The following is a 57,671-nucleotide window of genomic DNA, read 5'->3' as shown; positions in this document are numbered from 1 at the left end:
GAAATACAATAAGAACAGTATAAATAATAGCACTACCGGAACGATAATAGCTAATTGTTTTGAAGCACGTTCCTTACTTTCAAATTCACCAGCCCATTTCATAGTGTTTTCCTTCGGAAGTTTGACTTCGGCCGCTACTTTTTTCTGGGCTTCTGCAATAGTGCTTCCCAAATCACGTCCTTCAATACTGAAACCGATGGCAATGTAACGGCTGTTACCTTCTCTGTAAATAAACGTTGGTCCGGTCTGATAGCTAACGGTAGCAATTTCACGAAGTGGTACTTTTTTACCGTCCATTGCAGGAATCAGGATGTTTTCTATCTTTTCTTTAGAGTCTCTGTATTCTTTTTCAAAACGGATCCTTACATCAAACATACGTTCGTTCTCATAAAAAGTAGTAGCAGCCTGTCCACCAATTGTCATCGCAATTACTGCCTGTGCATCGGCTGTTTTTACGCCATAACGTGACATTTTTGAATCATGAAGCTGAATTCGTAATTCCGGAAGTCCGATGTTTTTATACACATTTACATCTTCAATACCTTTCACAGGAGTAATGGATTTGGCTACCTTATTGGCATATTCTTCCAACTTGAACAAATCATCACCAAATATTTTGATAACCAACGGGCTTTTCACTCCGGCTACATATTCTTCAACATTATCCTGGATGGGCTGGCTGAATCCGAAATTGATACCCGGATATTCTTCAAGCTTTTCTTTGATTTCTGCGATCAGCTCATCTTTTGAAATTTTCCTTTTCCATTCGTTCTGGTGCTTTAATTCCATGTGGAATTCGATGTTGAAGAATCCGGTAGGGTCGGTTCCATCATTTGGCCTTCCGGTTTGGGAAAGAATAAATTTTACTTCGTCAAACTTCTGTAGCTTCGTTTTCATCTCTTTGGTTAGGCGTACAGATTCATCCAGATTGATACTGTTTGGCAATGTGGCACGAATGTAAATTGCACCTTCATTTAGCTTAGGGATAAATTCGGAACCGTAGAACATAAATCGTCCAAAACAAATAGCAAGCAATAGAATAAAACCATAGACAGTAGCCCTGCGGTGCTTTTCGCTCCATTGGAACATTTTGTAAAGATTCTCTCTAAAGAATCGGGAAATCATGTTTTCCTTTTCAACAATGTTTTTTGTCAGTAAGACCTTGCACATTGCCGGAACATAGGTAAGGCTCAGTATTAACGATCCTACTAAGGCATAACCCAGAGTAAATGCTAATGGAGAGAACATTTTTCCTTCTACTTTCTGGAAAGAGAAAATAGGCAACAGGGCAACAATTAATATGATTAAGGCGAAGAAAATATAAGTCGCTACGCTTCCCACGCTTTTCTTGATAAGTCCCATTTTGGACATATTATTGAAACGTTGCATTCCTACCTTATGTGCTTTCTTTTCGAGCGAGACAAAAACCTGCTCTACAATTACGAGCGTTCCTTCCAGCAGCAATCCAAAATCGAGCGCACCCATAGAAATCAGGTTGGCCGGAAGCCCTTGTATGCGGAGCATGATAATGGCAAACAAAAACGAAAGCGGAATTACTGAGGCTACAATAACGGTTGTACGCCAGTTGTACATAAAGATAAAAACGATCAATGATACAAGTAGTACACCTTCAATCAGGTTTTTTGTAACCGTATGAACCGTAGTATTTACCAATTCCGTTCTGTCAATAAAAGGTTCGATAGTAACACCTTTTGGCAAAATTCTTTCGTTTAGCTCGTCGATTCGGGTTCGCAGGTTGGCAATAACCTCACTCGGATTTTCTCCACGAAGCATAACAACTATTCCTTCTACCAAATCATCGCTATTGTCTAATCCAACTTGCCCTAATCGGGGTTTTGAACCTACTTTTACTTCGGCCACATGTTTTACCAAAATAGGGGTAGAACCTTTAACTTCGATGAGTATGTTTCCTATATCATCAATATTGTCCAGTAAACCAACACCACGCACTACATAGGCCTGATCACCACGTTGTATGACATCACCACCCACATTGATGTTGCTTTTGGAAACAGCTTCGTAAACATCAAGAGGAGAGAGGTCGTAGTTGACAAGTTCTGTAGGGTTGATTTTTATTTCATAGATTTTTTCTTCTCCACCAAAACTTACTACGTTGGCAACACCCGGAACCGAAACCAGTTCACGTTCGATTACCCAGTCTTGTATGGCTGTAAGTTCTTTTATAGGCAAATCACCTCTCACTACATATCTGAAAATTTCACCGGTGGCTCCATAAGGTGGATCAATCTCAGCATCGGCTCCTTCCGGAAGACTAACACTGGCCATTCTATTTGACGCATACTGCTGTGCATAAAAATCCTCTACATCTTCATTAAAAAGAACAGTAACTACAGATAATCCGAAAAGAGAGATAGAACGAACTTCGGCTTTTTTCGGTATGGTATTCATCTGCTTTGAGATAGGCAGCGTGATAAATTTTTCTACTTCTTCAGCACTTCGTCCCGGCCATTGCGTAATGATACGGGCCCTGGTGTTAGTCACATCGGGAAATGCCTCGATAGGAGTGTGCATATAACTTACGATACCTCCTGCAAACAACAACACGGTTGCAAAGAATACGATAAGCGAATTTTTGAGCGAGAACGCTACTATACTTTGTACTAGCTTTTGCATTGTAATGTTATTTTAGGCTTTCATAAATCAGCAGCTGATTTTTAGAAATAATTTTTTCATTTTCCTGGATTCCCTTGTCGAAGTAAACGACTTCGCTATTTTTAGTTACGGGATCTACCTGTCTGATTTCGAGATTGCAATCGTCTTTGTATATCACTACAAAATTTTGGTTGTCATCAAAAATGACAGCTTTTACAGGTACAGCAAGTAAGGATTCGGCAGAAGTATTAGGCTTGTTCAGAATAATATCGGCAGACATGCCTGGTTTTAGTTTTAAGTTGGTATTTTTCATCACGACACGGGCTTTCAACACACGTTCTTCTGCATCAAAAACCTGAGAAAGTGCGGTAATCTTTCCGGCAAAAACTTCATCAGGATAAGCCAATGTTTTGATCTTAACATCCATGTTTTCTTTGATATTCTGCATGTCTGTTGCATAAATATTGACCATTACCCAAACTTCATTCAGGTCAGATATGGTAAAAAGCGGTTCGCTGCCTGAAGAAATCTGCATCCCTGAGCTCATGTTTTTGGCAACTATAAAACCATTTGACGGAGCTTTGATTTGGAACACAGACTTTTCAGGACTGGCACTATACAATGCAAGGTTGCTTTTTATATTTTCGAGTGAAGCTTTTAATACTTTGACTTCGCTTTCTGCCTGAATCAAATCTTTTTGGGAAGCAATTCCGTCTTCAAACATTGATTTTACGGAAGAAAGCTGTCGTTGTGCCACAGTTAATTGTGATTCGACTGATTTGTTTTCAGATTGCAACCCGTTAAGCTCAGTACTCTTGATTTCAGCCAATACTTGTCCTTTTTTGACATAATCGCCCAAAGAGAAATAAGTGTTGGTTACAACACCATTAATCAGGCTTGTAAACTGTACCACATTATCAGAATTGTAGGTAACATTTCCGGTTAGCGTAAAAGTTTCTGAAACAGGTTCTTTTTTTATTTCTTCAATTGTTACTTTCTTTTTAAGGTCGTCGTTGAGACAGAATTTTTCATTTTTTTCAGGAGTAGCTTCTTTTTCGTTACAACTGAAAAGCAACGCTAATGGCACTAAATAGATATATTTCATAATATGTGATTTCTGAATTAGAGAAGATTAAAGTTCTTTGCCTATTACAAACTGTAGTTCCTCAAAATGTTCATTCAATTCTTTTTTAGAATCCAGAATGATGGTTTTGTTTTCGAGATAGGCATTGACAAAGTCAAGATATTCCAGCATGCTTGTATTTCTCAGGGTGAAGTTTCTCTGATGACTTTCTAAAAGCATGTCTAGGTCTTTTTCATAAGAAGCTTCAATGTTTTCGTATAATTTTTTAGATACGACCAAATCTTCATAAGCCTGGATGACTTCGTTTTGGGCCTGATTGTTTTTTTCTTCTTTCATATACTGGCTTTTTTGAATCTCAATTTTGGCAGATTTGATATTTCCCTGATTTCTGCTAAAAAAAGGAAGGTCTAAAGCAAATCCTACGCCCACAAAGTCATTCATGATATTTCCACCTCGGTCATAACTCGCTAATAAAGTAACATCAGGCGTACGTTGTGCCAATTCGTATTTGTACTTCCGGTTATTGTATTTCTCTTCAAGAACCGAAGCTTTTACATCCGGACGATTTTCCAAAGCAGAAGACGCTAATTCGGCAAGATTGATGTTGGCTACTTTATCTAAATCCGGTACAAATTTGTCTATGCTGATTTTAAGATAGCTCTGCGGAGCAAGATTCATCAGCGTTTTCAACTCTTTCTGTAGCTGGTTATTTTCTTTCTGTAAATCACTTAACTGCTTTACAAATTCAAGTTCAGAGGCTTTCAGACGTATAAATTCGCTTTTGCTGATATTGCCTTGTTTTGCCTGATTGGAATAGGCGGTAAGAAGTTTTTGGATGGAAGCCAACTGTTTTTTATATATTTTTTGTTTTTCCTGAGTATACTGTAGTTGGGTCAGGTTGTTTCGAAATTCTACTTTTAGAATACGGAGAAAGTCTTGAAAATATTCGTGCGCTATTTCCACACCCACTTTTTCCATTTCAATCTGCTTCTTTCTTTTTCGTGCGGTATAGATGAGCTGTTCTAACCCGACAGTTACTTCGGAGGTTTTTCCCCAGTTTCCAGAAATAGGAGGAAGCTGTTCTGATTTTGCGTTAGACCATAAGTTGATCTCACCCACTTCCAATCGGGGATTAGGCCATAATTTGGCTTGAATTACTTGTGCTTCGGCCTGATCGATATTCAGTTTTTCAGAAAGAAGCCTTAGGTTATTTTTTAAAAAAATAGTTTCAGCTTCAGCTCTTGAAACCGATACGGTATCTCTTGCTGTAGTATTTTGTGCTTTGCCGGATAGGCAAAAACCTGTAAAAATGGCGGTAAAAAAAATGCGTTTCAATTTGAGTCTTTTTTATAACTGCAAATCTATATCGCAAACATTATAACCTTATTTGAGCTACATTAGAAGTAGATTAATCCAACATTAGAAAACGATTAGAGTTTTGGAAACAGCAGTGTAATGCGGGTTCCGGAGTTTTCTTCTGAGTCAATGGTAAACTGTATGTTGTTTTGTTTGAAGATAATGGTTGCAAGCGAGAGTCCAATACCACTTCCTTTAATATTGCCTACATTTTTACCGCGATAAAAGGTTTGTTGTATATAATGTAGGTCTTCTTTCTGTATGCCTTTTCCATAATCCTGTATTATAATTTGAAGTTGGCTGTTAACCTCAGAAAGCGAAATTTTTATAGGATTTCCATCGGAGTATTTTACGGCATTCTCAATAAGATTATACAGCGCTACTTTAATTTGTACCTCGCTACCTTTAACCGATAATAATTCTTCATTTTCTACCTTTAAGTCAATCCCGATTTCCTGACTTTCGTGTATCTCAAAAATTTTATCGTTGATGTCCCATAACGTTTCATCAATTCGAAAAGTCTCGTTTTCCTGATGTATGGTTTTTAATCCTGAAAGCATCATAAGATTGTTCAGAATTTCTTCAATATGGTAGACATTTTCTAATGCTTCAGAAGTTACTTTTTGGTATTCTTCGGGTGTTCGGTCTTTTTGGGCAAAAACTTCTAGGTTTCCGGAAATGGATGCAAGTGGCGTCTTAAATTCATGGGAAACGTAGTTGATAAAATTCTTTTGTATGGCAAAAGTATCCGAAAGACGGCTCAAAAGATTATTGAATGTCGTGATTAAATCCTGTATTTCGTCATTTGTATTAGAAGATGAAATAGGATTATCTAAAGAGCTTAATTCCATTGAATTAACCTGACTTATGACTTTCGTTATAGGACGATAGGCAATATTCGAAAGCAATCGGCTTAAAAGGAAAATCAATAACAGTCCGGCAAACAAAACGACAATCATGATGACCAACAATCGATTGGTTTGTGATTTGAATACTTCGCTTTTGGTTTTTACGAATACCACAAAATCTCCCTGGTTGTCATTATAAAAGATTCCGTAATAAAAGTGATTGTTGGACTTAAAGCTTAGTTTTTTGTTTCTTCGGATAAAGCCCAGATTTTCAGGACTTATATTTCTGTCGGCTTCCTTTTCGCCATACACAATAATATTATTCACATCGTAAACACGAACAATATCGTTTTGTATGTTTTCTTCAAATTGTTCTTTAATGGCAGAATGCTCATAATGCGGAAGCTCATCTTTTTCAAGATAGTAGATGGCAGAAAGCAGGCAGGTTTTTTGCAATTCTTTAAAAACTACTTTTTCAGAACTGTTGTAGAAAGCAAAATAAATCAACACCGAAGCGATAATGAAAACAAATCCAAAAGTAAGGGATGAGATTAACGTTAAACGGTTTCGGATTTTCATAAACTATTCTTTGAGCATATAGCCAGTTCCTTTGATAGTATGGATGAATTTATGCTGGTTTTCGTCAATTTTATTCCTAAGATAAGAAATATATACGTCTACCACATTGGTGTTATTATCGTAATGGATGCCCCAAACGGCATTTAGGATTTGTGTTCGGGATACAACCTTGTTTTTATTTTCCAATAAAAAGAGCAGCAATTTATATTCTCTTGGTGACAAATCAATTACCTGTTCATTTTGAAAAACCGAATGTTCATCAAGATTTACGGTCAGGTTATGGCAAAAATAAACCTGTTCTTTTTCTTTGTAATTGAATTTGGTTCTTCTGGTCAATGCGTTTATCCTCGAAATTAATTCCTTAAAATGAAAAGGCTTTACCAGATAATCATCAGCCCCGCTATCTAAAGCAGCTACTTTATTGTCTGCATCATCAAGTGCACTCAAGACTAGAATAGGCGTATGGTTTTTTTTGAAACGGATCAATTTCGTGAGCTGTATTCCGTCAATGCCGGGCAGCATAATGTCCATTAAGATGATATCCCATTCGTTTTCCGACACCATTTCACGCGCAATTTCTCCTGTAATGGCAAGGGTGACAGAAAACCCGTTTTCTTCCAGTCCCTTAATTACAAAATCGCTGATTCGTTTGTCGTCTTCAATGAGAAGTATATTCATCTATTTTTCTATTTCGCTCTTCGCTTTCATAAAATCAGTTACAAGATAACCAATTAATTTTCCAACCAGATGGCTGTTTTTGGAATCTCCCAAATCGGGCGCTCCCTCGCAAATATGAAGATAACATGCATTAGGATCCTGGCTAAAAAAGTGGATAAACTGGCGTACTTCTTCTACAGAAAAACCGCTCAATGTCATGGCGCTGCTTGGTATTCCGGGAATGGAATCCAAATCAATCTCGATGCCATAAAAATCATTTCGGATGAACGAATAGGCTCTTTCCATTTCCAATCGGAAATCTTTTTCCCTACGGATATTGATTTCGTCATAGGTATTGATTCGAACACGATCTTCTAGTTTTTTGATTTCATGCAGCACGCTTTTGGAAGTGTAGCTTTCGTGAAGTCCGAAAACAAAATATTTTTTAAGAAAACCTTCTTCATAAGCATATGAAAAACCATTGCCACTGTGTCTTCCTTCTAATATCCTGAAATCAGAATGGGCATCAAAATTAACGGCATTGATGGCTTTTCCTTTGGCAAGTGCTGTTCCTTTAATATTTCCGTAGGCGTTATTGTGTCCTCCGCCAATAATAATTGGAATTTTTCCTGCTTTTACAATATTAAAAATAATATGTGAAACTTCCTTGTCAATCTTTTCGACTGCTTTAGAAAGCTGCTTTCGTTCTTCAATAATATTAAAATCCAGATTTTCTACTTCTTTCATATCTTCGGCAACATCCAAATGCCCTAAGACTAAAATCTGGTTTCCTTTGCTAAAGCGGTTGTGCTGGATGTTGGCGATGCTTTTTATGGTACTTTCCCAAGCAGAAGCAGCTCCCGGCCTTCCGTAATTGGCACGTACGCCAATATCTTCAGGGATTCCGAACAGCACAAATTTTGCATCGGAAGTTTTTAGGTATTCTGTAGCATCCGCCCCTTTTGGGATGGTTTGCATTTTTTCGCCAAATTTAACCTCACCGCTTCGAAAATTAGTTACTCTTGCTAAATCGTGTACAGTGAAGGGAATAAGCTTTTCCATAAAAAATATTTAGGTTCAAAAATAATATATTTATATAAACTTACGTTATGTGTCTTATAAATCCCCCAAAAAATTATTTAATTTGTTTAAACCATTACCACTACTATTATGGAAAATCAAAAAAGCAATTCAAGCTTAAAAGCGATTATCGTCGTTTTGGCAATTCTGCTTGCGGGGAGTTTAGTCTACATGTACAAAATGAGCAGCGATGCAAAATCGACTGAAACTCTTTTAGTCAAAGACAAAGAGAGTGCAATGAATGATCTTGCTGCTCTAAAAACCAAATTAGATGCTGCGATTTCAGAAAACACATCCATATCGGATGAGTTGATTGCAGAAAGAGAAAAAGTTGTCAAATTGATGGCGGATCTCGAAAAATCAAAAGGAGATGTGGCTTCTCTGAAAAAATACCAAAGCCAATACAATGCCCTTAACGCCAAATTTAATGCATTAGCGAAGGAAAACGGATTACTGAAAGATCAGAATTCGCTTTTAACTACAAAAAATGACAGTATTTCTATGGCGTTAGGAGAAGCTAAGAAGTTTAACGACACATTGGTCATCCAAAATGAAAATTTGGCCAGAACGGTTGAAAAAGCATCGAAGCTGACAGTAATGAATTTGAGAACTGAAGCTATCAAAGAAAGGAGTTCAGGAAAACAAGTTGTAACCGAAAGAGCAAGAAGAGCTGATAAGCTTAAAGTTTGTTTTGCGATAGCGCAGAATGAGGTTGCCAAATCAGGAAACAAGTTGTACTACGTTCAAATCATCGATAGCAAAAACAATGTGCTAGGTGAGAAGAAGACAGAAGCTTTTGGCGATATGTCATTGACTTACAGTTTCACGACTACGGTAGCCTACGAAAATAAAGCAGTAGATGTCTGCGAATTTTTAGATAGCAATGGCGTAGATTTTGAAAAAGGTACCTACTTTGTAAATATTTTTGACAAAGGAACGCTAGTTTCAAAAACCAGCTTTACGCTGAAATAAGACAAACAAAACACCAAAACTTAAACTGCATAGAAAAGGAGCCAATTGGCTCCTTTTTTTTGGAATCATTTTTGTTTTATATTTCATACACAAATGGAAACAAAAAATATGGTAATAGAATACTTAACTGATCTGCAAGATTTTGCCTTTATTGAGTATGATGGTACTATCATAACCAATAAACCCATATCTGTTGAGGATATTTTGGAATTAGAGAAACAATTTAATAATGGAAAGATATTTCCAAAAGCACTTAGGGAATTATTATTCTTAGCGGGCAGTTCCTGTAAGCTTTTAGATTATTCAATTTTTAGTTCACAGCGAGAAATTCAGGAATCTATTATTGAAGACCTAAAAAATGATGGTCTAGAAATGAAAAGGCCTTATTATGTATTGGAAATTTATGATGCGGGAAGCACATTTTATTTTGTGTATTTAGATGAGGGCGATAATCCAATTGTGTATGTTGCTAAAAATGAATATGAAAAGTTGGAATTTATAAAAATAGCGGATTCGTTATCTGCATTTTTATCAAATCTGATTAAATCTAATAAAGAGGATATAGAGAGAAAAAATGATTATTTGAAATTTTTAGAAGACGAAAGAGAAAGAGATTTGCAGAAAACTCCCGAAACCGTATATTCGATTATTAAGAAATGGATTAAGGCTATTTATAATAAAAAAAGCTGAGATTAAACTCAGCTTTTAAAAATGCAGATAAAATTTTTAAGCACAAAACGGAATACGCAACTATACTTAAAATCAAACCAATTTTCCTTCAATAATCACCTGATCAATCAAATTAGTACCAAAAGCATATGGCAACTGGTAAAAAGAAGTTATGGGTTTGGTGATAATCAGGTTGGCACGTTTTCCTTTGGTAATAGAACCGTGGGTTTCTGAAAGTCCCATAGCATAAGCTCCATTGATTGTAGCGGCATTGATGGCTTCTTCTGGTGTCATTTTCATTTTGATACAGGCTGTTGCCACTACAAAATTCATATTGCCTGATGGCGTAGTTCCCGGATTAAAATCGGTTGCCAAAGCTAGTGGTAATCCGGCTTCAATCATTTTTCGGGCTGGCGTATACGGAATACTAATAAAATAAGAGCAGGAGGGAAGTGCAACCGGCATCGTATCAGAATTTTTTAATATTTCGATATCTTCATCGGTCACAATTTCTAAATGGTCAACACTAAGCGCCTTGTGTTTTACGCAGGCTTCGATACCATTGATAGCAGTAAATTGGTTGACATGGATTTTAGCAGGAAGTCCATATTTTTTTCCAGCTTCCATGATTCTTTCTGTTTCTTCAATAGAAAAATAACCTGTTTCAAGAAAAGCATCGATATAATCAGCCAAATTTTCAGCCGCTATTTTTGGAAGCATTTCATTAACGATAACATCAATATAACCGGAATGGTTTTCCTTATATTCTGTTGGAAATGCATGTGCACCCAAAAAAGTTGATTTTATAGCAACCGGATAATTTTCTTTTAATTTTTTGATAACACGAAGCATTTTCAGTTCGCCTTCTACCGTAAGCCCGTAGCCTGATTTTATTTCTACAGCACCAGAACCTTGTTTCATGACTTCCTCAAGGCGTTGCTTGGATTGCTGATAGATTTCTTCTTCAGATGTCTCATTTAGCTTTTTAGCCGAATTTAAAATACCACCACCTCGGTTGGCAATTTCTTCATACGACAAGCCATTGATACGGTCAACAAATTCCTGGACACGATTTCCGGCATACACGATATGTGTATGACTGTCACACCAGGCAGGAAGTACCGTTTTTCCGGTGGCATCAATAATTTGGGCTTCGGGAAGCTGCGGCATATCTTCCATTTTTCCAAAATCACTGATTAGGTTATCTTCAATAAGCAGAAACGCATTTTCTATTGTTGGAAGTTTTGACATTGCTGCTCCGGAAACTTTATCAATTGGAGTGTCTCGTACTTGGAGTAATTCTTTTATGTTTATCAACAGTGTTTTCATGGTTCGTAATGTTTACAAATTGGCTTGATAAGCTAGAATTTAGTGTTTTTCAGTAGCTCCAAAATCAAGCGGAAATATTTCTGTAAATGTAAAATGGAATTTTAAAAACTCCTATCTTTATGACAAATTAAAATGTCTTGAGAAGAATACGATACAAGGAAGTCAGGAAAGTACAGCCCAATTATTTTGAATATACCGGTATCCATAATACAGATTCGGTTGAAATGCAGCTGTTTGTATACGACGATTTAGGCTATGAGGAATACAAGAAAGTTTCCCTTGACCGTGTACGCAAAGAAATTGAAGATCCATTACAGGTAGAAGATGTCAAATGGCTTAATGTACACGGACTCCATGATGTAAAGTTAATCCAAGACATAGGCGAGCTATTGAATATCCAAAATTTTATTGTTGGCGATATACTCAATGTTTCGAGAAGGACAAAAATGGATGAGCTTGACGATGTGCTTTTTTTTAGCATCAAATCCATACTTCAGGAAGAAGAGTCATCTGTAGTTAGGGTAGAGCAGATTAGTTTTTTGCTGAAAGACAATCTTCTGGTTTCTTTTCAGGAAAAAAAGAGTGACTTTTTTACACACATTAGAGAACGTATCAAGACACATAGCGGTATTGTCCGAAAAAAGAAAAGCGACTACTTATTGTATCTTTTACTGGATGCTGTTATGGAAAACTTTTTTATTACGATCGAAAGCTATGAAAACGGTATAGAAGCATTGCTTATAGAAGCTAAAAACAGTTATAAATCTGTTTTTCTGGAAAACATAGAAAAGGAGAGAGAAAACCTCAATTTCCTAAAACGGTCTATCATTCCGTTGCGTGATGCCTTATTTAATTTGAAAACACATCAAAATGATGATGGTTTTGACAGCATTGAAAAATCCAATTATGCTTTTTTTGAGCGTCTTTACCAAAAAAGCCTTGAACTGTTAGAACAGATTGATTACGACTTAAAGTCATTAGATAGTGCTTCAAACGTATTCTTTTCTTCCCAAAGCCAGCGTATGAACCAGATTATGAAAACGCTGACTATATTTTCTGTGATTTTTATGCCGCTTACATTTATTGTGGGCGTTTATGGAATGAATTTCGAAAATATGCCCGAACTGAAAATGGAGAATGGCTATTTTGTAGTTCTTGGCGTGATGTTCCTAACAGTGTTGGGTATGGTCTATTATTTCAGAAAGAAACACTGGTTCTAAACTATCAACTATCCACTAAAAACTATCCACTATCCACTATCAACTACTTCCTTTTTTATGAAAAAATTTAAAAGCGATATTTCAGGTAAAGAATTTCCGGAAACTGAAAAAGTTACAGCCAATCTGGTTCGAAAATCAATATTGGATTTTATAAAACTGGATCATCCTGATTTTGAAGATGACAAATGCATGTCAATTGGAGAGCTTCATTCTTTTCGCGAAAGATATATTGCCGAAATGCTCCTGAAAGAAACAGGCGAACTTTCTGAAATGGAGCAGACCGTATTAAAGGCGCTTAATGACAATACGATTTTGTCTGACAAGCTAGACGATGAAATTCAGGAGTTTACAATAGGGCAAAGAATTGCGGACAAAGTGGCTACTTTTGGCGGAAGTTGGACGTTTATCCTTTCGTTTATGGCTTTTCTTTTTCTGTGGATTGCCGGAAATGTGTTTATACTGATGAATAAAGGCTTTGACCCGTATCCGTTTATCCTTTTGAATCTGATTTTGTCGTGTATTGCGGCATTGCAGGCACCTATCATTATGATGAGCCAGAACCGACAGGAGGAAAAAGACCGTGAAAGAGCTAAAAAAGATTACATGATCAACCTGAAATCAGAATTGGAAATCAGAATGCTTCATGAAAAAATCGACCACCTTTTATTACACCAGGAACAATCATTGGTTGAAATCCAAAAAATTCAAATGGATATGATGGAAGATATTTTGAAAAAAATTGAAAGCAAAAAAAAGGAATAAGTCAAACGTAGAATTTTTATAGGTCCGAGTGAAACCACTATTAAAAATTAGAGGATAGTACAACAGAAAAAGAAAAAAATGCTGGCAAAAGATTTCGACCTATTTAAACAGAAATATAAAGAAAACTGCAAGACGGAGAGTTCTAATCCTGTCATTCTGGAATTGTATTCTTATATCTTAAAAAATGAAGCTATAGATAGTGAGGTATGGACAGTTGGAGGTGGAAATGATGCTGTAGTCAGAATATTAGAACACTATTTCTCAGATGAAGATTGGAAAGAACTCGAACCCGAATTAGAAAATTGGACTACAAACCAGTTGGAAATATTTACGGAATGCATTGTAGAAGGAAGTGCAGAAAGTGACAGTGATGATTTGAACTCCACCATAATGAACAGATTTTATCTCCTAAAGAAATTATTAATTATTGGAGAACAAAGAGATAGGCTTAGGAATGATATTTTTTTAAAATTAATTGATAACATTGAATTTCTAAATAAGTGCAAATCAATAACACTTGAGGAAGCTACCGAGATAGCAAGCTATTTTGATTATTCTGAAAGGATAAAAGATGAAAAATACCAAGATGATATAACAACAATTACATTAAAAGCAATGATGGAAAAATCAGGCAATTAATGTAATTGTTATTGTAACCGGTTCTTTATTGGTTATTTGGATATTCCTGTATCCAATGAAATCCGGTATTGACAAGACGATAATCGTCTAATGTCTTTTTAGTAAATTCTGCCTGAATGTCTTGCTGTCCAAATTTTCCTTTTAAAAGAAATGTTTTTGGTGCTTTTTCTTCATAATGCAATACTGAGATCTTTGTTGTATCCTGATACGATTTGAATTCTATCGTATTTTTAAGCGTATCGATTTTTATGGCATAATAACTGGTGCTGTCGGCTTCAGTACGGATGCTGCCGTAGCTTCCGGAAAGATGTAGTCTATTCCATAATATGTTTTTGTCTTCAACCTTTTTTAACGAATCGTTTTCAGAGGTATAAAAAGCGGTTGTATGGTAGCTGCCTTTAAGCGGTACCTTCGGTGCCAATGAGCCATTGGTGTACATATAATCAACACCCATGAAAATAATATTTGCGGTAAAGCCTAAGATCAACAGCAATTTTCCAATACCTCTTGCCCTGGCTTTCCATTTGTTTTCAAAAACCAGTTTGCAGTGATCCAACGTTTCAGTCTTGTTGAGTATAAAAAAGTTATAAAGCTTTTTCAGGTTAGGTATTAAGAGAATGATAGAAATGAGTAGCAAGTGACTTGAAAATAACTTTACAGGAACGTCAAAGCAGAAATTCATCAATACTACATTGCTCATTACCGCTACGCTAAGCAGGGCACCCAATGTTTTGGTATTGTGAAAGAGTATTAGAAATCCGGCTCCTGCTTCTATGATTCCGGTAAAACCTCCATATATTTTAGAATGTCCCATAAAGGTCCAGAGCAATCCCATTGGAGTAGCATCACCAAAATTTTCTTCCAGACGACCATAATCATGAAAAGCAAACTGTCCCTCGACTAGCTTGAATATACCGTAGATAATGAGATACAATCCCAAATAATAACGGGCATATACCATTGTCCAGTAATATTGCCTGTCATAATTGATTCTTTTTCTGGTGATAAAAAAGACAATAATGGAAATGAGTAAAGCCAATAATACATAGGCAAAAATCCTTACATAGTTAAAGGTTGTATCGCCGCTGCCAGTGTTGATAATTTGTTGCAGCTTTTCGATATGGAGTATGTTTTTTCCAACCCAAAGGGTTATAATGTCCATAAAGTCCTCATACCAGCCTGTCACGATGTTAACTCCAGGAATCTGGTCAAACGGAAAAGGAAACATGTAAAAAAGCAGATAGAAAATAAGAAACAGCGTGAGAAACTTGCGGGTAACCGACCATTTTTTCTCGGTTAGGGGGTGAGTTGTGATCATATGTATTTGATTGATGATGATTACGAATATAAAAAAAACTTAAATAGAAAAAACCTACAAAAGATTTTTAGGCTGTTAAATAAAACGAAAAAAATTAATTTTAGTATGTGATGGGTTTTATTGAATAAGGTAAAAGGACGTAATAAAAAAAAGCCTGAAGTAAAACTTTAGGCTTTTTAATAGATAAGTTTGATTTCAACTCAACCAACCCTGGCAGGGTTTCAAACCCTGCCAGGGTTATAGAAAATATAGAAAGATTATTTCAAGCTTCCCACCATGTCTTCCGGTTTAACCCAAGCATCAAAATCCTCAGGAGAAACATAACCAAGACGAACGGCTTCTTCTTTTAGAGTAGTACCGTTTTTATGTGCTGTCTGTGCAATTTCTGCAGCTTTGTAATATCCGATTTTAGTATTTAAAGCGGTTACAAGCATTAATGAATTGTCAACCAATTCTTTGATTCGAGTATAGTTTGGCTCAATACCTTGTGCGCAATGCTCATCAAAAGAAACACAAGCATCACCCAACAAACGTGCAGATTGCAGGAAGTTAGAAGCCATCAAAGGTTTGAATACGTTTAATTCATAATGACCTTGGGTACCACCAATAGTGATAGCCACATCATTCCCCATTACTTGAGCACAAACCATTGTCAAAGCTTCACATTGCGTAGGATTTACTTTTCCTGGCATAATAGAAGAACCTGGTTCGTTTTCCGGAATAAGAATCTCACCGATTCCTGAACGTGGACCAGAAGCTAACATTCTTACGTCGTTTGCAATTTTGTTTAATGATACGGCCAATTGTTTCAAAGCACCGTGTGTTTCTACAATAGCATCGTGAGAAGCTAAGGCTTCAAATTTATTCGGAGCCGTTACAAAAGGATGTCCTGTGAATTTTGCTATATATTCCGCAACTTTCACATCATAACCTTCAGGAGTGTTTAATCCGGTTCCTACGGCTGTTCCACCCAAAGCTACTTCAGACAAGTGTGCCAATGTATTTTTAACGGCTTTTAATCCGTAGTTCAATTGAGCTACATAGCCTGAAATTTCCTGACCCAAAGTCAATGGTGTAGCATCCATTAAATGCGTACGGCCAATTTTCACCACATTTTTGTAAGCTTCCGCTTTAGCATGAAGTGTATCTCTTAGTTTTTCAACACCTGGAATTGTTACTTCTACAACCGCTTTGTAAGCAGCAATATGCATTCCTGTTGGATACGTATCATTAGAAGATTGCGACTTGTTTACATCGTCATTAGCTTTTATGAACTGATCGCCTTCACCAATCTTGCCACCAGCTAAAACCTGTGCTCTGTTAGCAACTACTTCATTAACGTTCATGTTACTTTGTGTACCAGAACCGGTCTGCCAGATTACCAAAGGAAATTCTCCTTCCAGCTTACCAGCCAAAATTTCATCACAAACCTGAGCGATAGCATCTCTTTTTTCTACCGGTAATACTCCCAGGTCATGGTTAGCGAAAGCAGCTGCTTTTTTCAAATAAGCAAAACCTTCGATGATTTCTTTTGGCATGGAAGCCGACGGGCCTATTTTAAAGTTGTTTCTTGAACGCTCCGTTTGAGCTCCCCAGTATTTTTCTGCAGGAACCTGCACTTCACCCATCGTGTCTTTTTCTATTCTGTATTCCATTGTATTGTAATTTGTTTGTTGTTATATAGTATTCATTCTGTTGTACTCGGTTAGTTTTTCGACTAAAATCTGTTTGAGATTTTTATGTGTCGTTTGAAGGCTGTTTGCCGATATGCTTACGGCTGCTCCAAAAGATTTGTAATTAGCAGACATGACCTTACGCTTAAAGCTGCTTTTTTGGGAAGCAATAAATTCTTCAGGATTTTTCATGACAATAACGACAGAAGCCTGGCCTGCATATGATGTTTCAGTGATAGCTGTAATTTCTGTCCATGGAATAAATCCGGCGCTGATGCCGCTGGAGTTATCTGTGATTCCTTTGGACGAAATGATTAATCCGTCCGATTGAGTGGATAATTTTTTTATGATTACGATAGCAAGAAAGCCAAAGAAAAGAATGGATATGATACCGATGATTAATATGGCAAGCGGAAATTTCAAAAAAATGGAGTCTATTTCCTGATGCTTTACTACCAGCCAGATTCCCAGAATAACGAATAGGAAAGAACCCAGCAATGCGAGCATCATTTTTTTCCGACTCAGTTTTATGATTATCGTTTCAGAAGTAGTATCCATCGTGATATAATTAGTTGACTGACAGAAATTCGCATTACTATTTTAGTACAAGCCGTAAAAAATGCTTTTGAGAGAATTTTTAATAGCTTACTGAAAGCCAGCCCAAAAATAAGGATTATAAGTAGGTTTAAAAAATGATTTAAAAATTATTTTTGCTGTTTTTATTGGTCAAAATGAATAATACACCTATCTTTGACAGGTATTCAAAAAATTCCGGAAAACATGTTTGAATTTCAACAGTATTTAGGTTTCTTACTTTTCTTGACTATCTTAACCATCGGCTTCTGGTTGATGATTTTTTTAGTTAGCCTTCTTCCTTATTGGATTGGTGGTGCTTTATTCGAAAGATATAAAGAAAGAAAAGCCAAAAAGAAACAAGAGTCAATGAGTTAATCTGTACTCAAGATAAAAAAGGGAACCAAATTGGTTCCCTTTTTTTATGCTAAAGCCTCCGTTGCCGGAGGCTTTTATATTATCCGCCCATATATTCTTCACCGCCGTTATCTCCGTCGGTTCTCTTAGGCTGTTTTTCTCTTTCGTTTTTCTTTTTGTTGAAACGGTAAGTAAAAGAAAGCGTAATCTGTCTTTCTCTCCACTGCATTTCAGAATAGGCATTTTGTGTTGCCAGGTTTGTTTCTGTAATTCTTTTTCTGGAATTGAAAAGGTCATTTACGTTTAATGCAATTGTTCCTTTATCTTTCAATACATCTTTGCTGAACGCCATGTTAGCACTGATGATTCCTTTCGATCTTCCTTGTGCATTGGTTTGAGGCGCATTGTAAGTACTATTAGCCTGCCAGTCGATTCCCAAAGGAAGGTTGATTTTTGAATTGATTCGGGCAAACCATGAATAAGCTGTATTGCTGAAATCAATCGTTTGTGAATTGTTTGATAAGTCAGTATACGTATAATTTCCTTTAGTTTGGTTTCTGAACAGGTTGAAATTACTGTTCAATCTCCACCATTTGTATGGACTATAAGATAAGGTAAATTCAAAACCAAAACGATCTTCAGAACCTACGTTTACAGGAGAAGTTACTAAAGTAGCTGTTCCGTTAATCATTTCCGTATTTCTTACATACTGTACAGCATCTTTTGTTCTGTTAAAATACATAGAAGTATTAAAAGTCAGTTTTCCAAATTTGTTCAGGTAACCAAAATCAAAAGCATCGGTCATTGACGGATCTAAATCAGGATTACCTCTAAACAAGTTGATGTTACTTGATAAGCTCGAAAACGGGTTGATAGAGCGGGAGCGAGGTCTTGAAATCCTACGGCTATAGCTTAACGAAGCGCTGCTGCTTTCGTTGAATTCATATGTCAAAAATGCACTTGGGAAGAAATTGTTGTATTTCTTGTTCTTGTAAATGTTTTGAGTCAATTGGTTGATATCGATATTGGAATCTTCCCAACGCAGACCTACCAAATACGACATTCTGTTGATTTTAGTACCAAACTGGCTATAAAGCGCATTTACTTTTTCTTTATACTCTAATGTGTTAGTGAATTGAGGATCGTTTTCCCAACCACCTGTACCATAGTTGAAATTTTCAACAGAATAGTCAGTTAAAAGATCATTGAAATTTCCACGGTATCCGGCTTCAAACTGGCTTTTTTCGCCAATAGGCAATACATAATCAGCCTGAAGTAATGAGCGGTTTTGTTTTTGGATATTACCGGTTCTTTGCTCGCTTATTGGAGTGCCATCCAATACATTTCTACTAGGAATATCTGAATCTTCATCATCATCACTTTGCGAGAAGGAAAGGTCAACCGTTAACTGATGTCCGTCTTTTTTGAATTTTTTGATGAAATTTGAAGAGAAATCAACGTTTTCATCTTTTTCAGACTCCATACTGAATCGGTTAGTGATACTTTGCAGATTCATTGACGGGTCATATCGGTATTGGAAAACGTTATCCGGATTTTCACCAGAACTTCTTCTATACGATAAAGTATTCGTCCATGTAATCGATTTGTCTAAGTACCATTCCAATCCAAAGACCCCATTGTAGCTTTTGTTCAATCTTTCGTTGTTTCTTCTTTCTTTTAAGTAACCAGTAACATCTCCGTTTTCATCCAAATATTCCGTATCTGTCATCGAGTTTCCAGGTCCTTTTCTATAGCTATAACCTTGTGTGGTGAACAGGTTGAATTGTTCGGTTTTGTAGTTAATTGTTCCAGTAAATCCATGATTGGCAGGGTCTCCGGTTGTAGCAGTTACCGTTCCGTTAATTCCTTGGTTTTTTCCTTTTTTCAAGATAATGTTAAGAATACCGGCACCACCTTCAGCATCGTATCTGGCAGAAGGATTCGTAATAACTTCTACTTTATCTACAGCATCAGCAGGAAGCATTTTTAAAGCATCTGCAATATTGATACCAGCTAAACCAGAAGGTTTTCCATCAATCAAGATTCTTACGTTTTCATTACCACGAAGGCTTACATTTCCTTCAACATCTACAGAAACAGAAGGAACGTTGTCTAAAACATCACTAATCGTTCCGCCTTTGACAATCATATCTTGTCCTACGTTATAGACTTTTTTATCTAGTTTGATTTCTACAGTCGAGCGTTCTGCACGAATTTCAACAGCATCGAGCATTTCGGCTTCGGCTTCTAAAGCAACAGTTCCAAAATTTTTATCCTCCTGTATGGGCAGTTGTTTCATTTCGATTGGCTTGAAAGAGATGAATTCAAACTTCACATCATAAGTACCTGCATTTGCTTCTATTGAAAACTCACCATTCTCATCTGTCATTCCTCCAGTTATAACATCGGGACGCTTTGAGTTTTGTAGCGTTACCGTAGCATATCCCAAAGGTTGAGAAGTCGATTTTTCGGTAATTTTACCTGTGATTTTTACTTTTTTAGCCTGCGGCCTTTCTTGCGCATAGCTGAGAAGTGTAACGGACAGCAATAGGAGGGTTATTGCAAATTTTAGATTTTTCATTAACGAGAATGTTGATTATTTAGCTTAAGACAGCAAAAGTAGGTTTTGGTTTAAGCCTGATTTCATAAAGGTTTGTTAAATAAAACTATTTAGCTTACTTAAAGAATTTCCAGTATTTTTTCTGGTGGTCGGCCTATAGTAGCCGTTTTGCCGTTGATTACGATTGGCCTTTCAATCAGAATTGGATTTTCAATCATTATTTTGATGATTTCTTCATCAGAAAATGTTTTGCCTTTAAAGTTTTGTACCCAGATTTCTTCTTTTTGGCGCACCAATTCAATAGGTGATATTCCCAGAAGTTTTAGGATGGATTTGAGTTCTTCCGCTGTAGGAACTTCCTTTAGGTATTGTATGATTTCAAATTCTTTTCCAGATTTTTCAAGCAGGCTAAGTCCTTCTCTTGACTTTCCACATCGTGGATTGTGATATATCGTAATCATAGTGTTCAGATTTAAATAAACCGCAAAGAAAAGAAATGCAATTTAAAAATAGATGATTATATCGTAACAATTGAATAAATTAGGGGACGAATTATACACTAAACTAAAACTGAAGATATGTTTATAGCTCAAGGCTTTAAGAGTAAAGGGAATACATTTTGGAGATATATTATTGGCTCGATTATAGTAATCATTGCTTCTACATTGGGGCAATTTCCGCTTATAATTGCCGTCGGAATAAAATCTTTTGAAGAAAACAAGGCTTTTCCAACTGAGCAGACTGAGTTGTTAACCTCTCTTGATTCGAACCTGACGCTTTTCCTGATGATGATTTCATTTGTAGTTGCTTTGTTGGCCTTATTTTTCGTTGTGAAATATTTGCATCAGCAGAAATTTATTGAAGTAACGACTTCTCGACCAAAAATGGACTGGAAACGCTTTTTCTTTTCGTTTGGACTTTGGGCAACGATTATGATTGTCATGACTATAGTTGCCTATTATGCTTCACCACAGGATTATGAAGTTAATTTCAAGCCGGTTCCTTTTGCCATACTGGCTATTATTGCTATCGCCCTGATACCGATACAGACCAGTACCGAAGAGTATATTTTTAGAGGCTATCTTATGCAAGGTTTTGCACTTTTGGCAAAAAACAAATGGTTCCCATTGCTAATGACTTCCCTAATTTTTGGATCACTTCATATCATGAACCCGGAAGTTGAAAAAATGGGCTATATCATTATGATATATTATATAGGTACAGGTTTATTTCTAGGCATTTTGACACTGATGGATGATGGTATTGAATTGTCACTTGGATTCCATGCCGCGAATAATTTGATTGGCGCTTTGCTCTTAACAGCAGACTGGTCGGTTTTCCAGACGCATTCCATTTTAAAAGACCATTCAGAACCTGTAGCTGGATTTGATGTTTTACTTCCTGTTTTTATACTTTTTCCAATTCTTTTATTTATCTTTAGTAAGAAGTACCAATGGAATAATTGGAAAGAGAAATTGACCGGAACCATTCCGGATAGCCCAACAACAGAGAACACCTACCACAATAATCAATTTGAAAAAAACGATGGACAATCCAACCTATTATAATGTACACAACCGTTTTAAGCTGAATGGCTTTCATTTAGACAGAGATGATTTATGCCGTGTCGCCTATAGTTTCATAAAAGAAGGTGAAGCTTATGAAAGACCGGTTGGCGCTTTTTTATTGGATTGGTTTGATGAGAAAGATTATATCGAAATGACGACTTCCGGAACTACCGGAGCTCCAAAAAAAATAAGAATCAGTAAACAGGCAATGGTAAATTCAGCCTTAGCTACCGGAGACTTTTTTGAATTGGCTCCTGGGAACAAAGTACTTCATTGTCTTCCGGCAAAATATGTAGCAGGAAAGATGATGTTTGTCAGAGCTTTTATTTTAGGCTTGGATATCGATTTTGTAGAACCTACTTCAACGCCTTTAGAAAGAAACGAAGAAACCTATGATTTTGCAGCAATGGTTCCGATTCAGGCCCAACATTCATTAGATAAGCTCGGGCAGGTAAAAAAACTGATTATTGGCGGTGCCAAAGTGAGTTCTGTTTTGGCTGAAGAACTGAAAAAAATCCCTACAGCGATTTATGAAACGTATGGCATGACAGAAACCATTACGCATATAGCCGCCAAAAGAGTAGGAGAGGAAGCTTTTCAGGTTTTGCCAGGTATAACCGTTGCTGAAGACGAAAGACATTGTCTTGTTGTAAATGCACCGGCAATTTCAGAAGAAATTGTTGTGACGAATGATGTTGTAAAAGTGTTGAATGATCATGAATTTATTTGGCTTGGCCGTATTGATAACGTTATTAATAGCGGCGGAATAAAGCTTTTTCCAGAACAGATAGAAGAGAAATTGTCACATAAGATTGACCGCAGGTTTTTTATCGCCTCACAAGAAAATGAAGAATTAGGAGAAAAACTGGTTCTTGCCATAGAAGGCGATCCTTATGTTATAGACGATGAAGCTTTTGGTGAACTTGGTAAATATGAAAAACCAAAAGTAGTACTGTTTATTCCTAAATTTTTAGAAACGCCAACAGGAAAGCTATTGCGGAAGGAAAGTTTAGCCAGTATATAAAAAGAGCGCCATGAGGCGCTTTTTTTAATCGTATTTTATTTTTATAAGAAACCTGTAATCATCAAATGTTACAGCATTATCATTTTTAAAAGATTGGGTTTTCCATTCGTTGGTTGCTTCAAGCCTGATTTCTTTATTGTCTTGTTTTAAAATAACCGGCATTTTAAAATCAGATACATCTGTTAGCCATCGGAACTTTACTTCTTTCTTTTTGAAAACGACTTCCAACTCAGGAATATTTTTGTACTTAAGGTATTGTTCAAAAATTGGTGTCAGGTTTTGGCCTGTTTCGGTATTGAAAAAGGTAATGACAGTTTCGGTATCGATAATCTTATGACGGTAGGTTTCGGAATATTTTAGCAGTATTTTCCACCATTTTTGATCGTCATTGATAATATGGCGAAGTGTATTCAGAAGAAGTGCTCCTTTATAATACATATCGTTAGAACCTTTATGGTTGACGCCATATTTGCCAATAATTGCACTTCTGTTAGAAACACGGTTTTTTTGCCCGTTTATATATTCCATAGCCTTTTCATAGCCATAAACACATTCTATAAATACTGATTCGGAATAGGTTGTAAATCCTTCGTGGATCCACATGTCTGCAATATCTTTTGAAGTAATACTGTTTCCAAACCATTCGTGACCACTTTCGTGGATGGTAATATAATCGAAAAGCATGCCTATACCTGTGCCAGAAGTATCGGTTCCCATATAACCTTTTCGGTATTTATTCCCATAAGCAACAGCGCTTTGGTGTTCCATACCTAAATAAGAAGTTTCAACTAATTTATAACCGTCTTCTGCAAAAGGATACTTACCAAATTTAGCTTCGAAACAATCCAACATTGGTTTTACTTCTTCAAAATGTTTTTTTGCTCTTTCTTCATTTTCAGGAAGAACATAATAATCCAAATCCAGCCCGTTATGAGTATCATGGATATGAGCGTAGTTGGCTATATTAACTGTGATATCATAATTATTGATTGGACTTTTTACTTCCCAATCCCAACGGGTATATCCGTTTTTCAGATTTTCACTTCCTTTAAACCTGCCGTTGGAAACATTCATTAATCCATCCGGAACAGCAACTTTTATCGTAGCACCAAAATCAGGTTCATCACTTTGGGAATCTTTTACCGGATACCATAAGCTGGCACCTGTTCCTTGTACAGCAACTCCAATCCAAGGCTTGCCTTGACTGTCGGTCTTGAATACAAAACCACCATCCCATGGCGGATATTTTGCAATTTCAGGATTGCCTGAATAATAAAAACGTATGGTTTTATCGATTCCGTCAACAGTTAACGGTTTTGGGAAAGTAATAAAAACAGCGTCAAATTCTCTTTTATATTCCAGTGGTTTGCCTTCAAAAAGTATGTTGTCAACTTTCATATTCTCGAACAAATCGACTTGGATTTTTTGTGTACTTTTTAAGGTTTTAAAAGTAATATCATTATATCCCTTAATTGATTTTTCTTCTGGATTTATGGTAATGTTCAAATCATAGCGCTGAACATCATAACAAGTTCTTTCAGAAGAAAAGCCACCACGGAGTGAGTCCTTTCTGGTAAATTGCTGAGCATGGTTTTTTTGAAACCCGAGCAAACAAATAAAGAAAAGAAGATATCTCACCATTATGGAAGTTTTGAAAGGTTACTAAGGTTTTCTGGATTTGATAATCGTAAAGGTGCGGATTTTTATTTCTCCGGTATTGCTCAGGACCTCTTCTTTTTCAGATAGGATAGTTTCAATCTGGAATCCGGAAGCTTCGAGCAATGTTTTTGCCTTTTCCGCATCATAAAGCTCAAACCCGTATTTTGAAAAAGGGATTTTTTCCATTACTTCTTTCGGGATAAAAGCCAATATGAATGTGCCGTCCTTTTGTAATACCCTAAAAATTTCATTTAGATATTCTTCAGGATTTTTCCAAAAATAGATGGTATTGGCTGTAAAGATACTGTTGAAGAAAAAATCCGGATGCGCTATCTTTTCTCCGTCAGTAAGTTCAAAAACAGCTTTTTTAGAGGCCGTAAATTCAGAATTGAGCTTTTGGGCTTCTTCAACCATCAATTCTGATACATCAATACCGTAATAATTCAGATCCGCTTCTTTTTCAAACAAGTATTTGATATGGATTCCGTTTCCGGGTCCAATCTCTAAAATGGTTGAATGTGCTTTGGTTTCAACCTGATCTATAGCATTACGAATCATGTTATCGTTTGCTACGTTCATGCTATAGGCAGTCTGTATGCCGTTTTCACCATTTGGATGGCTCAATTGTCCGGCAAGTTCCTGAAGTTCCTTTTCTGAAAGATTCCCCATATCGACTAATTAGACTTGAATTACACCAAGGTTAAATTGCTTTTCGATAGGAGCATGGTTGGCAGCTTCGATTCCCATAGATATCCAGGTTCTGGTTTCCAGAGGATCAATAACAGCATCTGTCCATAAACGAGAAGCAGCATAATAAGGAGAAACCTGAGCATCATACTTCGCTTTTATCTTATCAAAAAGTTCTTGTTCTTTTGCTTCGTCAACTACTTCTCCTTTTGCTTTTAGCGATGAAGCTTCAATCTGCATTAATACTTTTGCTGCTTGAGTACCGCCCATTACGGCTAATTCAGCACTTGGCCACGCAAAAATCAATCTTGGATCATAAGCTTTTCCACACATTGCATAGTTTCCTGCACCGTAGGAGTTTCCAACAACAACCGTAAATTTAGGAACGACAGAGTTTGAAACTGCGTTTACCATTTTTGCACCGTCTTTGATGATACCTCCATGTTCAGATTTGCTTCCAACCATAAATCCGGTCACATCCTGTAAGAAAACCAAAGGGATTTTCTTTTGGTTGCAATTCGCAATAAATCGAGTGGCTTTGTCAGCTGAATCGGAATAAATAACGCCTCCAAACTGCATTTCGCCTTTTTTGGATTTTACAACCTTACGTTGATTGGCTACAATTCCTACTGCCCAACCGTCTATTCTGGCATAACCGGTAATGATAGTCTGCCCATAACCTTCTTTATACGCTTCAAATTCAGAATTATCGACCAAACGTTTGATGATTTCCATCATGTCGTATTGTTCCGATCTGGATTTAGGGACGATACCGTAAATTTCTTTTTCATCCAAAGCAGGCTTTTCCGATTGTATTCTGCTGAAGCCCGCTTTGTCGTAATCACCGATTTTATCTACGATATTTTTTATTCTGTCTAAAGCATCTTTATCGTCTTTAGCCTTATAATCTGTAACGCCGGAAATTTCGCAATGCGTTGTTGCTCCTCCAAGCGTTTCGTTGTCAATTGTTTCACCTATGGCAGCTTTTACCAGATAACTTCCTGCCAAGAAGATACTTCCGGTTTTGTCTACAATTAAAGCTTCATCGCTCATAATAGGAAGGTAGGCGCCACCGGCAACACAGCTTCCCATAACTGCAGCAATTTGCGTAATGCCCATGCTGCTCATGATGGCGTTGTTTCTAAAAATTCTTCCGAAATGTTCTTTATCCGGGAAAATTTCATCCTGCATTGGAAGGTATACCCCGGCACTGTCTACCAAATAAATGATTGGCAGTCTGTTTTCCATTGCTATTTCTTGGGCACGAAGGTTTTTCTTTCCGGTAATAGGGAACCAGGCTCCGGCTTTTACGGTAGCATCATTAGCTACCACGACACATTGTTTTCCTTTGATGTAGCCAATTTTGATTACAACACCGCCTGACGGACATCCGCCATGCTCAGCGTACATTCCATCACCTACAAATGCGCCTATTTCAATACTTTCTTTTTTAGGGTCCAGAAGGTAATCAATTCTTTCCCTGGCGGTCATTTTGCCTTCTGCGTGTAATTTTTCTATTCTTTTTTCGCCTCCGCCTAATCTTACTTTTGCGAAACGTTGTTTTAAATCAGATAATAAAAGCTTGTTGTGGTCTTCGTTTTTATTGAAGTTGATATCCATAATGTATAGAGTGTATTTTGCTTATTTTTTTGAGATTGCTAAAGTACGAAAACGTTTGCAATAAAAAAGAAATTGGCTTTTTGGAAGTGCCTATCAATATTATGAAATCGTAAATTTTGATAACTCCTTATTTATGATTTGATAATATTGTCTTAACATTAAAGAGATACATTTGCACCATTAAATAACAAACCTATGTCTTTAAACAGTATTTTCCAGTTTTTAGTTCCTAAAGATAAAAAGTTCTTTCCTCTTTTTGAACAAGCTTCACAAAATTTAATCTTATTGGCAGAAACTTTGCACGAAGCAGTAAATGCACCAAAGTTAGAAAGAGAGAACTATTTCAGAAAAATTGAAGAGCTAGAGGCTATTATTGAGGAAATTACACATAAAACTCACTTAGAGCTAAGCAGAAACTTTATTACTCCGTTTGACCGTGAAGATATTTTTGCTTTGGTAAAGTCAATGGATGATGTGGCAGATTATATGCACGGTGCTGCAAGTAGAATGCGTTTGTATCAGGTAGAAAAAATCACGAAATCGATTCGTAAATTAACAGAAATCAACTTAGAAGCTTGTCAGCATATTGGTGCTGCGATAAAAGAGTTGAAAGATTTGAAAAATCTTAAGGCTATTGCTGATGCCTGCAAGAAGATTAATAAGTTAGAAAGCAAGGCAGATAACGTTTTTGATAAAGCCGTTGCTGATATCTTTGAAAATGAGACTGATGCTAAAAATATCATCAAGTATAAAGAAGTTTTGTCTGCACTTGAATCAGCATCTGATAAATGTAAAAGCGTAGCTAACGTTCTTGAATCTGTGGTAGTTAAGCACTCCTAAATCATTTTTGACTCAACAATCTTATGGATTTTACAATATTAATTGTCATTATCGTTCTTGCATTAATCTTTGATTATATCAATGGTTTTCACGATGCAGCGAACGCAATTGCAACTATTGTTGCGACAAAAGTGCTTACTCCATTCCAGGCTGTTGTTTGGGCTGCGTTCTTTAACTTCTTGGCATATTGGGTTTTTGGTTTTGGTGTCGCTGATACCGTGGCAAAAACAGCCAATACAATGGAAATTAACCTGACGGTTATCTTAGCGGGAATCATTGCCGCAATATGTTGGAATTTATTGACTTGGTGGCTGGGAATTCCTTCCAGTTCTTCACATACTTTGATTGGTGGTTTTGCCGGAGCTGCAATTGCTCATGCTGGTTTTGACGTAGTTACCTGGTATAAAGCAGCAAGCGGTGGAGGAATGCCTTCTGGTGTAGTTATCATTATCGCTTTTATTGTCCTCGCACCACTCCTCGGTGCACTGGCATCCTATCTGATATCGATATGGCTCCTCAATTCATCTAAAAAAAGTATTTATCCTAAAATATTTACGGGTTCTTTGATGATTGCTACGATTGTATTCGTTGCGTTTCAGATGGTTCCTTACGAAAAAATTAAGAAGCCACGTTTTGACTCTCACTTTTGGAGTGTTGTTTTCGAAGCGCATAATATCAAATGGTTTTTAGTAGCATTTATTATATTGTCTGTGAGTACGTTCTGTTTGTTCTTTAGCAGAATGAGTCATAGCAAATCAGAATCATGGTTAAAAAAGATGCAGCTTCTTTCATCTGCAGCTTTCAGTTTAGGACATGGTGGAAATGATTCGCAAAAAGTAATGGGTATCATCGCTGCAGCTGTAGCTGTTTATATCCATACGAATGGTCTTCCACAGGAAAGTATGCCGGAATGGTTGAATGTAGTGCTTCCTGATGAAACAGGAGATTTCCATATGCCTGCCTGGATTCCGCTTGCGTGTTATTCTGCGATAGCTGCCGGAACTTTGAGTGGTGGTTGGAAAATCGTTAAAACCATGGGATCAAAGATTACAAAAGTAACTTCATTTGAAGGAGTTGCGGCTGAAACAGCTGGAGCCTTGACTTTATATTTTACGGAGCATTTAAAAATACCAGTAAGTACAACGCACACGATTACAGGTTCGATAATCGGGGTTGGTTTGACAAAACGTGTTTCTGCTGTTCGTTGGGGAGTTACCGTTAGCCTGATTTGGGCATGGGTACTGACAATTCCAATTTCAGCAATTTTAGCAGCTTTGTTTTACTATATACTGAATCTATTCCTTTAATTAAGGATTATTATACAAAACCACTGCCAAGCAGTGGTTTTTTGTTTTTAGCACATTCTTAACCTGATGTTGGAAATGAAATTGCTATTTTTAATAAAAAATAAAAAAAATGAAAACTAGAGACTACATTATTCTTTCAATATTTATAACAAACGTAGCTATGGCACAACTTAAGAAAGTTGATTATAAAGACAATGCGCAAATTTTAAGCGGTTTTTCGGCCGTACCCAAAAAATCATTAGCAAATAAACCGGGTGTTCTTATTCTTCCAGCCTGGAAAGGTGTTGATGAACATTCTAAAGAAACGGCAACCAGGTTGGCTGATATGGGATATTATGCTTTTGTAGCAGATATTTATGGAGTAGACCAAAGACCAAAAGACACGAAAGAAGCAAGTGCGAAGGCCGGATATTATAAAACAAATATTAAAGAATATCAGAATAGGATTTCACTCGCTTTGGCTGAATTGGTAAAACAAGGAGCTGATGCCGATAATATTGCTGTAATAGGGTATTGTTTTGGAGGTGCTGGCGCATTGGAAGCTGCACGAACGAATATGAAAGTTAGGGGAGTAGTATCATTTCACGGAAGTTTGGGCAGAGATGCTTCTCGTGAAATCACAGCTATACAGCCAAAAGTTTTAGTCCTTCACGGAGCTGATGATCCACATGTTTCAGAAAAAGAAATTAAGGATTTCCAAAATGAAATGAGAACAGCCAAAGCCGACTGGGAGATGAATTATTATGCCAACGCAGTTCATGCGTTTACCGAAAAAAGTGCTGGAAACGACAATTCAAAAGGAGCTGCTTATAATGAATTGGCAGATAAGCGTTCCTGGGAAGCAATGAAGTTGTTTTTTAAGGAAGTCTTGAAATAGAAAGATGATAAAAACTCTGCGGCTCTGCGTCTTTGCGAGCAATAATTTCACGCAAAGACGCAGAGCCGCAAAGCTTAAAATGTATCGGTTTTACTGGTGATGCGTGATTTCGGTTTCTTCCTGTTTGTAGATAATAGGCAGAGAGATAAAAAAGGATGTCCCTAATTCTTTACCCGGACTTTTTGCAAAAATTTGTCCTCTATGTAATTCTACAAATGATTTACAGATGGATAATCCTAAGCCGTTTGAACTCTCTTTACCTGTTGGTTTGGAACTTAGTTTGGCGAATTTTTTGAAAAGCTTGTCCGCATCTTCGTCATTTAGTCCTTGTCCCTGATCTTTGAATTCGATTTCTACAAAGTCATCAATCTTTTTAGCAATAATCTTAATGGTAGTGTTGCTGTAGGAATATTTGATGGCATTGCTTAGAAGATTATGAAGCACATCAGAGATTTTTGTCTTGTCGATGTTGATTCTTGGAAGCGATTCTTCAATTGTCAATTCAATAATCTGATTCTTTTTGTTGGCTAGCAATTCAAAATTATTAATTAATCGGTCCAGCATTTCTTTCAAATCGGCTTCTTCAATAGAAAGTCGCTGTTCTTTTTCTTCATCTTCTGAAAGCTTAAGTAAATCCGTCAGCTTGTTCTGAATGGTAGCGACACTATGCTTGATCATGTCGGTCATCTTAGGCGTTTTTGAAGCGTCAAGTCGTAAGATGTCATTAGCAAGACTAATGGATGCCAATGGATTTTTTATTTCATGCAGTGCGATGCCCATGAGCTCGTTCTGTGACTTGATAATTGTATTGTAGCGTAATCTGCTTTCCAACTTATTGATAACAATGTCTGCAAGCGTTCTAAGCATATCCATTTGATGTTCCGTAACTTCGTGTGCTACGCTGTCGATAACACAAACTGTCCCGACAGAGTGGCCTTCAGGAGTTTTTAAAGGCGCTCCAGCATAAAACCGTATGCCATTAGGACTACTGACAAAGCGATTTTCTGATAAATCAGGAATAGCATGCGTGTCGTTAAATACAGTGATTTTTTCATCCAGAATGGCCAGTGAACACAAGCTGTCTTCTCTTGGAACTTCCGTTGCCTGAAAGTCACCAATGTTTGCTTTAAAGTAAACACGATGTTCATCAACAAAAGTTACAAAAGCATTTTTGGTATTGAATATTTGTGAAGCTAATAGGGCGATTTTGTCAAAAGTATCCTCAGAATGCGTATCAAGAACCTGATAGTCATAGAGTTTTTGAAGCCTTAGAGCTTCGTTGTTTGGAATATAGGAAATGGGCTTCTTGTAATTCATGTCATTTTCTTAGATCAAAATCTAAAAATCAAATTTAGATTTATGAATCCAGATAAAGATAGGACATCTATTTGGAGAAATTGTTACACTTAAACCAGAATTTCTTAAAAAAATATTAAAATGGGGAAATATAAAAATGCGAATTATATCTCATTGCCAATAAATTAGCTTTTGAGGTATAATCCGCATTTTATTTTTTAAAAAGACTATTCTTCTTCTTTTTGTCCCATCATCATCAAAAATGACTTAAGGAACTCGTCGATTTCACCATTCATTACAGATTCCACATCGCTGGTTTCGTATTCAGTTCTTACATCTTTTACAAGCTTGTACGGATGCATAACGTAGTTTCGTATTTGCGAACCCCATTCGATTTTCATCTTTTTGGCTTCAATCTCGTCACGTAACGCTTGTTTCTTCTTTAATTCGATTTCGTATAATTGCGATTTCAGCAACTGCATGGCTTTGGTCTTGTTATCCAATTGAGAACGGGTTTCTGAATTCTCGATAATAATACCTGTCGGATGGTGACGAAGTCGTACGGCTGTTTCCACCTTATTGACGTTCTGTCCACCGGCACCGCTCGAACGCATGGTTTCCCACGAAATATCGGCAGGATTAATTTCAATTTCGATGGTATCGTCCGCCAGAGGATATACATATACTGATGCAAAAGAAGTATGGCGTTTTCCATTGCTGTCAAAAGGAGAAATTCGTACCAGTCGGTGTACGCCATTTTCGCCTTTTAAATAACCAAAAGAATAATCGCCTTCAAACTCGAGGGTTACGGTCTTGATTCCGGCAACTTCACCAGCCTGAAAGTTGAGTTCTTTGATTTTATAGCCATTCTTTTCGCCCCACATCATATACATTCGCATCAGCATCTGTGCCCAGTCGCAACTTTCTGTTCCGCCGGCTCCTGCTGTAATCTGCAAGACAGCGCTCAAAGAGTCACCTTCGTCAGATAACATGTTTTTGAACTCGATGTTTTCGATATGTGTATTGGCCAGATTGTATTGTTCGTCCAGTTCTTCGGCGGTCATTTCACCTTCCCTGTAAAACTCATAAGCCAATTGCAATTCATCGGCAAGAGAAACAGCTTTGTTATAATCTTCAACCCATTTCTTCTTGGATCGCAGCATTTTAACGTGAGCTTCGGCTTCTTTTGGATTGTTCCAAAAGTCTGGGGCTAATGTTTTTTCTTCTTCGTTGGCAATTTCAATTAATTTCTTATCGACGTCAAAGATACCTCCTCAACGCACCAAGGCGCTCCACAATACCTTTAATTTGTTCGGTAGTTGTCATAAATTTTATATTTTTATACCCACAAAAATAAGGTATACTTTTGATATTATGGAAATAAATTTAGTAAGCGATACGGTAACAAAACCGACAAATGAAATGCTACAGCAGATGTTTCGTTCAAAAGTAGGCGATGATGTATATAAGCAAGATCCGACTGTCAATGAGTTAGAAGAGATGGTCGCTAGTATATTTGGGATGGAAGCCGCCCTTTTTTTTCCTTCGGGAACCATGGCAAACCAAACGGCAATAAAATTACATACCAATCCGGGCGAGCAGATAATCTGCGATAAATGGTCACATATTTTTCATTATGAAGGTGGAGGAGCCTCTTTTAACAGTGGTGTTTCCTGCTGTTTAGTGGATGGAAAACGTGGAATGATTACGGCAAAACAAGTCAAAGATTCTATTAATCCTCCAGAATTCTATCATAGTCCGTTGACCAGCCTGGTGAGTATAGAGAACACAACAAACAAGGGTGGAGGAGCCTGTTATGAAATAGAAGAGCTTGCCAAGATAAAAGAAGTCTGTAAAGAAAATAACCTGAAATACCATTTGGATGGCGCCCGTCTATGGAATGCCTTGGTAGCAAAAAGACAAAATCCAAAACATTTTGGAGAATTGTTTGATACAATCTCTGTGTGCCTGTCAAAAGGACTAGGTGCACCGGTAGGTTCTGTATTGTTAGGCAGTAAGGAAACGATGGAACGCGCTTTACGAGTTAGGAAGATATTTGGTGGAGGAATGCGTCAGGCAGGCTATTTGGCTGGAGCCGGAATTTATGCTTTAAAACATAATGTCAGCCGTTTGCAGGAAGACCATAATAAGGCAAAAGAACTGGCTTATATACTTAAACAATTACCTTGGGTAGAAAGCGTTGAACCTGTGGAAACCAATATCTTGATATTTGCTGTAAAACCACAGTATAATGAAGATATAGTAATAGAAAAATTAAAGCAGAAAAATATTTTTATCAGCTCACTAGGCAAAGGAAAACTCCGTATCGTTACTCATTTGGATTATAGAGATGTCATGCATACTTATGTTATTGAAACGCTGCAGAAATTAACTTTTTAGCAATAGGCAGTAGGCTTTAAGCTGTAGGCCATCGCTTACTGCCTAAAGCCTACAGCTTATAGCTATTTAAACATATCCATACCCGGAATATTAGGCATGCCGTCTTTTGCTACGGCACCTAATTCTGCCTCATTTACAGCAGTAGCTTTTTGAATGGCTTTGTTCATAACTAATAAAAGATAGTCTTCAAGTTGCTCTCTGTCTTCCAATAAACTCTCATCGATATCAATTGACTTTACATTACGGTTAGCCGTAAGCGTAACTTTTAAAAGCCCGTCACTGCTTTGTTCGTCAATTAAAACAGAATCAAGTCTTTTTTTAGTTTCTTCTATTTTTTGTTGGGTTTCTTTTAGTTTGCCCATCATGCCCATTATGTCTCCAAACATTGTTGATAATTTTTATGATTTGTAATTGCTAAATTATTAAATTGCATAGTTATATTCAAGGGAGAATTAGATGAAAAATAAATTAATTTTATGTTGCCTTTGTATTATTTTTGCAACTTCATATTCGCAAAATACATTCCGTAAGATGTCAATAACAATACCCCCACCAACAGCAAAAAAAATACCTAAAACGCTAGAAAAGCACGGCGATAAAAGAGTAGACGACTATTTTTGGTTAAATGACAGAGAAAACAAAGATGTCATTGACTATCTAAATAGTGAAAATCAATACTATGAGGAGATGACTGCTCATACCAAAGGATTAAAAAGTTTGCTGTTTGAGGAAATGAAAGGCAGAGTTAAAGAAGATGATTCTTCGGTGCCTTATTTTCTTAATGGTTACTGGTATATGACACGCTTTGAAACAGGTAAGGATTATCCAATCTATTCCAGAAAAAAAGGAAGCCTTACTGCTAAGGAAGAAATTCTTTTCGATTGTAATGAATTAGCAAAAGGACATACTTATTTCCATTTAGGAGGATTGAGCATCAGTCCGGATAATAAATATGCTTCTTTTGGAGTAGATGTTATTGGAAGAAGAATTTACACGATTCAGGTGAAAAATCTCCAAACAGGCAAACTGTTTGCTGATAAAATAGAAAATACAACCGGTAGTTCGACCTGGGCCAATGATAATAAAACATTGTTTTATACCCAGCAAGACAAACAGACCTTGCGTTCAGATAAAATTTTTAAGCATAAACTGGGCGGCAAGCAGCTGCAAGATATTTTAGTTTATGATGAAAAAGACGATACGTTTAATGTTTCTGTAAGCAAAGAAAAATCAAAAAAATATATCGTAATCAGTTCTTCAAGTACTTTAACGACTGAATTCAGAACATTATTGGCAGATGATCCGGATGGAGAATTTAAAGTTTTCCAGCCAAGAGTGAGAGGAATGGAATATAGCATTGCCCATTATGGTGATAGTTTTTACATCCTGACCAATAAAGACAATGCAACCAATTTTAAATTGATGAAAACGCCTGAAAAAGCAACTTCTCAGGAAAATTGGAAAGACTTGATTCCGCATCGTAATGATGTATTGTTGGAAGACATCGAAATTTTTAAAGATTATTTGGTAATTGGGGAACGATCCAACGGATTGAACAAGATAAGAATTATGCCGTGGAACGGAAAAGGGGAGTATTATCTTCCGTTTGACAGCGAAACCTATACGGCCAATATTTCCACAAACCCGGACTTTGACACGCAGATTTTACGTTACAGCTATCAATCGCTTGGAACTCCATCTTCTGTAGTTGACTTCAACATGAAAACCAAGGAGAAAGAAGTCAAGAAAGAGCAAGAAGTTTTAGGAGGGAAATTTGACAAGAAAAATTATGTGGAAGAAAGAGTTTGGGCTACTGCAGAAGATGGTACCAAGATTCCGATTTCAATGATTTATAGAAAAGGAATGAAAAAAGATGGCAAAAATCCATTGCTGTTATATGCTTACGGTTCTTATGGTGCTACTATGGATCCTTATTTTTCATCTACCAGATTGTCGCTTTTAGATAGAGGATTTATCTATGCTATCGCCCATATTCGTGGTGGTGAAGATATGGGAAGGTTATGGTATGAAGATGGTAAGCTGCTTCACAAGAAAAATACCTTTACAGATTTTGTAGATTGTTCAAAATTTGTAATCAAAGAAAAATATACTAGCCCTGAACATCTTTACGCAGAAGGCGGTTCTGCCGGTGGATTGTTAATGGGAGCTGTTGTAAACATGGCACCTGAATTATATCATGGTGTTATTGCACAGGTTCCTTTTGTGGATGTTGTGACAACCATGTTGGATGACACCATTCCGCTGACTACTGGAGAATATGATGAGTGGGGGAATCCAAACGAGAAAGAATATTACGATTATATGAAATCCTATTCGCCTTATGATAATGTCAAAGCACAGAATTACCCAAATATGTATGTGTCAACCGGACTTCATGATTCTCAGGTGCAATATTGGGAACCTGCCAAATGGGTTGCCAAATTGAGAACAATGAAGACCGACAAGAATTTGTTATTCCTTGATACTAACATGGATGCGGGGCACGGAGGCGCATCAGGTAGGTTTGAAGCATTGAAAGAATTAGCTAAGGAATTTAGTTTTTTGTTAGATTTAGAAGGAATTGAAAACTAATTAGATTTTTTTTGTTAAATTTGCAAGGATTTGAGGTCAATAAAAAGTCAATGAGTTGCCTTGATTAACTATTTTTTTATGAAAGAAGAAATAAAAGCTTATAATAACGTATTGGAATTAATAGGTAACACCCCACTTATTAAGCTCAATAAAGTCACAGAAAATATAGAAGGTAATTTCTACGCAAAAGTAGAAGCTTTTAATCCGGGGCACTCCACTAAAGATAGAATTGCATTATACATTATAGAGGAAGCTGAAAGACAAGGAATCTTGTCACCTGGTGATACGATAATCGAGACGACATCAGGAAATACGGGGTTCAGCATTGCAATGGTGAGCATTATAAAAGGCTACAACTGTATTTTGGCAGTAAGTTCAAAATCATCAAGAGATAAAATAGATATGCTGAGAAGCATGGGAGCCAAGGTGTATGTTTGCCCTGCCCACGTTTCAGCAGACGATGAAAGGTCCTACTACAATGTTGCAAAAAGACTTCACGAAGAAACAAAAGGATCAGTTTACATCAATCAATATTTTAACCAACTAAATATTGATGCTCATTACAAAACAACCGGGCCTGAAATCTGGGAGCAAACCAACGGAAAAATTACGCATTTAATTGCCTGCAGCGGAACAGGAGGAACTATCTCTGGAGCTGCAAAATTCCTTAAAGAAAAAAATCCAAACATTAGAATACTAGGAGTTGATGCTTTTGGTTCTGTATTGAAAAAATACCACGAGACAAAAGAGTTTGATTCTAATGAAATCTACCCATACAGAATTGAAGGCTTAGGAAAGAATTTAATCCCTACTGCAACTGACTTTGATTCTATTGATAAATTCATAAAAGTAACCGACGAAGAAAGTGCGCATGCTACAAGAGAAATAGCCAAAAAAGAAGGCTTGTTTGTAGGATATACTTCGGGAGCTGTTCTTCAAGCCATCAAACAATATGCTGAAGAAGGCGAATTTGATAAAGACAGTAACGTAATTGCTATTTTCCCTGATCACGGTTCAAGATATATGAGCAAAGTATTTAGCGATGACTGGATGAACGAACAAGGGTTCTTTGACAGCATAAACGTTGAAGAAGCACAGAAAATAGAATTCATAAAATAATCGATTTTATAAAGCATAAAAAAACTCCAGAAATATCTGGAGTTTTTTATTTTGATTCGTTCTGGGATTAGTCTTTTGTTACTTTTCCAGAACCGCTGATGTTTTTCTTAATGGTTGGGTCGCCTTTGTATTTTACACTTCCTGAACCCTGGATATTGGCAGAAAGATCTTTTGTCGTATTTGTTTTTACGTATCCAGAACCAGAGATACTAACATCTGTAGCTACCGAAGTAAAATCAGAAGCATCTATATTACCGGAGCCATGAATGCTTGCTGAAAATACATTTGCTTTTCCGTCCAGTTCTATTTGTCCGGAACCGTTGATTTCAGCCTTAGCTGTGCCGGTATTCAGATTCAGTTCAATTTTTCCAGATCCGTCCACTTTTACAGAAGCTGATTGCGCATCCACTTTATCTAAATCAATCTTACCAGAACCGCTTACAGAAGCAACAAAATTATTCGATTTGATAGCAGCATCTGATTTGATATTTCCAGAACCGGATACGCTTACTTCATCTAATTGTTTGAAAGGGACTGTTATGGTTGCGCTTCCCTTAAAATTCATTTTTTTTGAAGAATTAAAATAGATTTTCAACGTGTTTCCTTTTACTTCTGTCACTAGATTTTTTAGAGCTGCTTCATCACCCACAACTGTAAGCGCATTTGTGTTGCCGGAAACTAGGATGATTTTTGGAGAACCTTTGGATTCAATTTTAGAAAAAGAACCAACAGTTCTGCTTTCTGTTTTGGTTTGGGAATTTGCTGTTGCGATAAAAAATAAACCGAATAGCAATAGGAATTGTGTTTTTTTCATGATGATATATTTTAATGATTGAAACGTAAATTTAAAGAATTCCTACAAATAAAAAAACTCCTGAATTTCAGGAGTTTTTATGTAAAAAATATAATTCTAAGATTATTCTTCCATCGTATGATAAACGTTTTGAACGTCATCATCTTCTTCGATTTTTTCCAATAGCTTTTCTACATCGGCGATTTGGTCTTCCGTAAGTTTTTTAGTTACTTGCGGAATTCTTTCAAATCCAGAAGAAAGGATTTCAATACCTCTGTTTTCCAATTCTTTTTGGATAGCACCAAAACTCTCAAATGGAGCATAAATCAAAATACCATCTTCATCAGCAAAAATTTCTTCTGCACCAAAATCAATGAATTCCAATTCCATTTCTTCAATATCGATACCTTCTGCCGGAATCCTGAAGTTACAGGTATGGTCAAACATAAATTCTACAGAACCTTGGGTTCCCATAGTTCCATTACATTTGTTGAAATAACTTCTGATATTCGCTACAGTCCTGTTATTATTGTCTGTTGCTGTCTCAATAAGAATCGCAATTCCGTGCGGAGCATAGCCTTCAAATAATACTTCTTTATAATTTGCCGTGTCTTTGTCGGTTGCTTTTTTAATAGCTCTTTCAACATTGTCTTTCGGCATATTTACAGCTTTGGCATTTTGCATGACAGCTCTTAATCTTGAATTTGATTCAGGATTAGGGCCGCCTTCCTTAACCGCCATTACGATATCTTTTCCAATTCTTGTAAATGCTTTAGCCATTGCTGACCAGCGCTTCATTTTTCTATTTTTTCTGAACTCAAACGCTCTTCCCATTTCTAAAATTTTTTATACGTTGCAAAAATAAGTTTTATCCTTTTTATTTCAAATCTATTTTAATCTTTCGGAACATGTTTTGAAATAAATTGTTCTCCAGTTTGTTCCCATTCCATATTAACGGCAACTTTGTTCTGATAAAATTTTGAATTCAGCTTGTTGTACTCGCTGATTTCACTGTTTACAGATTTTACTAGATTGTTGAAATTGTCAATTTCCTGTTTTGTTCTGTTCCTTTCTGGTTTCTTTTCCAGAGATTCTTTAGTGTCTTCAAGCTGTTGGTTTAACATCAGAAACGAAACTACTTTTGGAGTCAGCTCGATGGCTTCTTTTTTATAAAATTCAAGTGCTTTTTTAGTAGCAGTAATCAGGCTTGTATCTTTATTAAAAGGTGCTGCTGTTTTTAATTTTTCAAGACCTTCATTAGCATATAATTCTAATGAAGAAGCTTGTTGTTGTATGGCATTCAGGTCTTTTTGTTCAATCGATTTCATTAAATTGATGTCGGTTACATTCACCTTGAAAAAAATAAGGAACATGTCCGTGTGGTATTTGAAGACGGCACTGGAAGCCCTCATTTTTTTACTCAAATCAGAATTGTCATCTGTAATCTGAATATTGTATTTTTTTCCAAAAAGTTTCTGGTTCGTATTGAGTTTTTCGACTTCATCATTGATTTTTTCGTTAACCAGGTCGCGTGCCATAATATAGGCTTCCATAAAATCATAAGACTCTTCAGCGACTTCCTGCATGTCAATGATTTTTTCGTATTCGTCATTGATGTACTTTTCCGAAATGAACAAATAGGACAGGAGCTGGTCACGGTATTCCGTATCGCCCTTATAGCCGTTTTTTAGCCCGGATATTTTTTGGGAAGCATTCTGTATTGATTTAAGCAAAGTCTTTCGGGATGCGTCTATTTTCCTGGCACTTTTGCTATGGGCAACCGCTTTTGTATAATTCCATGTATTTCTTGAAATGGCAGCTGATTCTTTCCCTATGAAGTTCAGATAGTCAATTGGCGTTTTGAAATCCTGGGCTTTGCTTATGGTTACAATAAATAGAGTGAAAATGGCGAAGATTATTTTTTTCATGGAGATTTAGTCTTTTTTGGAGGCATAATAGTCAGAAATTATGTTGATACCTTCCAGGACATACGTATTCGTTTTTAGGTCCTTAATTCTGTATTCACTAATGCTTTTTTGGAATTCGTCAAATTTCAGAATTTCCTTTTCGTAAGATGTATTTGTGATTTCAAAATCGGCAGGTGTCTCGACAAGTTTTTTTACAGTGTCAAAAACCGCGTCAATACTGTGTACATCTTTGAATATGCTTTCGAAATTGAGCAGTATTGGATCTTTTGGAGAATTATAAATGGAATTGATTTTAGCATTAATGGTGTTTATCTCATTGAAATAAGCACTGTTGCTGATTCTTTTTTTGCTTTTTGGAATTAAGCCTTCAAAATCACTTCTTGAATAAGGGATAAATTTCGTCTTTGTAGTGATAACATCATTTTTTAATGCGGTTTTGCTGCTCTTTTCTCTTGAGATTATGCCATCATATAGAGTAGGAATTGCTATATCAGGAACGACTCCGGTCAGCTGATGGCTTTTTCCCGTTATTCTATAGAACTTCTCAATCGTTAGTTTTACAAAATCCTGTTCATTTCCGTTTTCAATGGGAAGAATTTGCTGCATAGAAGCTTTGCCTAATGTTGTAGCTCCTAAGATAATTGCTCTGTTGTAATCTTGCATTACAGAAGCAAAAAACTCGCTTGCGGAAGCCGAATTTCCATTGACAAGCACAATAATTGGACCGCTATATACTAAACCACGATTGAAATCCTTGATTATTTTTTGTTCTTTTTTATTATTGACTAAAACGGAGATAGGACCGGCATCGATAAACATTCCTGAAAGTTTTATGGCTTCTTCCATAGAGCCACCACCATCGTCTTGCAGGTCTAATATCAATCCTTCAACATTGTCTTTTTTTAGCTTTAAAATTTCTTTGGCAACATCATCTGAAATGCCTTGTACTGTATTTTTGTCAAAATCGGTATAAAAACTCGGAATATTGATATACCCGATACGGGTACCATTTTTTGAAACAATATAGCTGTATGCAGCATGATCGTCGGCCTTCATTATTTTTTTCTGAAGCGTGACATCATAAAGTGTCCCGTTTTTCTTTCGGAGTGATAACGTAATCTCTTTATGGGTGTCTGAAAAGATGATACTTCCGATAGTTTCCAGAGAACTACAAGAAACAAGAAGTTCTTCTCCTTTTTTGGGAGATACTTTGATTACCTGATCTCCTTTTTCAATGATTTCTGTTCGTGCTGCAGGACCGCCCGGAACAATCTCCTGAACAATTAATTCTTCATTTTCATTCAGGCTGACATACATTCCCAGTGAAAGATTGTCGGTTGAAAGTTCAGAAAGAAAAGAAGATTTGGTGTCGTATGAAAAATAGGAGGTATGCGGATCGAAATAGGAACAAAAAATAGAGTAAAAGCTACTTCTAATGTTCTTTTCGATACCATCTTTAGAATCCAATCGGTTGGTAATTCTGCATAAGGCAGTTTCGAAAATCTTTTCTCTTGATTTTTTTTCTAAGCTTGCAAAGTTTTGCTTTAGGGAATCATAGTTTTTACTGGTTTTGGCAATATCTTCCAAAATATCAAAACGAAGTCTTTTTGCAAATACCTTTTCAACATCTTCAGCTTTTACATAGAATGGAAAATTCTTTTTTGTAAAACGGATTGTGTCGTTTGTATTGTAATCCAGCTTTTCTTTTTGCAATTTTTCGACAGCCAATTTGCTTCTTTCCAAAGCTGTTTTGTATGTTTTGGCGAAATCTTCGAAAAAGGAACAGTCGTTACTGGCAATATAATCGTCAAATTTGAATTTGTACTTTGACAGGTAATCATATTCTGTTTTCAGGAATATGTTTTTGTCTGTATCCAATTCATTCATCAATGCTTCAAAAACATAAACCGATAGACTGTCGTCTACCGGTTTAGGATTGAAATGCTCACGTTGTATGAGATTGTTTATTTTTATAAGAACATCGCAGGATTTACCACTATCTTGTGAATAAGATGTAAAAGTAACAAGCAGTAAAAACAACAAGATTCTGTTCATATAGTTTTTTTATTTTTTATAAAAAGGCAATTTAACAACTTTTGCCGGAACATCATTTTTTCTGATGCGAATAAAAATGTCGCTATCAACTCCAGAAAATTCTGTTGTAACATAACCCAGCCCAATTCCTTTGTTCAAAGATGGTGCCATAGTTCCTGAAGTAACTACTCCGATGATATTTCCATCCTTGTCAACAATTTCATAGTCATGACGAGGAATTCCTCTTTCTGTCAGCTCAAAACCAACCAATTTTCTCAAAACTCCCGCTTCTTTTTGTTTTAGCAGGTTTTCAGAATTGGTAAATTCTTTATTGAATTTTGTAATCCAGCCTAGACCGGCTTCGAGAGGAGAAGTAGTGTCGTTAATGTCGTTTCCGTAAAGACAGAAGCCCATTTCAAGACGAAGCGTATCTCTAGCCGCTAATCCGATAGGTTTGATACCATACGGTTTTCCTGCTTCAAATACTTTATTCCAGATTTGTTCGATACTCTCGTTTTTTGCATAGATTTCAAAACCACCTGAACCGGTATAGCCAGTTGCAGAAATAATCACATCTGATACACCAGCGAAATCTGCCACTTCAAAGTGATAGTATTTTATTGCTGCTAAATCAATAGAAGTCAAGGATTGCATTGCTTCAACAGCTTTTGGGCCTTGAATAGCCAGTAGAGAATAATCGTCAGAAATATTTCTCATTTCTGCACCAACATCATTTTTTGTAGAAATCCAATTCCAGTCTTTCTCAATATTTGAAGCATTTACAACCAATAAATATTGGTCTTCTTTCATTTTATAAACAATCAAATCGTCAACAATACCGCCATTTTCGTTTGGAAGACAAGAATATTGCGCTTTGCCCACGGTTAATGTAGAAGCATCGTTTGTGGTTACTTTTTGGATTAAAGCCAGAGCATTTGGACCTGAAATCAGAAATTCTCCCATGTGTGAAACATCAAAAACTCCAACTCCGTTACGGACAGTTTCGTGTTCAATAGTTACTCCTTCATATTGTACTGGCATATTATATCCTGCAAAAGGAACCATTTTAGCTCCAAGACCTTCGTGAACATGCGTAAGTGCGGTATTTTTCATTTGTGCTGTGTATAAAAATTAAAGTTGCTAATTTATTGTTTTTTTTGCAGTTTCAAAGGTAGAATGGGTCGATTTTTTAGGAATATTATACTCTCAATCGGGCACAGCTGCCTAGGTTTTTTTATATTTGGAAACAATCCCAAAAAAATATGAAATCAAGCATCAAAAGAACAGGATTTTGTTTGGTTATTCTTTTTTCCATACAGGTGTATGCGCAAAAACAGGTTGCCATTACAATTGATGATATTCCTAATACGAAGAGATTCCAAACAGACAGATTTCAGTCTTTATTATTGAAAAAATTGGATTCCTTGCAGTTACCGATAGCTATTTTTATCAACGAACACAAAATCTATGAAACCGATTCTATTTCGAAAAACTTCCGATTGTTAGACGATTGGGCTAAGCGGAAGTATATCACTTTAGGCAATCATAGTTTCAGTCATATGCGCTATTCGGATGTAGGTTTTACAACTTTTGCCAATGACATTGATAAAGGAGAAGCGATTTCTAAAGAACTGGCAAAAAAATATGACAAGCCACTAAAGCATTTTAGGTTTCCGTTTAATGATTTGGGAAAAGACAGTTTGCAGCACAAAGAAATCGAACAATACCTGACACAAAAAGGATATCGGATTACACCCTATACAGTAGAAAGCGAAGATTGGGCTTATAGTACAGTATATGAATATTATCTTGCCAAAAATGATATTGTCAATGCCAGAAGTATAGGAGAGAAGTATGTTAAGAAAACTATTGAATTTTTCGAATTTTTTGAAGCGCAAGCAGCACAACAGTACAAAAGGCCTATCCGACATATTTATTTGTGCCACGACAATGCGCTGAACGCAGATTATTTGCCAAAAATTGTAAAACTGCTCAATGCAAAAGGCTATACTTTTGTGAGTCTTGATGAAGTGTTACAGGATAACATCTATCAGCAGAAAGATAATTATTATAAAAAATGGGGAGTTTCCTGGCTTTACAGATGGATGAAATCCCAAAAAGAAGCTACTGCCATCATGAAAAAAGAACCAAATAATCAGGAAATAGAAAGCCTTTATGACAAGATACAGAAAGAATAAGCCAATAAAAAATCCCGATTATAAACTAATCGGGATTTTTTGTGAGGGTTGACCAAAAAATTATTTCTGGTCGATATATGTTTTATTTCCGTTTTTGTTGATGTAGTATTTTCCGCCTTTAGGTCCTGTATACACTTTTTTACCATTGTAGTACTCACCTGAAGCTTTGTCTTTTATATCAGCAGCAGCTTTTTTAGTTTCCATTTTTGCCTTTCCAGCTTCAACTTTTGTATCTGCTTTTACTTTAGCAACTTCTGCTTTTGCTTCTGTTTTAGTTACTGCGGCTTTTTCTTTCGCTTTTGCAGTTTCAACTTTTGCATCCGCTTTTTTCTTAGCTACGTCTGCTTTTGACTCTGTCTTTGATTGTACAGCCTTTTCTTTGGCTTTAGCTACATCTTTCTTAGCAGATTCTTCTGCTTTTTTTGCTTTTGCATCCGCTTTATCAACAGCTTTTTTGCTGTCTGCTTTTGCTTGGGCTACTTCTGCTTTTGCTTTCTTCTTCGCTGTTGTTTCCTGAGCGTTCAGGTAGCCGGAAAATAACAAAGCAATACCTAAAACAATTAATTTTTTCATACTTTGTGTTTTTTAATTTGAATTAAAATTAGTAAATTAATTAATACAAATGAATAGATTTGTAGTACAAATTAAACATTTCAAATCATTATGAGATTTCTACAGCTAATAGTGTGCCTAATTATTGTTTCGTCTTGCAAAAACCCTCAGGAGGTGGTATATAGCGATGCTTTACTATCAAGTAATCGTCAATACATTGACGAAAATGCAGCAATTTTGGAAGCTGCAAAAGCCAACATCAGCGACACCGCTTTTGTAAGCCTGAGAGATTATGGGAAAGATTTCTTTTATGACATGAAATATGCCACAGAAAATAATTTCTTAAAAACAAAAGTATATGATTGTCCTGAGTGCTATCTCCGATTTAAGACGGTAAAAGCTTTAATCAAGGCGAATCAGGCGTTCTTAAAACTAGGTTATAAGATTAAGATCTATGATTGCTACAGGCCGTTGGATGTACAAAAGAAAATGTGGGCCATAACACCTAATCCTACTTATGTAGCAGATCCGGCTACAGGTTCGATACATAATAGAGGAGGAGCTGTAGATATAACACTAACAGATTATAGTGGCAATGAACTCGATATGGGTACAGGATTTGACCATTTCGGGCCGGAAGCGGCACACGACTATAAAAATCTTTCAGCAGAAGTTATAGCCAATAGAAAGTTGTTAAAAGAAATAATGCTGAAAAATGGATTCCGATCGTTTGCTTCAGAATGGTGGCATTATAACCTGGTGAATGCTTCGACTTTGCCAATATCTAATTTTACTTGGGATTGCAAGAACTAATCTAGTTCAGGCATTTGAGGTCGTCGATAAAGAAATTTTCAGGATAGGATTTCTCTCCGTTTAACTCGGAAAGAAGCTCTCTCTTCATAATATAATCGACAGTCTCAGTAGCATATTTTATACGAATCAGGGAAACTGGCGATTTTGCCAATTCTTCCATCGTATTTTTCATAAATAAAAATTTTCCTGTAGAAATTCGAATATTGGAACTTTGCGATTCATCACGAATCATAGAACCGCAACTCCCTTCGTCAGCAATCAGCATGGTAATTATTTTACCATTTGCCAATTGGAGGTATATCCTTGAGTTTTTGTCAAAGCAATAGGTTTTGATAAAATCTTTGCTTTTTTGAATGAATTGAAAATTCAGCAGTGGAGTTTCGTTAGCATTAATTAATGAGAAAAAGATATAGCTGGAAGTACCGGCAAAATTTTTCTCATAAACGATTTTTTGCACTGTTTCTTTATAGCTGCCTATCGAATCTGTAAAATTGGAACTGTATTCACATTTTTTCTGGGCATGAAGTCCCATTTGGAGCATTAAAAAAGTAAGTAAAAGCAATCGTTTCATTCTTGTGTTTTTATTTTGTTGCAAAGTAATACTATTTTGTCATTATTCATATTGGTAGTAAAAAAACAATAAAGGTTTCCGCCATCACTTATTTTCCACTTCTTTCGAATGTTTTCTACGGTTTCCGGAAAATTTCGCACGGTTATATTTGCTTTTTTATTCTGAAGCGATTGCTTCATTTCGGCTTTGCCATATTTTATTACTTCCTCTATTTGAAATACTCTTCCCGGAAAATCAAGCAAGTCGTCAGAAGTATAAAGATGTGAATGCAGATGAAGTTTGTCCAATTGGAATACAGCACTTACTGTTTCAAAAAAACCGGATTTCATTATCGAACTGTTGGGTTCGTAAAGATATTTTTTAGGTAACCCGTAAAAAGCACCATCGTTTTCACCTAGAACAAAATCGAGCTTTTCAGTTTTGTCTTTGGTCGTATTTAGAGTAATGATTTTAGTATTTCCTGTATACTCTTTTGAAATTTCCCAAAGCAATTCTTTGACTTCGTTTTCAACAGCTACAATGTGGATTGCTTTGACATTAGTAAGTTCTGTTAATCCGGCAGCAATATCCAGGATTGGAGCCGTTTTTATAAGCAGATTGTTTGAGTATTCAAAATAGAATTCTTGCAGTTCAGGAACATTTGGAAGGCAGTCTTTTAAAAGAAAAACTTTTCCTTTTGCATCACTGCGTCTTGACGGGTCGATATACATCCAGTCAAATTTTCGATTCAGTTTTTGTAGTATTTCTGAACTGTCGCCAGCAAAACATTCGATGTTTTCAGCATCTAGCAGTTTAAAATTATGGCTTGCAATTTCAGATAATTCGGCATTCATTTCACAATGCACAACCGATTCCATTTTTTTTGAAAAGTAGTAACAATCGACCCCAAATCCACCTGTCAGATCAATAAGGCTTTTTCCGGAAACAATCTCCGCTTTATAGGAAGCCGTTTCTTCTGATGAAGTCTGCTCTATTGATAATTTTGTTGGATAAACAATATTTTTGGTAGCATACCATGTAGGAAGCTTCTGTTCCGCCTTGCTTTTTGCAGCAATTTGGTTTAACAGCACGGCAAAGTCGATTTCAGGAAACGGATTTTTCTGAAAAGCCAGCTTTGAAATGTCTTTTCGGATATTGGCTTCTATAAAATCTTGTATTTCGGGTTTTAGAATTGCAGAAATCAAATGTTTCGGGTTAAAACTTTTACGATAGGATTCTGAGGGAAAAATTCTTTAGCGACTACTTTTACAATGGTGTAAAGCGGTACAGCCACAATCATTCCCAATACTCCAAAAATAAAACCGCTGGCCAGTATTACAACAAAAATCTCTAAAGGATGTGAATTGACACTGTTCGAAAATATTAATGGAGTCGTGATGTTGTTATCAATAATTTGGGCAACCGTATAACCAATCAATACATATAATGTAGTTGATAGCATTTCGCCCTGTGATTCTGGATCCATATGGCCAAGCATAGTCAGTACAGCAACCAAAACTGTTGCGATAAGCGGGCCAATATAAGGGATGATGTTTAATATGGCTGTAATAAAGGCAATGATAAAAGCATTTTCTACACCAAAAATCAGCAATACGATCAAGTAGCAAATAAACAGTATGGTTACCTGTCCGATAAGCCCAATAAAGTAACGGCTTAGCAGATGGTTTATTTTTCTAAAAGAATTCAGGATTTTGTCTTCGTGTTCGTTTGGGAGTATCTTTTTTGCGTTGATGATAAACAGCTTCTGGTCTTTTAAAAAGAAAAAAGTAATAAAAATCACAGAACCTATGGCAACTCCCACATTACCCAGTATTGAAACTAAAGAATTTATGAAATTAGGAATAAAGTTCAGATTCAGTTTAGAGGAAAGATCGGATTGCTTGACCATACTTTCGATGTCTATATTATGGTCCGAGAAATAGCTTTTCAGTCTTTCTGTCAAATCAACCAGATCAGTTTCAAGTCGGGCTGTATCTAATAAGGAAAGGTTTTCTCCCTGAGAAACAATCAATGGAACAAACATCATGATAAAGCCTGCCAAAAGCAATATAAAGAACACCAGTGTTACAATAACGGCCACGATATGGTTGAATTTCAGTCTTTTTTCCAGGAATTTGACTATCGGATTTCCAATCATGCTCACAATTAGGGCAATGAACAGGAAAAGAATAACAGACTGGATTTTGAATAAAAGAAAAAGTAAGAGCAAAATTCCGGTTATTATTGCCAAAGCACGTAATATTCCGTTAGCAATCGTTTTTGAGGTCACCATATCTTTTTTTAGAATCTAAATTTAGTCAAAAAAATGAAGTTTTTCTAAAATAAACTGTCGTGTCTAGTTATTGAAAATATAATAAATGATATTGGCACCCATTTTTAGGGCTTTTTCCCGAACTTCTTTCGGGTCATTATGTACTTCCGGATCTTCCCAGCCATCGCCTAAATCGGTTTCATAAGTATACATAAGTGCCAGCCTGTTGTCTATAAAAATTCCAAATGCCTGTGGTCTTTTATTATCATGCTCATGGATTTTTGGAATTCCTGCAGGAAATGAATACGGTTTTTGGAATATGGGATGGTTAGCCGGAATTTCAACAAGCGCATTGTTAGGGAATACTCTTTTTAATTCCCTACGGATATATTCGTCCATTCCGTAGTTGTCGTCTATGTGGAGAAATCCACCAGAAGTCAGGTAGTTTCTCAAATTGATTATTTCAGAATCGCTGAATACGACATTCCCGTGTCCTGTCATATGTACAAACGGATAGGAAAGCAGGTCTGGGCTTCCGGGTTCTACTGTTGCTGGTTTTGAAGCAATTCGGGTATTGATGTTCTGATTGCAAAACTTAATCAGATTGGGCAAAGAAGTTGGGTTTCCATACCAGTCACCACCACCATTGTATTTTAGCAAGGCAATTTCCTGCGATTGGGCAGCAAAGGAAAAACACAACAAGAATGCAAAACATATTTTTTTCATAATCTCAACCGGATTTATTTTTCGTTTATAAAAACAACACTATGGCAGGCAACGACAGCAGCAGTTTCAGTTCTTAACCGAGTATTGCCTAAAGTCACCGGGATATAGTTGTTTTCAATCGCCAATTTAATTTCTTTTTCAGAAAAATCGCCTTCTGGGCCAATCATTACGATTACATCCTGATCTGGTTTTACTGTTTCTTTTAGTGATTTTTTCTGTGTTTCCTCGCAATGGGCGATAAGCTTCAGGCTTTCATTTTTTTGCTGCTTTATAAAATCCTTAAATGAAATAGGTTCGTTTAATTTTGGAAGATAATAATGCAGGGACTGCTTCATTGCAGATAATATGATTTTGTCAAAACGGTCTGTCTTGACTACTTTTCTTTCGGAATGGTCACAGATAATAGGCGTGATTTCACTGATTCCTATTTCGGTTGCTTTTTCCAAAAACCATTCAAAACGATCGTTCATTTTTGTTGGAGCAACAGCTAAGTGGAGTTGGTAATTAGAGGCCTCTCCTTTTTCAGAATCAATAATTTTTACCAGGCATTTTGAATCTGAAGCAAAAGTAATTTCTGTTTTAAATAAGAAACCTAAACCATTGGTTACATATAAATTATCACCTTCTTTCTTTCGTAATACTTTAACTATGTGTTTGCTCTCTTCTTTATCAAAAAAGAAGGTTTCGGTATCAGCTGTAATGGTTGGGTTGTAAAACAATTGCATAATTAAAACTGGATTCTGGCTTTGGAAACGACTGAGTTATCTTCAAATTTTGAAGCAAGATATTTATGATATCCGACAATTCCAATCATAGCGGCATTATCTGTAGTATATTCGAATTTAGGGACAAATGTTTTCCAGCCGTATTTTGCTTCTGCATCTTTTAAAGTCTGACGGATTCCAGAATTAGCAGAAACACCACCTCCAATAGCAATCTGATTGATACCGGTTTGCTTTGTAGCCATTTTTAATTTGTCCATTAGGATTTCGATAATGGTATACTGTATTGAAGCACAGATGTCGTTTAGATTTTCTTCAATGAAATTCGGGTTTAGCGCCACATTCTTTTGAATGAAATACAAGATAGCCGTTTTTAATCCGCTGAAACTAAAATCAAGTCCGGGAACTTTAGGTTTTGTAAACGTAAAGGCTTTTGGGTTTCCCAATTTGGCATATTTATCAACCAAAGGTCCGCCCGGATAGGGAAGTCCCAGTATTTTGGCACTTTTGTCAAAAGCTTCGCCCACGGCATCATCTGTCGTTTCTCCAATGATTTCCATATCAAAGAAATCGTTCACCTTCACAATTTGTGTATGTCCGCCGCTGATTGTCAGTGCCAGAAAAGGAAATTCGGGTTTGTCAAAGCCTTCTTCATCAATAAAATGAGCCAGAATATGGGCATGCATATGGTTAACAGCTATCAATGGAATTTTTAAAGCCAACGATAAAGATTTTGCAAAGGAACTACCCACTAACAGTGACCCCATAAGGCCGGGACCTTGTGTAAAAGCTATTGCATTTAACTGATTTTTGTCGATATTTGCTTTACGAATGGCCATTTCAATAACGGGAACGATATTTTGTTGGTGGGCTCTCGAAGCAAGCTCGGGAACGACACCGCCATATTCGCCGTGAATGCTCTGATTTGCAACAACATTCGACAGGACTTTATCGTCTTGTAGAATGGCTGCTGCAGTATCGTCGCAGGAACTTTCAATAGCTAATATAAAAAGAGAGTTATTTCCCATAAAAGGGCACGGATTTTGAATTATATTTGACAAAAATAAAACAATTAAGAGTATCAAAAAATTTAAAAAAATAGTATTTCGTACCTTACTGGGTATAATTCTACTTTTGCTGTTACTCGGCATTGCTCTTTCACTGCCTTTTGTTCAAACGAAAATCGCACATTATGTTACCGAAACCTTAAATGAAGATTATGGAACAGACATTAATGTCGACCAGGTTGCTATTTCGATTTTTGGCGGTGTAAAACTGAAAACGGTACTGATTAGAGACCATCACAAAGATACTCTGATTTATGCCAATTCCATCAAGACTAATATTTTAAGCTTCAAAAAACTCAAGTCAGGAGATTTGATGTTTGGAGATATATATGCGGATAAGCTCTTTTTTAATCTTAAAAATTACAAGAACGAAAAAGAATCCAATATCAATGTTTTTGTCGGATTGTTTGAAACCGGTAAAAAATCACACAAACCTTTCCAGCTGACAGCAGATAATATTTATCTGACCAAAAGCCATTTCAGGGTTACAAACGAGAACGCAATTACCAAAGTAAGCGTAGATTTTACAAAAATGGATGCCAGCGTACGTAAATTTAAGATTTACGGAAGCGATATTACCACTGAAATACGAAAGCTTGCCTTTCATGACCACAGAGGACTGAATGTAAAGGATTTGACGGGGAAATTTAGTTATTCAAAAGAAAGCATTCTTCTGAAAGAACTAACTGTTTTGACTAAAGAATCCAATTTGAAAGGAAATGTGGTACTAACCTACAAAGAAGGTGGATTAGCAGATTTTGTAAATAAAGTTCATTTTGATGTAGATGTGGATTCTGCCTCAATTTCCACAAATGACCTGAATCATTTCTACAATGAATTTGGGAAAAACAAGAAATTTAATTTTTCTACCATCTTAAGTGGTACAATGAACGATTTCTTTACCCGTAACCTAAAGTTAATTGTAGATAATCATTCCCAGATTGTAGGAGATATTAATTTTAAAAACCTTTTTAATCCTGATAAGGACGCATTTCTTATTCGTGGAGATTTTAAAAAGCTGTCATCGGATTATGCAAATCTAAAAACGATCCTGCCTAGGATATTGGGTGAAAAACTACCTTCGTCACTAGAATATTTAGGTGATTTTGACATTACGGGTAATGCACAAATTACGCATTCTGATGTAAAAGCAGATATCTACCTGACAACTTCAATTGGAGAACTTGCTGCCGACCTTCAGTTGTATGATATTGGTAATATTGATAATGCTTCTTATGAAGGAAATATAAACTTTGAAAAGTTCAACATAGGGAAATTTTTAAGACAGAAAGATTTCGGGCCAGTAACGCTGGATTTAGAAGTGGCCGGAAAAGGATTCACGCGAAAATTTTTGGATACAAAAGTGACTGGGAAAATTTACAGTCTGAATTTCAAAAAATACGATTATAAAAATATCGAAGTAGACGGTACATTCAAAAATCCGCTGTTTCAAGGAAAGGTTGTCGTGAATGACCAGAACCTGAAAATGGATTTCAAAGGATTGCTTGATTTGAGCAAAAAGGAAAACCGTTATGATTTCCATGCCCTGATTGATTATGCCGATTTGAACAAACTGAATCTTGTTAAAAGAGATTCGATTTCGCTTTTTAAAGGTGATGTTACGATGCAGATTACAGGAAACAGCATCGACAATATGTATGGAGACATTTCTATTTCACAGACTTCCTATCAAAACCAGAAAGATATTTATTTCTTCGATGATTTTACAATCCAATCCCGTTTTGATGAAAATAGGGTACGTTCTATTATAATCAACTCTCCGGATATTATCAAAGGGCAGATTGTAGGAAAGTATGAATTCAGGCAGGTGCCAAAGATTATCGAAAATGCCATAGGAAGCTTATATACCAATTACAAGCCGAATAAGGTCAAGCCAGGGCAATTTTTAGATTTTAATCTTTCTATCTATAATAAACTTATTGAAGTCTTTCTGCCGGAAGTTTCAATAGGAACCAATACGGTCGTTTCCGGAAAAATGACTTCGGATTCGAATGAATTCAAAATGAATTTTGATTCACCTGAGATTTTAGCTTATGGTAATTCTTTTGATAAGGTTTCTCTCGAAGTAGACAATCAGAACCCGCTGTATAACGCCTATATTGAAATGGACAGTATCAAGACAAAGCGTTATAAGATTTCGAATTTTAGTACGATTAACGTAAAGCTTGAAGACACACTGTTTTTTAGAACCGAATTTAAGGGTGGTAACGAAGCCAAAGACTTTTATAATCTGAACGTTTATCACACTATTGATGAAAAGAACAATAACGTTGTTGGGATTAAAAAATCAGAAATCAATATCAAGGACTATTTATGGTTTCTGAATGAAAATGATGCTAACGACAATAAGATTGTTTTTGATAAGAAGTTTAAGAATTTCTCCATTGAGAACATATTGATGACGCATAACAACCAAAGAATTGAGCTTGGTGGAATTATTCGTGATAGTACATACAAAGATCTTAAGTTGAGCTTTAAAGAGGTAAGCCTCGGCAAACTGCTGCCCGCCATGGACAGCTTGCGTATTGACGGAAAACTGAATGGTGAAATCGATTTTAAACAGAACAAGTCGATTTACCAGCCTACTTCTACAATTACGGTCGACAGCCTTAATGTAAATAAAATCGCTTTGGGTAACCTTTCTGTGCAGATTCAAGGAAATGAAAATCTGAATCGATTTAGCGTCAATTCTGTATTGGAAAATGACAATGTCGAGAATTTTATAATTACGGGCGATATAGGAATCTTAAACAAGCAAACGCTTTTTGATCTGGATTTTAAATTCAATAGATTCAATCTCGGAGCGCTGAGTCCGTTAGGTGGTAATGTAATTTCAAGGATTAGGGGATTTGCTACGGGTAACGCCAATTTTGCGGGAACATTAAAAGATCCACAAATTAACGGAAGGCTTTTCCTGGATGAAGTTGGACTCAAAGTACCTTATCTGAATGTTGACTATGAATTTGATGAACGTTCTATTGTTGACTTAACGGAAAACCAATTCCGTTTTAATGACGCCCGAATGACGGATATCAAATACAAGACAAAAGGATATCTAACTGGTAGTATCAAGCATCAAAACTTCAAAAAGTGGGTACTTGACCTGAATATAGAATCGGACAGATTGCTGGCATTGGATACGAAAGATTCTGATGATGCAATGTATTTTGGTACCGCTTTTATTGCCGGAAAAGCATCTATAAAAGGACCAACTAACGGATTACTGATTACCGTAGACGCAGAATCCAGGCAAGGAACAAATATTAAGATTCCTGTAAATACAGCATCGGGCGTAGGAAACAATACCTTTATTACCTTCCTTAGTCCAAAAGAAAAATACAATCCCGATAAGGGAATTTCAGAAAAGATTATCAACAATTCCGGATTGGAATTGCAGTTTGATCTAAAAATTACACCTGAAGCTGAGATTGAGATCATCATCGACAGAAATACCGGACACGCTCTGAAAGGAAAAGGAGATGGAAAGATGCGACTTGAAATCAGTACGCTTGGTAAATTCAATATGTGGGGCGACTATCAGGTTAAAGAAGGAGAATACAATTTCAAATACGGAGGAATTATCGATAAAAAGTTCCAGGTTAAAAAAGGAAGTTCTATTTCTTGGGACGGAGATCCGTTACGAGCCCGTCTGAATATTGATGCTATTTATAAGACACAGGCGAACCCGGCAGTTTTGCAGGATAATGCATCCTTTAACCGCAAGGTTCCAGTAGAAGTGGTTATTGGATTGACCGGAAACCTGATGAATCCGGAACCTGACTTTACGATTAATTTCCCAACCGTGAGTTCTGTATTAAAATCAGAATTGCAGGTAAAATTAGATGATAAAGATACTCGTGTGAACCAGGCACTTTCTCTTTTGGGTACTGGAAATTTCCTAAGTTCAGAAAATGCCGGAACGGCTGTATATGGAAGCTTGTTTGAAAGAGCCAGCGGTTTGTTTAATGATTTGTTCCAGGATGAAGATGGTAAATTTACTGTTGCTCTAGATTATCAAATGGCAGACAGAACGCCTACGGCAGAAACGAGCAGCCAATTTGGAATTGCAATTACGACGCAAATCAATGAAAGAATTTCTATTGACGGAAAAGTGGGTGTGCCTGTGGGCGGCGTGAACCAATCTGTTATTGTTGGTAATGTAGAAGTGAAATACAGGGTTAATGAAGATGGAACTCTAAATTTAAGAGTATTTAACCGCGAAAACGACATTAACTATATAGGAGAAGGAATTGGTTATACGCAAGGTCTTGGGGTTTCTTATGAAGTCGATTTTGATACCTTAAAAGAATTATGGTATAAGATTTTTAATATCAAGACCAAAGAAGAAAAAGAAAATACGAATGCTGACCATATGCCGGATTCTGATCTTTCGCCTGATTTTATTCAATGGACTCAGGATAGAAGGAAAAAACCAGATAACCAAAAGGCAGAAAAACAAAAAACGGAACAGCCAAAAATTCCGGATATGGATTAACATTAAATACTCTTTATAAACTTTTCGACTCTGCGTCTTTGCGTGAAAATAATTGCTCGCAAAGACGCAGAGTCGTAAATAAGTGTATCGGAATAAGCTCCTATAATGGATTAATCTTTTGTCAACTTGACGATTTTTACCCTATAATTTACAAAAATTACCAACTTCACAGCAACGAAAATAAAAACTTATCAACGAAATCGATTGAAATTCTAATTGTTTCCTAAATTATTAAAAACCCTATCCTTAAAGTAATATTTGTTTGCTAATTTTACAGTATTAACAGCAAATAAATGTCAAAAACAATAAAAAAAATCGGTGTACTGACATCCGGAGGAGATTCTCCTGGGATGAATGCCGCTATCCGTTCGGTTGTTAGAACCTGTGCTTATCATAACATTGAATGTATCGGAATCTACAGAGGATATCAAGGTATGATTGAGGGCGATTTTAAAGAAATGGGGCCTCGAAGCGTAAACAATATCATCAATAAAGGTGGGACAATTTTAAAATCGGCCCGTTCTAAGGAATTCATGACTGAAGAAGGCAGAAAGAAAGCGCACAGCAATTTGTCTGCAGCCGGAGTAGAAGCTTTGGTTGTTATTGGTGGTGACGGAAGTTTTACCGGAGGATTGGTTTTTAACAAAGAATATGATTTTCCAATTATAGGAATTCCGGGAACTATCGACAATGATATTTACGGAACTACCCACACTTTAGGATATGACACTGCTTTAAATACTGTTGTAGAAGTTATCGATAAAATCAGAGATACGGCAAGTTCCCACAACCGACTTTTCTTTGTGGAAGTTATGGGGCGTGATGCCGGCCATATTGCCTTAAATGCAGGTATTGGTGCCGGAGCTGAAGAAATATTAATTCCAGAAGAAGATTTGGGCTTGGATAGATTATTAGAATCGCTACGCAAAAGTAAACTATCAGGAAAATCATCCAGCATTGTAGTAATAGCAGAAGGTGACAAAATTGGCAAAAATGTTTTCGAACTAAAAGATTACGTTGAAGAAAATATGCCGGAATATGACGTTCGTGTTTCCGTTTTAGGACATATGCAGCGAGGTGGAGCACCTTCTTGCTTTGACCGTGTCTTAGCAAGCCGTTTGGGCGTTAAAGCCGTAGAATCAATCCTTGACGGAAAGAGCAATTATATGGTAGGACTTCTGAATGACAAAATCGAGTTGACTCCTTTAGAACAGGCTATCAAAGGTCACTCTCAAATCGACAGGGAATTGTTGAGAGTATCAGATATCATGACGACTTAATTTTAGTCGCAATTTCCCCACAAACAAGTAAATAAACAAATTATATAATCGGCAGAAAGCGCGCACTTCAGCCCAAAGCAAGTAAAAAAATGTCAAAAGTAAAATTAGGAATTAACGGTTTCGGCAGAATTGGTCGAATCGTTTTCAGAGAAACTATAAATAGAGATAATGTAGAAGTAGTAGCCATTAATGACTTGTTAGATGTTGAGCATTTGGCCTACCTTTTAAAATATGATTCAGTTCACGGTCGTTTCGCAGGAACAGTTGAAGTAAAAGACGGAAAACTTTTTGTGAATGACAGACTGATACGAGTAACAGCAGAAAAAGACCCGTCTGTATTGAAATGGGATGAAGTAGGAGTAGATGTAGTAGCAGAATGTACAGGAATTTTCACGACTCTTGAAAAAGCAAACGAGCACATTAAAGGTGGTGCAAAAAAAGTTGTAATTTCTGCACCATCAGCAGACGCTCCAATGTTTGTTATGGGAGTAAACCATACCAAGGCTACAGCGGCAGATACGATTGTTTCTAATGCTTCATGTACAACAAACTGTTTGGCTCCATTAGCAAAAGTTATCAATGACAATTTCGGAATTGTTGAAGGATTAATGACAACAGTTCACGCAACAACAGCAACACAATTGACTGTTGATGGTCCTTCTCGTAAGGATTTCCGTGGCGGAAGAGCAGCTCTTTTAAATATTATTCCGGCTTCTACAGGTGCTGCTAAAGCAGTAGGAAAAGTAATCCCGGAATTGAATGGGAAATTGACAGGTATGTCGATGCGTGTTCCAAACGCCGATGTTTCTGTAGTAGATTTAACTGTAAAACTACAGAAAGAAACTACTTATGATGATATCATGAAGGTGTTGAAAAATGCTTCTGAAACAGACTATAAAGGCATTATCGGATATACAGAAG

Annotated in this window: 49 protein-coding genes (2 of these 49 only partly in view); 19 read left to right on the top strand and 30 right to left on the bottom strand. The window is 36.5% G+C overall.

The features are described 5' to 3' along the window. The 6 genes from FJA49_RS06875 to FJA49_RS06850 all read right to left on the bottom strand — a co-directional run. A protein-coding gene (locus FJA49_RS06875; protein ID WP_140000203.1) for an efflux RND transporter permease subunit crosses the window boundary here: on the bottom strand, positions 1–2,655 show its 5' portion. It extends 435 nt beyond the left edge of the window; only the first 2,655 of its 3,090 coding nucleotides appear in the window; the start codon lies at positions 2,653–2,655; its stop codon lies off the left edge, out of view. A 7-nt stretch (positions 2,656–2,662) separates the two neighbouring features. Then, positions 2,663–3,739 carry an efflux RND transporter periplasmic adaptor subunit gene (locus tag FJA49_RS06870; RefSeq protein ID WP_140000201.1) on the bottom strand — a complete coding sequence of 359 codons (1,077 nt, stop codon included), beginning with the start codon at positions 3,737–3,739 and terminating at the stop codon, positions 2,663–2,665. A 27-nt stretch (positions 3,740–3,766) separates the two neighbouring features. Then, the gene (locus tag FJA49_RS06865; protein ID WP_140000199.1) at positions 3,767–5,053 is read right to left on the bottom strand and encodes a TolC family protein; all 1,287 of its coding nucleotides are present in this window, start codon (positions 5,051–5,053) and stop codon (positions 3,767–3,769) included. Positions 5,054–5,148: 95 nt separating this feature from the next. Further along, complete coding sequence (locus FJA49_RS06860) at positions 5,149–6,501, bottom strand: HAMP domain-containing sensor histidine kinase (RefSeq protein WP_140000197.1); 1,353 nt, start codon at positions 6,499–6,501, stop codon at positions 5,149–5,151. A 3-nt stretch (positions 6,502–6,504) separates the two neighbouring features. Beyond that, positions 6,505–7,179 (bottom strand): response regulator transcription factor, encoded by a 675-nt coding sequence (locus FJA49_RS06855; RefSeq protein WP_140000195.1) that lies wholly within the window; start codon positions 7,177–7,179, stop codon positions 6,505–6,507. Next, a complete protein-coding gene (locus FJA49_RS06850; RefSeq protein WP_140000193.1) occupies positions 7,180–8,220 on the bottom strand; it encodes a formimidoylglutamase in 1,041 nt (346 codons plus the stop codon). A gap of 108 nt (positions 8,221–8,328) precedes the next feature. On the opposite strand from FJA49_RS06850, the gene FJA49_RS06845 reads away from it, so the two are divergent. Continuing rightward, positions 8,329–9,210 (top strand): type IV pilus inner membrane component PilO, encoded by an 882-nt coding sequence (locus tag FJA49_RS06845; protein ID WP_140000191.1) that lies wholly within the window; start codon positions 8,329–8,331, stop codon positions 9,208–9,210. A gap of 93 nt (positions 9,211–9,303) precedes the next feature. After that, positions 9,304–9,900 (top strand): SMI1/KNR4 family protein, encoded by a 597-nt coding sequence (locus tag FJA49_RS06840; protein WP_140000189.1) that lies wholly within the window; start codon positions 9,304–9,306, stop codon positions 9,898–9,900. Between the two features lie 72 nt (positions 9,901–9,972). Here FJA49_RS06840 and hutI read toward each other — a convergent pair whose 3' ends face one another. Further along, positions 9,973–11,208, bottom strand: coding sequence for an imidazolonepropionase (gene hutI / locus FJA49_RS06835; RefSeq protein ID WP_140000188.1), 1,236 nt, complete (start codon positions 11,206–11,208; stop codon positions 9,973–9,975). 137 nt (positions 11,209–11,345) lie between these two features. Here hutI and corA point away from each other — a divergent pair, with 137 nt between their 5' ends. The 3 genes from corA (at position 11,346) to FJA49_RS06820 (ending at position 13,829) form a co-directional block, all read left to right on the top strand. Then, positions 11,346–12,428, top strand: a complete 1,083-nt coding sequence (corA, locus tag FJA49_RS06830) for a magnesium/cobalt transporter CorA (protein ID WP_140000186.1) — start codon at positions 11,346–11,348, stop codon at positions 12,426–12,428. 57 nt (positions 12,429–12,485) lie between these two features. After that, the gene (locus tag FJA49_RS06825; RefSeq protein WP_140000184.1) at positions 12,486–13,190 is read left to right on the top strand and encodes a DUF1003 domain-containing protein; all 705 of its coding nucleotides are present in this window, start codon (positions 12,486–12,488) and stop codon (positions 13,188–13,190) included. Positions 13,191–13,268: 78 nt separating this feature from the next. Next, the gene (locus FJA49_RS06820; protein ID WP_140000182.1) at positions 13,269–13,829 is read left to right on the top strand and encodes a hypothetical protein; all 561 of its coding nucleotides are present in this window, start codon (positions 13,269–13,271) and stop codon (positions 13,827–13,829) included. A 25-nt stretch (positions 13,830–13,854) separates the two neighbouring features. Here the strand turns inward: FJA49_RS06820 and FJA49_RS06815 are convergent, their stop codons facing one another. The 3 genes from FJA49_RS06815 to FJA49_RS06805 all read right to left on the bottom strand — a co-directional run bounded on the left by FJA49_RS06815 (position 13,855) and on the right by FJA49_RS06805 (position 17,378). Further along, positions 13,855–15,147 (bottom strand): hypothetical protein, encoded by a 1,293-nt coding sequence (locus tag FJA49_RS06815; protein WP_140000180.1) that lies wholly within the window; start codon positions 15,145–15,147, stop codon positions 13,855–13,857. A gap of 257 nt (positions 15,148–15,404) precedes the next feature. Beyond that, on the bottom strand, positions 15,405–16,802 hold the full coding sequence (fumC, locus tag FJA49_RS06810; RefSeq protein ID WP_140000178.1) for a class II fumarate hydratase: 1,398 nt from the start codon (positions 16,800–16,802) through the stop codon (positions 15,405–15,407). Between the two features lie 21 nt (positions 16,803–16,823). Beyond that, on the bottom strand, positions 16,824–17,378 hold the full coding sequence (locus FJA49_RS06805) for an STM3941 family protein (RefSeq protein WP_140000176.1): 555 nt from the start codon (positions 17,376–17,378) through the stop codon (positions 16,824–16,826). 192 nt (positions 17,379–17,570) lie between these two features. Between FJA49_RS06805 and FJA49_RS06800 the strand changes: the two genes are divergently transcribed. Then, the gene (locus FJA49_RS06800; protein WP_140000175.1) at positions 17,571–17,771 is read left to right on the top strand and encodes a hypothetical protein; all 201 of its coding nucleotides are present in this window, start codon (positions 17,571–17,573) and stop codon (positions 17,769–17,771) included. Between the two features lie 79 nt (positions 17,772–17,850). Here FJA49_RS06800 and FJA49_RS06795 read toward each other — a convergent pair whose 3' ends face one another. Beyond that, positions 17,851–20,331 carry an outer membrane beta-barrel family protein gene (locus FJA49_RS06795; RefSeq protein WP_140000174.1) on the bottom strand — a complete coding sequence of 827 codons (2,481 nt, stop codon included), beginning with the start codon at positions 20,329–20,331 and terminating at the stop codon, positions 17,851–17,853. 98 nt (positions 20,332–20,429) lie between these two features. Beyond that, positions 20,430–20,771, bottom strand: a complete 342-nt coding sequence (gene arsC, locus FJA49_RS06790) for an arsenate reductase (glutaredoxin) (RefSeq protein ID WP_140000173.1) — start codon at positions 20,769–20,771, stop codon at positions 20,430–20,432. Positions 20,772–20,888: 117 nt separating this feature from the next. Between arsC and FJA49_RS06785 the strand changes: the two genes are divergently transcribed. Together FJA49_RS06785 and FJA49_RS06780 are read left to right on the top strand one after the other, a co-directional pair. Next, positions 20,889–21,878, top strand: coding sequence for a CPBP family intramembrane glutamic endopeptidase (locus FJA49_RS06785; RefSeq protein ID WP_140000172.1), 990 nt, complete (start codon positions 20,889–20,891; stop codon positions 21,876–21,878). Then, a complete protein-coding gene (locus FJA49_RS06780) occupies positions 21,856–22,902 on the top strand; it encodes an AMP-binding protein (protein ID WP_140000171.1) in 1,047 nt (348 codons plus the stop codon). Before FJA49_RS06785 ends, FJA49_RS06780 begins: the two co-directional genes overlap by 23 nt. 24 nt (positions 22,903–22,926) lie before the next feature. Here the strand turns inward: FJA49_RS06780 and FJA49_RS06775 are convergent, their stop codons facing one another. From FJA49_RS06775 to FJA49_RS06765, 3 genes are read right to left on the bottom strand one after another with little or no spacing between them, the layout of a single operon-like run. Further along, positions 22,927–24,543 (bottom strand): M1 family metallopeptidase, encoded by a 1,617-nt coding sequence (locus FJA49_RS06775; RefSeq protein WP_140000170.1) that lies wholly within the window; start codon positions 24,541–24,543, stop codon positions 22,927–22,929. A gap of 21 nt (positions 24,544–24,564) precedes the next feature. Beyond that, positions 24,565–25,230, bottom strand: a complete 666-nt coding sequence (locus FJA49_RS06770) for a class I SAM-dependent methyltransferase (RefSeq protein ID WP_140000169.1) — start codon at positions 25,228–25,230, stop codon at positions 24,565–24,567. Between the two features lie 9 nt (positions 25,231–25,239). Continuing rightward, positions 25,240–26,868 (bottom strand): acyl-CoA carboxylase subunit beta, encoded by a 1,629-nt coding sequence (locus tag FJA49_RS06765; protein WP_140000168.1) that lies wholly within the window; start codon positions 26,866–26,868, stop codon positions 25,240–25,242. Positions 26,869–27,063: 195 nt separating this feature from the next. Between FJA49_RS06765 and FJA49_RS06760 the strand changes: the two genes are divergently transcribed. From FJA49_RS06760 to FJA49_RS06750, 3 genes are all read left to right on the top strand, one after another. Beyond that, positions 27,064–27,708 (top strand): DUF47 domain-containing protein, encoded by a 645-nt coding sequence (locus FJA49_RS06760; RefSeq protein WP_140000167.1) that lies wholly within the window; start codon positions 27,064–27,066, stop codon positions 27,706–27,708. Between the two features lie 23 nt (positions 27,709–27,731). Beyond that, complete coding sequence (locus FJA49_RS06755; RefSeq protein WP_140000166.1) at positions 27,732–29,015, top strand: inorganic phosphate transporter; 1,284 nt, start codon at positions 27,732–27,734, stop codon at positions 29,013–29,015. Between the two features lie 109 nt (positions 29,016–29,124). Next, complete coding sequence (locus FJA49_RS06750; protein WP_140000165.1) at positions 29,125–29,892, top strand: dienelactone hydrolase family protein; 768 nt, start codon at positions 29,125–29,127, stop codon at positions 29,890–29,892. A gap of 90 nt (positions 29,893–29,982) precedes the next feature. Here the strand turns inward: FJA49_RS06750 and FJA49_RS06745 are convergent, their stop codons facing one another. Together FJA49_RS06745 and prfB are read right to left on the bottom strand one after the other, a co-directional pair. Beyond that, entirely contained in the window at positions 29,983–31,209 is a 1,227-nt protein-coding gene (locus FJA49_RS06745; RefSeq protein ID WP_140000163.1) for a GAF domain-containing sensor histidine kinase, read from the bottom strand. 206 nt (positions 31,210–31,415) lie between these two features. Further along, a protein-coding gene (gene prfB, locus FJA49_RS06740; protein ID WP_140000161.1) for a peptide chain release factor 2 occupies positions 31,416–32,514 on the bottom strand; the annotation gives its coding sequence in 2 pieces (ribosomal slippage) (positions 31,416–32,450 and positions 32,452–32,514; 1,098 coding nt in all). A gap of 48 nt (positions 32,515–32,562) precedes the next feature. On the opposite strand from prfB, the gene FJA49_RS06735 reads away from it, so the two are divergent. Further along, positions 32,563–33,588, top strand: coding sequence for a threonine aldolase family protein (locus FJA49_RS06735; protein WP_140000159.1), 1,026 nt, complete (start codon positions 32,563–32,565; stop codon positions 33,586–33,588). Positions 33,589–33,650: 62 nt separating this feature from the next. Here the strand turns inward: FJA49_RS06735 and FJA49_RS06730 are convergent, their stop codons facing one another. Next, positions 33,651–33,974 carry a YbaB/EbfC family nucleoid-associated protein gene (locus tag FJA49_RS06730; protein ID WP_140000157.1) on the bottom strand — a complete coding sequence of 108 codons (324 nt, stop codon included), beginning with the start codon at positions 33,972–33,974 and terminating at the stop codon, positions 33,651–33,653. Positions 33,975–34,119: 145 nt separating this feature from the next. Between FJA49_RS06730 and FJA49_RS06725 the strand changes: the two genes are divergently transcribed. After that, entirely contained in the window at positions 34,120–36,180 is a 2,061-nt protein-coding gene (locus FJA49_RS06725; protein WP_233590081.1) for a S9 family peptidase, read from the top strand. A gap of 78 nt (positions 36,181–36,258) precedes the next feature. Continuing rightward, entirely contained in the window at positions 36,259–37,299 is a 1,041-nt protein-coding gene (locus tag FJA49_RS06720) for a PLP-dependent cysteine synthase family protein (protein WP_140000153.1), read from the top strand. A gap of 67 nt (positions 37,300–37,366) precedes the next feature. Here the strand turns inward: FJA49_RS06720 and FJA49_RS06715 are convergent, their stop codons facing one another. From FJA49_RS06715 to gcvT, 5 genes are all read right to left on the bottom strand, one after another. After that, complete coding sequence (locus FJA49_RS06715) at positions 37,367–38,113, bottom strand: head GIN domain-containing protein (RefSeq protein ID WP_140000151.1); 747 nt, start codon at positions 38,111–38,113, stop codon at positions 37,367–37,369. A 102-nt stretch (positions 38,114–38,215) separates the two neighbouring features. Beyond that, the gene (locus FJA49_RS06710; RefSeq protein WP_140000149.1) at positions 38,216–38,926 is read right to left on the bottom strand and encodes a YebC/PmpR family DNA-binding transcriptional regulator; all 711 of its coding nucleotides are present in this window, start codon (positions 38,924–38,926) and stop codon (positions 38,216–38,218) included. A gap of 59 nt (positions 38,927–38,985) precedes the next feature. Next, a complete protein-coding gene (locus FJA49_RS06705; protein WP_140000147.1) occupies positions 38,986–40,020 on the bottom strand; it encodes an LIC11966 family surface protein in 1,035 nt (344 codons plus the stop codon). A gap of 6 nt (positions 40,021–40,026) precedes the next feature. Continuing rightward, positions 40,027–42,075 (bottom strand): S41 family peptidase, encoded by a 2,049-nt coding sequence (locus tag FJA49_RS06700; protein ID WP_140000145.1) that lies wholly within the window; start codon positions 42,073–42,075, stop codon positions 40,027–40,029. A gap of 9 nt (positions 42,076–42,084) precedes the next feature. Beyond that, positions 42,085–43,167, bottom strand: a complete 1,083-nt coding sequence (gcvT, locus tag FJA49_RS06695; protein ID WP_140000143.1) for a glycine cleavage system aminomethyltransferase GcvT — start codon at positions 43,165–43,167, stop codon at positions 42,085–42,087. A gap of 149 nt (positions 43,168–43,316) precedes the next feature. On the opposite strand from gcvT, the gene FJA49_RS06690 reads away from it, so the two are divergent. Next, a complete protein-coding gene (locus FJA49_RS06690) occupies positions 43,317–44,252 on the top strand; it encodes a polysaccharide deacetylase family protein (protein ID WP_140000141.1) in 936 nt (311 codons plus the stop codon). A 60-nt stretch (positions 44,253–44,312) separates the two neighbouring features. Here the strand turns inward: FJA49_RS06690 and FJA49_RS06685 are convergent, their stop codons facing one another. Continuing rightward, positions 44,313–44,825 carry a hypothetical protein gene (locus tag FJA49_RS06685; RefSeq protein WP_140000139.1) on the bottom strand — a complete coding sequence of 171 codons (513 nt, stop codon included), beginning with the start codon at positions 44,823–44,825 and terminating at the stop codon, positions 44,313–44,315. 90 nt (positions 44,826–44,915) lie between these two features. Between FJA49_RS06685 and ddpX the strand changes: the two genes are divergently transcribed. Further along, positions 44,916–45,617, top strand: a complete 702-nt coding sequence (gene ddpX / locus FJA49_RS06680; protein ID WP_140000138.1) for a D-alanyl-D-alanine dipeptidase — start codon at positions 44,916–44,918, stop codon at positions 45,615–45,617. 1 nt (position 45,618) lies between these two features. Here the strand turns inward: ddpX and FJA49_RS06675 are convergent, their stop codons facing one another. The 6 genes from FJA49_RS06675 to tsaD form a co-directional block, all read right to left on the bottom strand. Further along, positions 45,619–46,188: a hypothetical protein gene (locus tag FJA49_RS06675; protein WP_140000136.1), complete on the bottom strand. Its 570-nt coding sequence runs from the start codon at positions 46,186–46,188 to the stop codon at positions 45,619–45,621. Beyond that, a complete protein-coding gene (locus FJA49_RS06670; RefSeq protein WP_140000134.1) occupies positions 46,185–47,372 on the bottom strand; it encodes a THUMP-like domain-containing protein in 1,188 nt (395 codons plus the stop codon). Before FJA49_RS06670 ends, FJA49_RS06675 begins: the two co-directional genes overlap by 4 nt. Beyond that, positions 47,369–48,460, bottom strand: a complete 1,092-nt coding sequence (locus FJA49_RS06665; protein WP_140000132.1) for an AI-2E family transporter — start codon at positions 48,458–48,460, stop codon at positions 47,369–47,371. The genes FJA49_RS06670 and FJA49_RS06665 overlap by 4 nt, the downstream gene beginning before the upstream one ends. A gap of 63 nt (positions 48,461–48,523) precedes the next feature. Beyond that, entirely contained in the window at positions 48,524–49,165 is a 642-nt protein-coding gene (locus tag FJA49_RS06660; protein ID WP_140000130.1) for a DUF4159 domain-containing protein, read from the bottom strand. Between the two features lie 14 nt (positions 49,166–49,179). Continuing rightward, positions 49,180–49,890 (bottom strand): 16S rRNA (uracil(1498)-N(3))-methyltransferase, encoded by a 711-nt coding sequence (locus FJA49_RS06655; RefSeq protein ID WP_140000128.1) that lies wholly within the window; start codon positions 49,888–49,890, stop codon positions 49,180–49,182. A 2-nt stretch (positions 49,891–49,892) separates the two neighbouring features. Beyond that, on the bottom strand, positions 49,893–50,915 hold the full coding sequence (tsaD, locus tag FJA49_RS06650; RefSeq protein ID WP_140000126.1) for a tRNA (adenosine(37)-N6)-threonylcarbamoyltransferase complex transferase subunit TsaD: 1,023 nt from the start codon (positions 50,913–50,915) through the stop codon (positions 49,893–49,895). 106 nt (positions 50,916–51,021) lie between these two features. On the opposite strand from tsaD, the gene FJA49_RS06645 reads away from it, so the two are divergent. From FJA49_RS06645 to gap, 3 genes are all read left to right on the top strand, one after another. Further along, on the top strand, positions 51,022–55,470 hold the full coding sequence (locus tag FJA49_RS06645; protein ID WP_140000124.1) for a translocation/assembly module TamB domain-containing protein: 4,449 nt from the start codon (positions 51,022–51,024) through the stop codon (positions 55,468–55,470). 293 nt (positions 55,471–55,763) lie between these two features. Beyond that, positions 55,764–56,750 carry a 6-phosphofructokinase gene (pfkA, locus tag FJA49_RS06640; protein WP_140000122.1) on the top strand — a complete coding sequence of 329 codons (987 nt, stop codon included), beginning with the start codon at positions 55,764–55,766 and terminating at the stop codon, positions 56,748–56,750. Between the two features lie 89 nt (positions 56,751–56,839). Then, a protein-coding gene (gene gap, locus FJA49_RS06635) for a type I glyceraldehyde-3-phosphate dehydrogenase (RefSeq protein ID WP_140000120.1) crosses the window boundary here: on the top strand, positions 56,840–57,671 show its 5' portion. Its footprint extends 170 nt past the window's final position; only the first 832 of its 1,002 coding nucleotides appear in the window; its start codon is at positions 56,840–56,842; its stop codon lies beyond the right edge, outside the window.

It is taken from the genome of Flavobacterium microcysteis (assembly GCF_006385255.1).
GTDB classification, from domain to species: domain Bacteria; phylum Bacteroidota; class Bacteroidia; order Flavobacteriales; family Flavobacteriaceae; genus Flavobacterium; species Flavobacterium microcysteis.
This window is presented reverse-complemented; position numbering and strand designations above follow the sequence as displayed.

Coding starts and splice junctions, on each gene's coding strand:
- FJA49_RS06870 (WP_140000201.1), bottom strand. CDS start 3,739: ATGAAATATATCTATTTAGTGCCATTAGCGTTGCTTTTCAGTTGTAAC.
- FJA49_RS06860 (WP_140000197.1), bottom strand. CDS start 6,501: ATGAAAATCCGAAACCGTTTAACGTTAATCTCATCCCTTACTTTTGGA.
- FJA49_RS06855 (WP_140000195.1), bottom strand. CDS start 7,179: ATGAATATACTTCTCATTGAAGACGACAAACGAATCAGCGATTTTGTA.
- FJA49_RS06850 (WP_140000193.1), bottom strand. CDS start 8,220: ATGGAAAAGCTTATTCCCTTCACTGTACACGATTTAGCAAGAGTAACT.
- FJA49_RS06845 (WP_140000191.1), top strand. CDS start 8,329: ATGGAAAATCAAAAAAGCAATTCAAGCTTAAAAGCGATTATCGTCGTT.
- FJA49_RS06840 (WP_140000189.1), top strand. CDS start 9,304: ATGGAAACAAAAAATATGGTAATAGAATACTTAACTGATCTGCAAGAT.
- hutI (WP_140000188.1), bottom strand. CDS start 11,208: ATGAAAACACTGTTGATAAACATAAAAGAATTACTCCAAGTACGAGAC.
- FJA49_RS06825 (WP_140000184.1), top strand. CDS start 12,486: ATGAAAAAATTTAAAAGCGATATTTCAGGTAAAGAATTTCCGGAAACT.
- FJA49_RS06820 (WP_140000182.1), top strand. CDS start 13,269: ATGCTGGCAAAAGATTTCGACCTATTTAAACAGAAATATAAAGAAAAC.
- FJA49_RS06815 (WP_140000180.1), bottom strand. CDS start 15,147: ATGATCACAACTCACCCCCTAACCGAGAAAAAATGGTCGGTTACCCGC.
- fumC (WP_140000178.1), bottom strand. CDS start 16,802: ATGGAATACAGAATAGAAAAAGACACGATGGGTGAAGTGCAGGTTCCT.
- FJA49_RS06805 (WP_140000176.1), bottom strand. CDS start 17,378: ATGGATACTACTTCTGAAACGATAATCATAAAACTGAGTCGGAAAAAA.
- FJA49_RS06795 (WP_140000174.1), bottom strand. CDS start 20,331: ATGAAAAATCTAAAATTTGCAATAACCCTCCTATTGCTGTCCGTTACA.
- arsC (WP_140000173.1), bottom strand. CDS start 20,771: ATGATTACGATATATCACAATCCACGATGTGGAAAGTCAAGAGAAGGA.
- FJA49_RS06785 (WP_140000172.1), top strand. CDS start 20,889: ATGTTTATAGCTCAAGGCTTTAAGAGTAAAGGGAATACATTTTGGAGA.
- FJA49_RS06780 (WP_140000171.1), top strand. CDS start 21,856: ATGGACAATCCAACCTATTATAATGTACACAACCGTTTTAAGCTGAAT.
- FJA49_RS06775 (WP_140000170.1), bottom strand. CDS start 24,543: ATGGTGAGATATCTTCTTTTCTTTATTTGTTTGCTCGGGTTTCAAAAA.
- FJA49_RS06770 (WP_140000169.1), bottom strand. CDS start 25,230: ATGGGGAATCTTTCAGAAAAGGAACTTCAGGAACTTGCCGGACAATTG.
- FJA49_RS06765 (WP_140000168.1), bottom strand. CDS start 26,868: ATGGATATCAACTTCAATAAAAACGAAGACCACAACAAGCTTTTATTA.
- FJA49_RS06760 (WP_140000167.1), top strand. CDS start 27,064: ATGTCTTTAAACAGTATTTTCCAGTTTTTAGTTCCTAAAGATAAAAAG.
- FJA49_RS06755 (WP_140000166.1), top strand. CDS start 27,732: ATGGATTTTACAATATTAATTGTCATTATCGTTCTTGCATTAATCTTT.
- FJA49_RS06750 (WP_140000165.1), top strand. CDS start 29,125: ATGAAAACTAGAGACTACATTATTCTTTCAATATTTATAACAAACGTA.
- FJA49_RS06745 (WP_140000163.1), bottom strand. CDS start 31,209: ATGAATTACAAGAAGCCCATTTCCTATATTCCAAACAACGAAGCTCTA.
- FJA49_RS06735 (WP_140000159.1), top strand. CDS start 32,563: ATGGAAATAAATTTAGTAAGCGATACGGTAACAAAACCGACAAATGAA.
- FJA49_RS06730 (WP_140000157.1), bottom strand. CDS start 33,974: ATGTTTGGAGACATAATGGGCATGATGGGCAAACTAAAAGAAACCCAA.
- FJA49_RS06725 (WP_233590081.1), top strand. CDS start 34,120: ATGTCAATAACAATACCCCCACCAACAGCAAAAAAAATACCTAAAACG.
- FJA49_RS06720 (WP_140000153.1), top strand. CDS start 36,259: ATGAAAGAAGAAATAAAAGCTTATAATAACGTATTGGAATTAATAGGT.
- FJA49_RS06715 (WP_140000151.1), bottom strand. CDS start 38,113: ATGAAAAAAACACAATTCCTATTGCTATTCGGTTTATTTTTTATCGCA.
- FJA49_RS06710 (WP_140000149.1), bottom strand. CDS start 38,926: ATGGGAAGAGCGTTTGAGTTCAGAAAAAATAGAAAAATGAAGCGCTGG.
- FJA49_RS06705 (WP_140000147.1), bottom strand. CDS start 40,020: ATGAAAAAAATAATCTTCGCCATTTTCACTCTATTTATTGTAACCATA.
- FJA49_RS06700 (WP_140000145.1), bottom strand. CDS start 42,075: ATGAACAGAATCTTGTTGTTTTTACTGCTTGTTACTTTTACATCTTAT.
- gcvT (WP_140000143.1), bottom strand. CDS start 43,167: ATGAAAAATACCGCACTTACGCATGTTCACGAAGGTCTTGGAGCTAAA.
- FJA49_RS06690 (WP_140000141.1), top strand. CDS start 43,317: ATGAAATCAAGCATCAAAAGAACAGGATTTTGTTTGGTTATTCTTTTT.
- FJA49_RS06685 (WP_140000139.1), bottom strand. CDS start 44,825: ATGAAAAAATTAATTGTTTTAGGTATTGCTTTGTTATTTTCCGGCTAC.
- ddpX (WP_140000138.1), top strand. CDS start 44,916: ATGAGATTTCTACAGCTAATAGTGTGCCTAATTATTGTTTCGTCTTGC.
- FJA49_RS06675 (WP_140000136.1), bottom strand. CDS start 46,188: ATGAAACGATTGCTTTTACTTACTTTTTTAATGCTCCAAATGGGACTT.
- FJA49_RS06665 (WP_140000132.1), bottom strand. CDS start 48,460: ATGGTGACCTCAAAAACGATTGCTAACGGAATATTACGTGCTTTGGCA.
- FJA49_RS06660 (WP_140000130.1), bottom strand. CDS start 49,165: ATGAAAAAAATATGTTTTGCATTCTTGTTGTGTTTTTCCTTTGCTGCC.
- FJA49_RS06655 (WP_140000128.1), bottom strand. CDS start 49,890: ATGCAATTGTTTTACAACCCAACCATTACAGCTGATACCGAAACCTTC.
- tsaD (WP_140000126.1), bottom strand. CDS start 50,915: ATGGGAAATAACTCTCTTTTTATATTAGCTATTGAAAGTTCCTGCGAC.
- pfkA (WP_140000122.1), top strand. CDS start 55,764: ATGTCAAAAACAATAAAAAAAATCGGTGTACTGACATCCGGAGGAGAT.